62 protein-coding genes, 2 pseudogenes and 1 other annotated feature (2 of these 65 only partly in view) are annotated in these 57,671 nt (G+C 34.3%); of the genes and pseudogenes, 46 read left to right on the top strand and 18 right to left on the bottom strand.

The window, feature by feature from the left end; all coding sequences use genetic code 11:
* Together WAX78_RS05190 and WAX78_RS05185 are read left to right on the top strand one after the other, a co-directional pair.
* Positions 1 to 635, top strand: the final stretch of a protein-coding gene (locus WAX78_RS05190) for a S8 family serine peptidase (protein ID WP_336481189.1). The gene continues 3,574 nt to the left of window position 1, outside the view; only the last 635 of its 4,209 coding nucleotides appear in the window; its start codon lies off the left edge, out of view; the stop codon is at positions 633 to 635.
* A gap of 271 nt (positions 636 to 906) precedes the next feature.
* On the top strand, positions 907 to 1,473 hold the full coding sequence (locus WAX78_RS05185) for an undecaprenyl-diphosphatase (RefSeq protein WP_336481188.1): 567 nt from the start codon (positions 907 to 909) through the stop codon (positions 1,471 to 1,473).
* A 266-nt stretch (positions 1,474 to 1,739) separates the two neighbouring features.
* On the opposite strand, the gene WAX78_RS25305 is transcribed toward WAX78_RS05185, so the two are convergent.
* Both WAX78_RS25305 and WAX78_RS05180 read right to left on the bottom strand, forming a co-directional pair.
* Entirely contained in the window at positions 1,740 to 1,892 is a 153-nt protein-coding gene (locus WAX78_RS25305) for a DUF7695 domain-containing protein (protein ID WP_461781922.1), read from the bottom strand.
* Between the two features lie 129 nt (positions 1,893 to 2,021).
* Positions 2,022 to 2,450, bottom strand: coding sequence for a hypothetical protein (locus WAX78_RS05180; RefSeq protein ID WP_336481187.1), 429 nt, complete (start codon positions 2,448 to 2,450; stop codon positions 2,022 to 2,024).
* 348 nt (positions 2,451 to 2,798) lie between these two features.
* Between WAX78_RS05180 and WAX78_RS05175 the strand changes: the two genes are divergently transcribed.
* The 8 genes from WAX78_RS05175 (at position 2,799) to WAX78_RS05140 (ending at position 8,854) form a co-directional block, all read left to right on the top strand.
* A complete protein-coding gene (locus tag WAX78_RS05175) occupies positions 2,799 to 3,224 on the top strand; it encodes a GNAT family N-acetyltransferase (protein WP_336481186.1) in 426 nt (141 codons plus the stop codon).
* Positions 3,225 to 3,550: 326 nt separating this feature from the next.
* Positions 3,551 to 4,645, top strand: a complete 1,095-nt coding sequence (locus WAX78_RS05170) for a response regulator aspartate phosphatase (RefSeq protein WP_336481185.1) — start codon at positions 3,551 to 3,553, stop codon at positions 4,643 to 4,645.
* Entirely contained in the window at positions 4,645 to 4,773 is a 129-nt protein-coding gene (locus tag WAX78_RS05165) for a Phr family secreted Rap phosphatase inhibitor (protein ID WP_336481184.1), read from the top strand. The genes WAX78_RS05170 and WAX78_RS05165 overlap by 1 nt, the downstream gene beginning before the upstream one ends.
* Positions 4,774 to 5,251: 478 nt before the next feature.
* Positions 5,252 to 5,884: a glycerol-3-phosphate 1-O-acyltransferase PlsY gene (gene plsY, locus WAX78_RS05160; RefSeq protein WP_336481183.1), complete on the top strand. Its 633-nt coding sequence runs from the start codon at positions 5,252 to 5,254 to the stop codon at positions 5,882 to 5,884.
* Between the two features lie 313 nt (positions 5,885 to 6,197).
* Entirely contained in the window at positions 6,198 to 6,644 is a 447-nt protein-coding gene (locus WAX78_RS05155; RefSeq protein WP_336481182.1) for an NUDIX hydrolase, read from the top strand.
* A gap of 303 nt (positions 6,645 to 6,947) precedes the next feature.
* The gene (locus WAX78_RS05150; RefSeq protein WP_336481181.1) at positions 6,948 to 7,529 is read left to right on the top strand and encodes a hypothetical protein; all 582 of its coding nucleotides are present in this window, start codon (positions 6,948 to 6,950) and stop codon (positions 7,527 to 7,529) included.
* Between the two features lie 451 nt (positions 7,530 to 7,980).
* A complete protein-coding gene (locus WAX78_RS05145; RefSeq protein WP_336481180.1) occupies positions 7,981 to 8,130 on the top strand; it encodes a hypothetical protein in 150 nt (49 codons plus the stop codon).
* Positions 8,131 to 8,290: 160 nt separating this feature from the next.
* On the top strand, positions 8,291 to 8,854 hold the full coding sequence (locus WAX78_RS05140; RefSeq protein WP_336481179.1) for a GNAT family N-acetyltransferase: 564 nt from the start codon (positions 8,291 to 8,293) through the stop codon (positions 8,852 to 8,854).
* A gap of 490 nt (positions 8,855 to 9,344) precedes the next feature.
* Here WAX78_RS05140 and WAX78_RS05135 read toward each other — a convergent pair whose 3' ends face one another.
* From WAX78_RS05135 to WAX78_RS05125, 3 genes and pseudogenes are all read right to left on the bottom strand, one after another.
* Positions 9,345 to 9,875 carry a GNAT family N-acetyltransferase gene (locus WAX78_RS05135; protein ID WP_336481178.1) on the bottom strand — a complete coding sequence of 177 codons (531 nt, stop codon included), beginning with the start codon at positions 9,873 to 9,875 and terminating at the stop codon, positions 9,345 to 9,347.
* A gap of 578 nt (positions 9,876 to 10,453) precedes the next feature.
* Positions 10,454 to 11,878 (bottom strand): annotated as a pseudogene (locus WAX78_RS05130) (PAS domain-containing sensor histidine kinase); the annotation flags it as partial.
* Positions 11,879 to 11,923: 45 nt separating this feature from the next.
* A pseudogene (locus WAX78_RS05125) lies at positions 11,924 to 12,286 on the bottom strand (PAS domain S-box protein); the annotation flags it as partial.
* Positions 12,287 to 12,760: 474 nt separating this feature from the next.
* On the opposite strand from WAX78_RS05125, the gene WAX78_RS05120 reads away from it, so the two are divergent.
* Complete coding sequence (locus tag WAX78_RS05120; protein WP_336481177.1) at positions 12,761 to 13,135, top strand: VOC family protein; 375 nt, start codon at positions 12,761 to 12,763, stop codon at positions 13,133 to 13,135.
* A 32-nt stretch (positions 13,136 to 13,167) separates the two neighbouring features.
* On the opposite strand, the gene WAX78_RS05115 is transcribed toward WAX78_RS05120, so the two are convergent.
* Positions 13,168 to 13,977 (bottom strand): YitT family protein, encoded by an 810-nt coding sequence (locus WAX78_RS05115; protein WP_336481176.1) that lies wholly within the window; start codon positions 13,975 to 13,977, stop codon positions 13,168 to 13,170.
* Between the two features lie 166 nt (positions 13,978 to 14,143).
* Between WAX78_RS05115 and WAX78_RS05110 the strand changes: the two genes are divergently transcribed.
* From WAX78_RS05110 to WAX78_RS05100, 3 genes are read left to right on the top strand one after another with little or no spacing between them, the layout of a single operon-like run.
* The gene (locus WAX78_RS05110; RefSeq protein ID WP_336481175.1) at positions 14,144 to 14,947 is read left to right on the top strand and encodes a protein phosphatase 2C domain-containing protein; all 804 of its coding nucleotides are present in this window, start codon (positions 14,144 to 14,146) and stop codon (positions 14,945 to 14,947) included.
* A gap of 11 nt (positions 14,948 to 14,958) precedes the next feature.
* The gene (locus WAX78_RS05105) at positions 14,959 to 15,426 is read left to right on the top strand and encodes a peptidoglycan recognition protein family protein (protein ID WP_336481174.1); all 468 of its coding nucleotides are present in this window, start codon (positions 14,959 to 14,961) and stop codon (positions 15,424 to 15,426) included.
* A 56-nt stretch (positions 15,427 to 15,482) separates the two neighbouring features.
* Complete coding sequence (locus WAX78_RS05100) at positions 15,483 to 15,728, top strand: DUF2164 domain-containing protein (RefSeq protein ID WP_336481173.1); 246 nt, start codon at positions 15,483 to 15,485, stop codon at positions 15,726 to 15,728.
* Positions 15,729 to 15,771: 43 nt separating this feature from the next.
* Here WAX78_RS05100 and WAX78_RS05095 read toward each other — a convergent pair whose 3' ends face one another.
* Entirely contained in the window at positions 15,772 to 16,575 is an 804-nt protein-coding gene (locus WAX78_RS05095; protein WP_336481171.1) for a GNAT family N-acetyltransferase, read from the bottom strand.
* 296 nt (positions 16,576 to 16,871) lie between these two features.
* On the opposite strand from WAX78_RS05095, the gene WAX78_RS05090 reads away from it, so the two are divergent.
* From WAX78_RS05090 to WAX78_RS05055, 8 genes are all read left to right on the top strand, one after another.
* Positions 16,872 to 17,885: a S66 family peptidase gene (locus WAX78_RS05090; protein ID WP_336481170.1), complete on the top strand. Its 1,014-nt coding sequence runs from the start codon at positions 16,872 to 16,874 to the stop codon at positions 17,883 to 17,885.
* Positions 17,886 to 17,909: 24 nt separating this feature from the next.
* Positions 17,910 to 18,485: a GNAT family N-acetyltransferase gene (locus tag WAX78_RS05085; protein ID WP_336481169.1), complete on the top strand. Its 576-nt coding sequence runs from the start codon at positions 17,910 to 17,912 to the stop codon at positions 18,483 to 18,485.
* A 153-nt stretch (positions 18,486 to 18,638) separates the two neighbouring features.
* The gene (locus WAX78_RS05080; protein WP_336481168.1) at positions 18,639 to 20,066 is read left to right on the top strand and encodes an amino acid permease; all 1,428 of its coding nucleotides are present in this window, start codon (positions 18,639 to 18,641) and stop codon (positions 20,064 to 20,066) included.
* Between the two features lie 101 nt (positions 20,067 to 20,167).
* Complete coding sequence (locus WAX78_RS05075; protein ID WP_336481167.1) at positions 20,168 to 21,781, top strand: long-chain fatty acid--CoA ligase; 1,614 nt, start codon at positions 20,168 to 20,170, stop codon at positions 21,779 to 21,781.
* Between the two features lie 119 nt (positions 21,782 to 21,900).
* Positions 21,901 to 22,461 (top strand): biotin transporter BioY, encoded by a 561-nt coding sequence (locus WAX78_RS05070; protein ID WP_336481166.1) that lies wholly within the window; start codon positions 21,901 to 21,903, stop codon positions 22,459 to 22,461.
* Positions 22,462 to 22,500: 39 nt separating this feature from the next.
* On the top strand, positions 22,501 to 23,964 hold the full coding sequence (locus WAX78_RS05065; protein WP_336481165.1) for an acyl-CoA synthetase: 1,464 nt from the start codon (positions 22,501 to 22,503) through the stop codon (positions 23,962 to 23,964).
* On the top strand, positions 23,957 to 25,042 hold the full coding sequence (locus tag WAX78_RS05060; RefSeq protein ID WP_336481164.1) for an acetyl-CoA C-acyltransferase: 1,086 nt from the start codon (positions 23,957 to 23,959) through the stop codon (positions 25,040 to 25,042). Before WAX78_RS05065 ends, WAX78_RS05060 begins: the two co-directional genes overlap by 8 nt.
* A 71-nt stretch (positions 25,043 to 25,113) precedes the next feature.
* Complete coding sequence (locus WAX78_RS05055; RefSeq protein ID WP_336481163.1) at positions 25,114 to 25,701, top strand: HAD-IA family hydrolase; 588 nt, start codon at positions 25,114 to 25,116, stop codon at positions 25,699 to 25,701.
* 19 nt (positions 25,702 to 25,720) lie between these two features.
* Here the strand turns inward: WAX78_RS05055 and WAX78_RS05050 are convergent, their stop codons facing one another.
* On the bottom strand, positions 25,721 to 26,929 hold the full coding sequence (locus WAX78_RS05050) for an alanyl-tRNA editing protein (protein WP_336481161.1): 1,209 nt from the start codon (positions 26,927 to 26,929) through the stop codon (positions 25,721 to 25,723).
* A 140-nt stretch (positions 26,930 to 27,069) separates the two neighbouring features.
* On the opposite strand from WAX78_RS05050, the gene WAX78_RS05045 reads away from it, so the two are divergent.
* Entirely contained in the window at positions 27,070 to 27,462 is a 393-nt protein-coding gene (locus WAX78_RS05045; RefSeq protein ID WP_336481373.1) for a hypothetical protein, read from the top strand.
* Between the two features lie 87 nt (positions 27,463 to 27,549).
* Positions 27,550 to 28,782: an MDR family MFS transporter gene (locus WAX78_RS05040; RefSeq protein ID WP_336481160.1), complete on the top strand. Its 1,233-nt coding sequence runs from the start codon at positions 27,550 to 27,552 to the stop codon at positions 28,780 to 28,782.
* 235 nt (positions 28,783 to 29,017) lie between these two features.
* Here the strand turns inward: WAX78_RS05040 and WAX78_RS05035 are convergent, their stop codons facing one another.
* The gene (locus WAX78_RS05035) at positions 29,018 to 29,401 is read right to left on the bottom strand and encodes an Hsp20/alpha crystallin family protein (protein ID WP_336481159.1); all 384 of its coding nucleotides are present in this window, start codon (positions 29,399 to 29,401) and stop codon (positions 29,018 to 29,020) included.
* A 148-nt stretch (positions 29,402 to 29,549) separates the two neighbouring features.
* Complete coding sequence (locus WAX78_RS05030; protein WP_336481158.1) at positions 29,550 to 29,696, bottom strand: small acid-soluble spore protein P; 147 nt, start codon at positions 29,694 to 29,696, stop codon at positions 29,550 to 29,552.
* 206 nt (positions 29,697 to 29,902) lie between these two features.
* Here WAX78_RS05030 and WAX78_RS05025 point away from each other — a divergent pair, with 206 nt between their 5' ends.
* Both WAX78_RS05025 and WAX78_RS05020 read left to right on the top strand, forming a co-directional pair.
* Positions 29,903 to 30,166 carry a hypothetical protein gene (locus WAX78_RS05025; protein WP_336481157.1) on the top strand — a complete coding sequence of 88 codons (264 nt, stop codon included), beginning with the start codon at positions 29,903 to 29,905 and terminating at the stop codon, positions 30,164 to 30,166.
* A gap of 91 nt (positions 30,167 to 30,257) precedes the next feature.
* Entirely contained in the window at positions 30,258 to 30,938 is a 681-nt protein-coding gene (locus tag WAX78_RS05020; RefSeq protein WP_461781921.1) for a polysaccharide deacetylase family protein, read from the top strand.
* Positions 30,939 to 31,124: 186 nt separating this feature from the next.
* Here the strand turns inward: WAX78_RS05020 and sspO are convergent, their stop codons facing one another.
* Complete coding sequence (gene sspO / locus WAX78_RS05015) at positions 31,125 to 31,274, bottom strand: small acid-soluble spore protein O (RefSeq protein ID WP_098307008.1); 150 nt, start codon at positions 31,272 to 31,274, stop codon at positions 31,125 to 31,127.
* 321 nt (positions 31,275 to 31,595) lie between these two features.
* Here sspO and acnA point away from each other — a divergent pair, with 321 nt between their 5' ends.
* Entirely contained in the window at positions 31,596 to 34,319 is a 2,724-nt protein-coding gene (gene acnA / locus WAX78_RS05010) for an aconitate hydratase AcnA (protein WP_336481156.1), read from the top strand.
* A gap of 624 nt (positions 34,320 to 34,943) precedes the next feature.
* Here the strand turns inward: acnA and WAX78_RS05005 are convergent.
* Entirely contained in the window at positions 34,944 to 35,300 is a 357-nt protein-coding gene (locus WAX78_RS05005; RefSeq protein WP_336481155.1) for a hypothetical protein, read from the bottom strand.
* 459 nt (positions 35,301 to 35,759) lie between these two features.
* Between WAX78_RS05005 and WAX78_RS05000 the strand changes: the two genes are divergently transcribed.
* The gene (locus WAX78_RS05000) at positions 35,760 to 36,236 is read left to right on the top strand and encodes an SMI1/KNR4 family protein (RefSeq protein ID WP_336481154.1); all 477 of its coding nucleotides are present in this window, start codon (positions 35,760 to 35,762) and stop codon (positions 36,234 to 36,236) included.
* A gap of 30 nt (positions 36,237 to 36,266) precedes the next feature.
* Here WAX78_RS05000 and WAX78_RS04995 read toward each other — a convergent pair whose 3' ends face one another.
* On the bottom strand, positions 36,267 to 36,626 hold the full coding sequence (locus WAX78_RS04995) for a DUF7668 domain-containing protein (RefSeq protein WP_461781920.1): 360 nt from the start codon (positions 36,624 to 36,626) through the stop codon (positions 36,267 to 36,269).
* A gap of 279 nt (positions 36,627 to 36,905) precedes the next feature.
* On the opposite strand from WAX78_RS04995, the gene WAX78_RS04990 reads away from it, so the two are divergent.
* From WAX78_RS04990 to WAX78_RS04970, 5 genes are all read left to right on the top strand, one after another.
* Entirely contained in the window at positions 36,906 to 37,493 is a 588-nt protein-coding gene (locus WAX78_RS04990) for an SMI1/KNR4 family protein (protein ID WP_336481152.1), read from the top strand.
* Between the two features lie 160 nt (positions 37,494 to 37,653).
* A complete protein-coding gene (locus WAX78_RS04985; protein WP_336481151.1) occupies positions 37,654 to 38,052 on the top strand; it encodes a hypothetical protein in 399 nt (132 codons plus the stop codon).
* Between the two features lie 226 nt (positions 38,053 to 38,278).
* Entirely contained in the window at positions 38,279 to 38,905 is a 627-nt protein-coding gene (locus tag WAX78_RS04980) for an SMI1/KNR4 family protein (protein ID WP_336481150.1), read from the top strand.
* A gap of 59 nt (positions 38,906 to 38,964) precedes the next feature.
* The gene (locus WAX78_RS04975) at positions 38,965 to 39,285 is read left to right on the top strand and encodes a hypothetical protein (RefSeq protein WP_336481149.1); all 321 of its coding nucleotides are present in this window, start codon (positions 38,965 to 38,967) and stop codon (positions 39,283 to 39,285) included.
* 48 nt (positions 39,286 to 39,333) lie between these two features.
* Positions 39,334 to 39,846 carry a HEAT repeat domain-containing protein gene (locus WAX78_RS04970; protein ID WP_336481148.1) on the top strand — a complete coding sequence of 171 codons (513 nt, stop codon included), beginning with the start codon at positions 39,334 to 39,336 and terminating at the stop codon, positions 39,844 to 39,846.
* 43 nt (positions 39,847 to 39,889) lie between these two features.
* Here the strand turns inward: WAX78_RS04970 and WAX78_RS04965 are convergent, their stop codons facing one another.
* On the bottom strand, positions 39,890 to 40,267 hold the full coding sequence (locus WAX78_RS04965; RefSeq protein WP_336481147.1) for a DUF6262 family protein: 378 nt from the start codon (positions 40,265 to 40,267) through the stop codon (positions 39,890 to 39,892).
* 226 nt (positions 40,268 to 40,493) lie between these two features.
* On the opposite strand from WAX78_RS04965, the gene WAX78_RS04960 reads away from it, so the two are divergent.
* From WAX78_RS04960 to WAX78_RS04940, 5 genes are all read left to right on the top strand, one after another.
* Positions 40,494 to 41,123 (top strand): immunity protein Imm33 domain-containing protein, encoded by a 630-nt coding sequence (locus WAX78_RS04960; protein WP_336481146.1) that lies wholly within the window; start codon positions 40,494 to 40,496, stop codon positions 41,121 to 41,123.
* A gap of 158 nt (positions 41,124 to 41,281) precedes the next feature.
* A complete protein-coding gene (locus WAX78_RS04955) occupies positions 41,282 to 42,097 on the top strand; it encodes an Imm26 family immunity protein (RefSeq protein WP_336481145.1) in 816 nt (271 codons plus the stop codon).
* A 509-nt stretch (positions 42,098 to 42,606) separates the two neighbouring features.
* A complete protein-coding gene (locus tag WAX78_RS04950) occupies positions 42,607 to 42,885 on the top strand; it encodes a hypothetical protein (protein WP_336481144.1) in 279 nt (92 codons plus the stop codon).
* Positions 42,886 to 42,999: 114 nt separating this feature from the next.
* Positions 43,000 to 43,836 (top strand): hypothetical protein, encoded by an 837-nt coding sequence (locus WAX78_RS04945; protein ID WP_336481143.1) that lies wholly within the window; start codon positions 43,000 to 43,002, stop codon positions 43,834 to 43,836.
* A gap of 88 nt (positions 43,837 to 43,924) precedes the next feature.
* Positions 43,925 to 44,068: a hypothetical protein gene (locus tag WAX78_RS04940; protein ID WP_336481142.1), complete on the top strand. Its 144-nt coding sequence runs from the start codon at positions 43,925 to 43,927 to the stop codon at positions 44,066 to 44,068.
* Here WAX78_RS04940 and WAX78_RS04935 read toward each other — a convergent pair.
* Positions 44,058 to 44,303, bottom strand: coding sequence for a hypothetical protein (locus tag WAX78_RS04935; RefSeq protein ID WP_413789157.1), 246 nt, complete (start codon positions 44,301 to 44,303; stop codon positions 44,058 to 44,060). The genes WAX78_RS04940 and WAX78_RS04935 overlap by 11 nt on opposite strands.
* A 518-nt stretch (positions 44,304 to 44,821) precedes the next feature.
* On the opposite strand from WAX78_RS04935, the gene WAX78_RS04930 reads away from it, so the two are divergent.
* Both WAX78_RS04930 and WAX78_RS04925 read left to right on the top strand, forming a co-directional pair.
* Entirely contained in the window at positions 44,822 to 45,469 is a 648-nt protein-coding gene (locus WAX78_RS04930) for a 2OG-Fe(II) oxygenase (protein ID WP_336481141.1), read from the top strand.
* 468 nt (positions 45,470 to 45,937) lie between these two features.
* Complete coding sequence (locus WAX78_RS04925) at positions 45,938 to 46,108, top strand: hypothetical protein (RefSeq protein WP_336481140.1); 171 nt, start codon at positions 45,938 to 45,940, stop codon at positions 46,106 to 46,108.
* Between the two features lie 940 nt (positions 46,109 to 47,048).
* Here the strand turns inward: WAX78_RS04925 and WAX78_RS04920 are convergent.
* Positions 47,049 to 47,327, bottom strand: coding sequence for a hypothetical protein (locus tag WAX78_RS04920; protein WP_336481139.1), 279 nt, complete (start codon positions 47,325 to 47,327; stop codon positions 47,049 to 47,051).
* A 464-nt stretch (positions 47,328 to 47,791) separates the two neighbouring features.
* Positions 47,792 to 48,045: a binding site (T-box leader), on the top strand.
* 87 nt (positions 48,046 to 48,132) lie between these two features.
* Here WAX78_RS04920 and WAX78_RS04915 point away from each other — a divergent pair.
* The gene (locus WAX78_RS04915; protein ID WP_336481369.1) at positions 48,133 to 48,693 is read left to right on the top strand and encodes a GNAT family N-acetyltransferase; all 561 of its coding nucleotides are present in this window, start codon (positions 48,133 to 48,135) and stop codon (positions 48,691 to 48,693) included.
* A 184-nt stretch (positions 48,694 to 48,877) separates the two neighbouring features.
* Positions 48,878 to 49,372, top strand: coding sequence for a GNAT family N-acetyltransferase (locus tag WAX78_RS04910; RefSeq protein ID WP_336481138.1), 495 nt, complete (start codon positions 48,878 to 48,880; stop codon positions 49,370 to 49,372).
* Between the two features lie 134 nt (positions 49,373 to 49,506).
* Here the strand turns inward: WAX78_RS04910 and WAX78_RS04905 are convergent, their stop codons facing one another.
* Positions 49,507 to 50,946 carry an N-acetylmuramoyl-L-alanine amidase family protein gene (locus tag WAX78_RS04905; protein WP_336481137.1) on the bottom strand — a complete coding sequence of 480 codons (1,440 nt, stop codon included), beginning with the start codon at positions 50,944 to 50,946 and terminating at the stop codon, positions 49,507 to 49,509.
* A 650-nt stretch (positions 50,947 to 51,596) separates the two neighbouring features.
* Here WAX78_RS04905 and pyrE point away from each other — a divergent pair.
* Together pyrE and WAX78_RS04895 are read left to right on the top strand one after the other, a co-directional pair.
* Entirely contained in the window at positions 51,597 to 52,127 is a 531-nt protein-coding gene (pyrE, locus tag WAX78_RS04900) for an orotate phosphoribosyltransferase (protein WP_336481136.1), read from the top strand.
* 92 nt (positions 52,128 to 52,219) lie between these two features.
* Entirely contained in the window at positions 52,220 to 52,966 is a 747-nt protein-coding gene (locus WAX78_RS04895) for a class I SAM-dependent methyltransferase (RefSeq protein ID WP_336481135.1), read from the top strand.
* Positions 52,967 to 53,281: 315 nt separating this feature from the next.
* Here WAX78_RS04895 and WAX78_RS04890 read toward each other — a convergent pair whose 3' ends face one another.
* Entirely contained in the window at positions 53,282 to 54,616 is a 1,335-nt protein-coding gene (locus WAX78_RS04890) for an MFS transporter (protein WP_336481134.1), read from the bottom strand.
* 681 nt (positions 54,617 to 55,297) lie between these two features.
* Here WAX78_RS04890 and WAX78_RS04885 point away from each other — a divergent pair.
* Both WAX78_RS04885 and WAX78_RS04880 read left to right on the top strand, forming a co-directional pair.
* A complete protein-coding gene (locus WAX78_RS04885; protein WP_336481133.1) occupies positions 55,298 to 56,389 on the top strand; it encodes a DUF3626 domain-containing protein in 1,092 nt (363 codons plus the stop codon).
* A 1,070-nt stretch (positions 56,390 to 57,459) separates the two neighbouring features.
* Positions 57,460 to 57,671, top strand: the 5' end (the start) of a protein-coding gene (locus WAX78_RS04880) for an HAD family hydrolase (RefSeq protein ID WP_336481368.1). The gene runs 472 nt beyond the window's last position; 212 of the gene's 684 nt are visible here — the first part of the coding sequence; its start codon is at positions 57,460 to 57,462; its stop codon lies off the right edge, out of view.

Genomic DNA, 57,671 nt, shown 5'->3' with positions numbered 1-57,671 from the left:
ACGCACATGCATTTGTTGAGCCGTATGAAATGAGGGCATTTAAGCATACTGTCGAAAATATTGAAGTACCACTAAAAGATAACGTAAATACATTTAAGATTGAACTTGTTGATGTTGGTGGTAATAAAACAGTAGAAGAAATTCAAATCGTAAAAGGAGCATCTGGTTGGGTTTATGACCAAAATGCATGGAATTACTACGATAATAACGGAGTAAAGAAAACAGGTTGGGTATCAACAGGAAACAAATGGTATTACCTAAATGACAGCGGAGTAATGCAAACAGGCTGGGTATCAGTAGGAGGCAAGTGGTACTACTTAAATAACAGCGGAGCGATGGAAACAGGCTGGGTATCAGTAGGAGGCAAGTGGTACTACTTAAATAACAGCGGAGCGATGGAAACAGGCTGGGTGTCAGTAGGAGGCAAGTGGTACTACTTAAATAGCAGGGGAACGATGGAAACAGGCTGGGTATCAGTAGGAGGTAAGTGGTACTACTTAAATAGCAGCGGAGCGATGGAAACAGGCTGGGTGTCAGTAGGAGGCAAGTGGTATTATCTTTACAAAGATGGTTCAATGGCAGTGAATACCGTTATTAATGGTTATAAACTTGGGTATGACGGTGCATTAATATAAGGAAGAAAGGAGAGGGTGACGCACCTTCTCCTTTTTATAAACGTTTGTATCAATAATATTGTATTCCTAACCTTTAAGTTTTTATCTATCTATGAATTATTGGCAGAGCTAATGCAAAGTTTCGTTTTAACGGAATTTTGACTGTTAGCTCTTTTTTCTCTTGGATAACATTTAATATAGTATGTTTCTGATGTGGGACATAATACATAGTTCCTTTTTAGATAGAGATACTAAGAATAATATTTGAAATGACATGGAAGGAGATACTCTTATGGACTATAAAATATTTAGAGCTATTAATCGGTTGGTTGGTCGTTATCCATCTGTCGATACTATTATGGTAATGATTTCTCAAAAAGCGCGCTATGTGTATACTCTTTTATTAATCCTAATGTGGTTTCGTAACAAGTTTTATAAAAAAATTACGATACAGGCAACATTCTCTGCAGGTATAACGTTACTTATTAATTTTTTTATAAAACAATTCTATTTTAGAGCTCGTCCTTTTTTGAATCATAATGCGCATATATTGCCTCCAATTCCATCAAGAATGAATTCTTCATTTCCGAGCAAACATACGATGCTCTCATTTGCTGTTGCAACCTCTATCCTTTTTTATAAACGTTTTCTTGGGTGCTTTATGTGGTTGTTAGCATTTTTAACAGGATTCTCACGTATTTGGAGCGGACAGCATTATCCATCTGATATTATAGGAAGTGCCGTAATCGGGAGTCTAACTAGTATTGTTATTAACGTTATTGTATGGTTGTGGAATTCTTTTGTTTTATGCATTGTGCAAAGCTACAATCGTGCTTGTGCTTTCGTAAAATTACGTTAATCATGAATGGAATATGAAATGCGTGTAGCATCTAAGGTAGATTCGAATTATATTGTTGGGAAATAAGTAGGATATGAGGCAAGGAGTCTTGTATATCAATGTTTCTGAGTTCGTCCTAATAGTTAAAATAACAAATTTATATTGAAATTTTGAAGTGAACTGTTCAGTGCTAAGAGGGTTGCATAGTAAGTATGTCAACTCCGTATTCTCCCGCTCCCTTTCGGGTTCGGTCCGGTACCGTTGACATACCCAAGCAGCTACCTCTTTTACTGGACATTTTCTTCCCATTCTGTAAGAGCGGCAAAATCATCAAGTTCTCCCGTTATCCTTGAATATTCTAACCCGCCATCGATGGCTATTGCCTGACACGAGCAATAGTTGAAATCGTGAGTAAACTTTGACTCTAGTACTAAGCAAATAAGTCTCGATTAGTACTCTATTAATTTTTGTAATATAGTATGTGGGTTTATTTTCATAAAGTAAAAAACACCAATTCGCAAATGAATTGGTATTTTTGTTCATCAAATTGAATTTAAATAATTATAAAACTAATCTTTTTCAACTGTATATCTAACTTGTTTAAAGGTTACTATGTCTCCATTTTCGGTATCATCTTTAGTTTGCAAAAGTTGAACTTTTGGTTTGTAGTCCGTCCTATGAGCATCTTTGATACCTTTAATGTTAAGTTTGTAGGATTCATCATTTTTTATTTTTTGTTCAAATACTTTTTTATTGGCAACAAAAATAAAGGTCACTTTATTTTCATCAATTCCCTCAGTCATAAATTCTAATTGATTATCTTTTGTTGTAATTGTTGGTGTTAATAATTCAATACTTCCGTTTCCAGTTTCTTGTTTAGTAGAAACTTCATAAGCACCTCTATCACTTGAATCTAAAGAATTTTCTATTATACCTGAACATCCGGATAATGTGATACCAGCAAATAGAATAAAACTTAATCCAATTATCTTTTTCATAAGATCACCCCAACCCAAAAAAACTTTTCGACTTCGTCAGTCGTCAGCAGGGGAATAAATTGTCATTCCCAACCCGTTAGCGTGGAACATAGATGAATAGCTGTCAACTTATTGAAATTATACCACGATATGTAAATGACGAGCAAGGTGTATATGGGGTGATCCCCCTATAAGCTCATCCTTTTTTAAAATTTTTTTACGTTTCCTAGCATAGATGTTCCTTCTACTTCAATGAGGGATTATGTTAACTTTTACATGAATATGATATATACTTAAATCTGAACATTCGGAAGAAAAAGAAGTGCAAAAATGCTAACTTGAAATTATAGAGAGATAGGGGGAGGATTTATGGAAAGACAATATACAATCTCAAATTTTGCACCAACATTAGAAGAATATAAATATTTATGTTCAGTTGTGGGTTGGGAAGATTATATGAACTTTGATGTTGCCGAAATATCATTAAAAAATTCTGTTTTTGCCGTTACAGTTAAGGATGAGAGTAAGGCCATAGGAATGGGAAGAATTGTTGGGGATGGAGCTATTTACTTTTACATTCAAGATGTGGTAGTTCATCCAGATTATCAAGGAATGGGTATTGGCAAAAAAATTATGAATGCGTTAGTAGAGTATCTAAAAGAAAACGCACCAAATAAAGCGTTTGTAGGATTATTTGCATCAGAGGGAAAAGAAAAATTTTATGAAAAATATGATTTTAAGGATTACTCACCTAGTATGACAGGAATGTTTACTGTAATAACGAAATGTGATTAAAAAATTATATCGTGGTCCCGCCCCATCGCTATCAAGTTAACAAAACAAAATTCCCCCTAAAATGAAAAAAACACCATCCTTTCTGTATAATTCTACAAAAAGAATAACGCTTTCTATGAATTATGGATATAAATTCCTCTTAGGTTGATAGTAATGGGGATACTTCAAAATATTAGTTTGATGGACATGGGGTGGTATCCCAAGAATTAATATACGCCTCTCTAAATATTGAATATTCAGACGATTTTTTATAAAATTAGATTACCATCTTATTACATTGTTTCTCTGGTAATATGAATATACAAAAGAAGAAGTGGGGGGATATTATGAATATCAAGCTTATTGGAAACGAGAAGCTTACAAACTTATTAAATACCTGGTATCAAGAAATTCGTGCTCAACATACCCAAAAAGCACAACAATTAAAAATAGAAATTGACGAAATGATGAGGGATCTTAAAGAAGATACAAATTTATTATTTTATTACTCTCTTCTTGATTTCCGCTTCAAAGTATTAGTTGATAGTATGAGTATTACTCCAGCAAGCTTTGAACGAATTGACTCATTATATAACCAAACAGATGACTTCCTATCCTATTATTATCATTTCTTTAAAGCTATTCACGCAACAATTCTAACAAATAATAATGAAGCTAGAGATTATTATGAAAAAGCTGAAGCTTTACTAAAACATGTACTAGATGAGCTTGAGAAGGCTGAATTTAATTATCGTATCGCTAATTTTTATCTTCATACTTATCAACCATTAGAAGCAATTAAACATGTAATGAAAGCTAGAGAAATCTTTTCTAAACAGGCTGGTTATGAAAATAATACAGCAGCTTGTGATAACATTTTTGGTGCAGCGTGTGTTGATATAAAACAGTTCCCACAAGCAGAAGAAAACTTTAATTCAGCAATAAATATCTTACGCAAACAAAATGAAGATATATTGGTTTTAAGAGTACGTAGTAATTTAGGATTTTTATATGCCAGTCAAAATTTATCTACATTGGCTATCCGCCATTTATCCGAAGTTACTCATAAGATTCCTAATCACTTTAAAGCTATTTTTCTCGAAGCAAGAGAACACTTTAAGCTAGGAGAATTAAACATTGCTGAAGAACTAATTGAAAGAGGAATAACTATTTGTAGACAAATAGAAAACCAAGAGTATCAATATCATTTTTCAATTTTAGAACGAATGAATAAAGGTGTAACAGCTGAAATTCTTGAGGAAACCATTCTTAAAGTGATTCCGTATTTTGATAAAGAAAAGTTATTCAACTATACCCAAGAATACACTGAAAAATTAGCAATTAAGTTTTATGAGGAAGATAATCATTATAAAGCAAGTGAATACTTTTATCTTAGTCACCAAGCTAAAGAAAAAACTTTTGAAAAAGGAGCATTAAAATAATGAAAAGACTTACAGGAATTATAATGGGGCTATCTCTTTTTGCAATTTTATCTTTCGGATTAACATTTCCTTCACAATCAGAACAAGCAACTCAAATTACTCAATATAGCCATGCTGATACTTGGTAAATTATAAATCCCCAAAAACAGCAACACTTAATGTTGCTGTTTTTATATGCGCTGAATTTTCGATTTTCAAAGACCTTTATACATAAAATTAAAATTACATGCCCCAAAATGCGCTTGAGGGTATCGTGTTTTTTGAATATAAATAGAAAATACAGTTTTATTAGGGGTCACTATATGACGTACCACCAACATTTTAACGAAAATATACGCTAAAGATATGCAGGATTTCATGCAGGCTGCGAGAACGGTTTGAACTGCCAAATGCTGTTGTGACAGGGCTGTATGAAATCCTGCATACAGTGGAGGGAACAGAAGGCTGGTAAACTCTTGGTATGAATGGATTTCTGGGATTTGATTACTGCTGATAATGAGACGTTATGTTAACCGATCATGTATAGGATATTCATAGTTTTCTACATGCTACATTCTGATAAAATGAAATAAAAGAAAATTAGAATAATTTAAAGGGAGAAGAGTGATGATTGATATTTTTAAAATTTTTTCGGCCTTAGCTTTGGGCTACTTTTTAGGCAGCCTTAATACAGCGGTGATTGTAGGGAAAATATACGGAAAGGACATAAGAAACCATGGAAGCAAAAGCGCCGGGCTTACCAATACCCTGAGGGTACTTGGTAAATCTGCTGCAGTATTTGTTCTTGCTGGAGATATATTAAAAGGAATAATTGCTTGTTTTATAGGATTGTTCCTTAGCGTTTACTTTTATTCAGGAGAGGCTAAAGATTGCGTAAGCCTTTTAGCGGCAGGCGCAGGAGTGATTATAGGGCATAACTGGCCGATATATTTTGGTTTTAAAGGGGGCAAAGGAGCACTTACGGGAGTAGCTGTGATGTTTATGATCAACTGGGTTATGGCCATTTTATGCATTTGTTTTTTTGTGATGATAGTAGTTTTTACCCGTTATGTTTCTTTAGGCACAATATGCGCTACAATGCTTTTTGCAGCCATCTCATTTGTTCCAGTTTTCGAGAATACCATATATTTTTATATATTTGCTTTCCTAATGACGTTTATAGTTATTTTCAAGCATAGAGAAAATATAAAAAGGTTACTTTCAGGAACAGAAAATAAACTTATTTTTTCGCGGCGTTGAGCATGTCGTCAAAATGGAAAAAATTTAAAGTTAGTTAACCGTTTAAAACAAGAGACCACATTACAACTTCCAATAATGAGAATTATGTGAACACGAAAGTCCCCCAGTTAAACAATCTGGAGGACTTTTAATAGGCTTCTAAATACATTGAATCCCGATAATGATACGTTATGTTAACCGAGCATGTATAGGGTATTCATCTTATGTTGTTCCATTAAAGAACCAGTTTAATTCAGTAAGAAGGAAAATTTATTAGATAAAGAGAAATACAAGTTCGTTGGCAATCGAGTAAGTTAAGGAGATCATATTTATAATGAATACTACGAAAACCACAGGGTGCTTTACTATTGTTGATAATAATGAAGGCAAAATATTGCTAGTTAAACGAAATGATTATCCTATCTGGGATTTGCCTGGGGGAAGATTAGAAGAGAATGAACAGTTAGATAAGTGTGCTATAAGAGAAACTAAAGAAGAAACTGGCTATATAATTGCTATTGAACGTAAAATAGGAGAATATCATCAACCTCAATACGATGATATGCAACATATATTTTCAGGAAAATTACTAGGGGGAGAACCAATAAATAATGGACCTGAAACTGCAAAAATTGGGTGGTTTAATCCTAGTAGATTACCTTTGTTAATGGTTCCAAATAGAAGAAAACAGATCAATAATTTTATGAAACACAAAAATTCACTAATAAAAGAGACATTAAAGACACCATTTATGATAAGGTTATTGAAAAAAATTATATGAGATGGTTATTGAATTAACTAGTGCTTTTCTTAAGTAAGGATCAGTTCTTAATTTCTTGTATCTATCAAAAAAGATAATTTTCGCTTCCGATTTCGAGCTTTATGTGAACACAAAAGTCCCCCAGTTAAACAATCTGGAGGACTTTTAATAGTCTTCTAAATACATTGAATCCCGATAATGATACGTTATGTCAACCGAGTATGTATAGAATATACATCAAAAAAATGTACGACTTATTCTAATTCCTTCATGATAGAATGTAATGAATCCATATTTTTACAAACTATAGGGAGGGGAAAATTTTTGTATAAAAGACTTAGAAAACATCTTATATTAGGTTCCCTAATTTTTATCATTAGTGGCTGTTCGATTTCAAAAGGGTACGGCACACAGCAAGAAGCCTTAAAACAAGAATTAAAACCAACAAGTAATACAGAAACAAATAAATATCATGCTTTAGAGCGTATTATAAAGATAGATGGAAAAATAGCTTTTTTTGTTACACCTGATAATTACATTTCAATAGCGGATTTAGAAATGAAAAATGGAAAATGGACTGTTAGTGGGACAACAGGAGGAGAAAATGTAAGTGAGTTAGAAATACAAGATTCTGGTATATCACCTACTTTTGGAGTTTCAAATGGGAAAGTTATTTCTGGTTATCTTAAAAATCCATCTATTAGCGAGGTATCTTATGAATCTACTTCGGGACATATAATAAATTTAGATAAATACTTACCTAACGAATCAAAGTATAAAGGATGGAGTTTATGGTACATAATCCTTCCTAATAAATTAGACGATGTCCCAGAATCATTAGATTTTATTAGGACTGCTTTAGAGTTTAAAGATATAAACGGAACTATTATAAAATATAAAAACTGATCATCTAAAAACAACTTCTGATAACGAGAATTATGTAAATGAGCTGTCCAAATGGATAGCTTATTTTATTTTTTGCTTAGCGTGCTTTTTTCCAAAATGCTGGCGGTACCCCATGCCCATCAAGCTAAAATTTTATAGTACCCCCAGAACGAAATTTTGTACTAACTTGTAACAAAAAAGCTCATTTTTTCGTTTTGGGGTATTTGCTTTTCTTAACTTGATGGCGATGTGATGCTACCCCATTATGCAAAAGATAAAAATTGGAAGCCAATAGATGAAAAATAATAATTCCTTATTCAACTAACGCATGCATTAGTTGAACAACTTAAGGCTGCTTCGGTAGCCATTTTTTGTACCAACTGGCAGTTTAGTTTTCAATATGTGAAAAGGGGTTTCTAAGTGATTAATTGAATATATATTTATTGTTTACTAATTTTTGGGAGGTCCCTTTATGGGAGATAAGCTTTACTGTATTGCTGTATATCAAGTTCTTAATGAAGAAAGACTAGGAGATTCGAACGGTTCTATAATAACTTATAGTGATGCTGTGACGGGATCTCCTGTTAGTGAGATAGGGTATTTTTTAATTTATTTATTATAGTAACGTACCCGAAGAGGTTGATATGGGACATATCAACAAACTAGGTGGTACCACGAAATTGCAACTCTCGTCCTCAAGAATTATTTCTTTGGGGTGAAAGTTTTTTTATTATATAAGTTTCATTATGTCATAATTTAAAGTTTTCGAGAGGAGAAATTATATGAATCCTATTTTATTAGATGTTCCGCTACAAATAGAAACAGACAGACTAATTCTTCGAGCACCACTTCAAGCTGGTGACGGGAATGTCGTAAACCAAGCTATTAAGGATTCAATTAGTGAGTTAAAGCCATGGTTGCTTTTATACCAGTCAATGCCTACTGTTGAAGAAACGGAAATTATCCTGAGAAATGCCCATATAGATTTTTTGAAAAGAGAAAGCTTTCGCTATCTTATTTATCATAAGGGTACTAATGATTTTATTGGAACTGCTAGCCTTCACGGAATTAATTGGAAGATTTCTAAATGTGAAATTGGATACTGGATTAACACGCAATTTAGTGGCAATGGATATATGACAGAAGCAGTAAGTGAGTTAACAAACCTTGGATTTCAGTTATTCAAATTTAGAAGGATTGAAATACGATGTGAATCTAATAACACTAAAAGTCGTACGATCCCTGAAAAACTAGGTTTTGAGCTTGAAGGGATATTACGTAATGAAGATCTTTCAGCTGACGGTAAAAAACTAACTGATACCTGCATCTATGCAAAGGTAAATTAGATTAAAATTTTAAAATTCCTTGTACAACTAAAGCATGCGATAGTTGTACAACATATCTTAAGGTCGGTTTCCAAATTTGGAAGGCGGCTTTTTTGATTTTTTATAACGAACGGTTTCATAACTTTTAAGGGGTCAAACGGCATACCCATCAAGCTAAGGTTTTAAAGTACCCCCTAAATGGAAATTTTGTATTTTATAGCACCGAAGTTTGATTTTATCGTTTTGGGGGTAACTTGTTTTCTTAAGTTGATGGGCATGTGAAGCTACCCCTAATAACCCTGATAACCGAACAAAAAGAAAGAGCGTGTTTTGAAAAAAGTTTAATCAAAACACGCTCTTAAAGTATTCTAACATAGCACTCTTTTATAAAAAAATTTAATCATTTTTTATTCAGCTGAGGCACCCGTTAATTGAACACGGTTTTTCCATTCAATTGATCAACATTGTACTGATACCGTAACTAAGAGCCATCACTATAAAATGATGACTCTTAGTTATTTTTTTTAAGGAACTTATTTCGGACAAATCTCCAAAAGTATAATTCATCTGTTTCTTTATACATTTCCGCCCCTGATTTTTCTAATACCCTGTGCGATGGAATATTATCTTTAGCAGTATCAGCAATAACGTACATAACATCAGACTGATTTAACAACCAGTTTTTCATATTATTAATCGTTTCCGTCATATATCCGTTTCCTTGATATTCAGGAAGAGTATAGTAACCAATTACTACTTCACCATTTTCATTTGGAAGACCTTTTAACATTATCCCCCCAACATTACGGTTTTTATCTTTCGACACAATTAACCAATTGGTATGCCATATATAATTCCCCTCATCAGCTAACAGCTTTGAAAGCCTTATTTCCATAGCTTGTTTAAGTTCTAGGCTAAGAAATCTATCTGATTTACTTAAAGATAACCTTAGTTCCATTTTCTTTGGGTTATCAATTAGTAATTTCAGATTTTCTGCACTCAGAGGAATTAGTCTTAATCTTTCGGTGTTTAATTCAATCATTATTACACTCCTATCATAATTTGTACGCCACTTTAAATAGGCAAAAACAAATTTTAAAATAGGTATATGTTATTGGCAGCTACCCCCATTATATGTAATCGAAAATAAAGGAAGCATCACACTTTGCAATCCATTATTACAGGTTATTTAAGTTTATCATTCCAAAAATATCCTGTAAATTCTTTCGAAAAACGTAAAATGACTTTTCTACTGACTGTTGTCCGTCTTCAAGTAACTTACACCGTTAGTTCAATAAGAAAAAAACCGAAATCACAGATAGATTTCGGTTTATCATTTTTATAAACGCTTGAACTTTGTTTTAAATCCACAAATTATTCTGCTTGTATCTATCTTCTTCTTTTATTCTTATATAATGTGTAACATTATATATTTGTTCTTGTTGAAACAAATATTGATTCAAATTTCTTGAATCTAAATAAAAGTATCGTTTCTGTTTTCTTTTCTTATTTTATCCCGCTATTCGCGGGCAGTAAGACTCCCACCTCAAGATTGAGAGAGAAGCGAGGAAGATAGATAGGGGATAGCTGCTGGCATGTGCCTGATTGGTTAGTTTCATTTTATTTCGTTTTTGCTTCGGAAATGATAGGTAACCGAATATCTACAGTTGTTCCCTTGTTTAATTCACTTGTAATTTGTAATTTTCCATTATGCTCTTCAATTATCTTATAACACATCATTAAACCTAATCCAGTTCCTTTTTCTTTTAAACTATAGAAAGGTTCACCTAAACGTGAAATGCGATCTTGTGGAATGCCGCAGCCTTCATCCGTAATGCTGATTAATATAGAATGATTTTCTATCTGTATTGTTCGAATGAAAATATTACCCCCGTGAGGCATTGCTTCTATCGCGTTTTTTAAGATATTGATGAATACTTGTTTGAGTTGATTTCCATCACAAGGAATTGCTGGCAAAACAGAGCCGTGATCCATATTGATATGTGTATTATGCATGATTGCTGTTGGTAAAATAAATGTTACTACTTCTTCAATTAACGTTTGAATTTGACAAGATTTTATAGATATAGCTTGTGGCTTAGACATTGCCATAAACTGATTTGTAATCGATTCCATTTGAGTAATTTCACTTAACATGACATCAACATACCATTTGTTCTTTTCAATAATATCGGGTTCTAACAATTTCAAAAATCCTTTTAAAGAAGTTAATGGATTTCGTATTTCATGAGCAATTCCAGCCGTTAGTTGCCCAACAACTGCTAGTTTCTCAGATTTTCTCAATAGTTCTTCTGTTTTCTTCAAATCTGTAACATCCTGCCCCATAATGACGATTCCTTTTGGGGACCCATCAGGATGAAAAAGAGGTACTTTTATAATATCGAGAATAAGGGGAGTGGAACTAGAATGCATAATAATTTCTTCACCACGTATGCTTTCTTTTTTCTCCCATGCAAATTCATCAGATTTTTCACAGTATAAAAAGGAGTTACGATATAGTTCATTATATTGGATTAACTCACTATCTTTTTTGCCGCGATATGGCACATTTTTAAAATTTAAACTAGAAATAGCATAATCATTTGCTTCAAGCCATCTTCCTTCTGCATCTTTCAAAAGGATAAACGCTGGCATTGCATTTATAAGAGTCCGTAAACGTTTTTCACTCTCTTTTAATGCGTGTTCCATTTTTTTACGCTCTGTAATATCTCTTAAACTACTTACGAACGCTACTACTTCTCCGTAAGTATTTACAATAGGAGAGATAAAATTACTTACATTAATTAAATTCCCGCTTTTGTGCTTTCTAAGTGTTTCTTGTGATGTGAAAAGTTTGTTATTAGCAAGTTCTTGATAGATTTTGTTGTATTTCTCTTTTGAAAAGTCTGGAATAGTGGGTATTGTTTCTCCGAGCATTTCTTGTTCAGTCCAGCCAAATAGAGTTTCAAAAGCTTTATTTGCTTTAATTACTCGAAGTTTTAAATCAAGAACAACAATGGCATCTACTGTATTTTTTAGAAGTGAGTCTAGTTGTTGTTTTGTTAATGTAGCATCTTTTTTTATTTGTTTTATTTTCATGATGTCTTTCATTATTACATATGTGCCGACTATCTTATGACCTGCAAAAATTGGTGAACCTTTCAAAATTATTTCTACGGGGTGACCGTTTTTATGTATCATAGATAATTTATATTCTTGCTGTTTTCTATTCATTATATTTTTTAAGGATTGTAAATTTTGTTCTGTATGTTGTGGAGTAATGAAAGAATAGATTGTCATCTTTTCAAATTCTTTAGCTGTATATCCTAGCATTCTTTCTGCTGCAGGATTGGCACATAATATATTACCTTGTAAATCGACAGATAAGATACCATCGGGATTATATTTGAAAAGAGATGTGCAATGCTCTGTTGCATTTATACATTCTGTCATTTTATTTTTTGTAATAATAGAGCGTCTTTTTGGATGTATACTTTTTTTAAAAGACGTAAACCGTTTCCCTCGCATTCATTATTCCCCCGGATAAATATTCTGTATATATATGATGATTTTAGATAGCTGATTTACTGTTTTATATGTTTTGTTTTAAATATTTAATATTTCTAATGTTATATCCTTTAAGAGTATAGACATGCTAAGTATGAATAGTCAATTTCAATTGTATATTTCTAAATTATAAGTTTTATTTTCTGAAAACGGTTAGTAAGTCTTTCTCTTTAAGATTCTGAGAAAACAAAGAAGATAGGCAAGGAATAATTACCTGTAATCGCTCTATTGATAGGTTCACTTCATAACTGAAAATATCAGATGTTCTTTCGTTTTTCTTATACATCTTCATAATAAGTATGTAAGTTATTTATAAAATCTCCTTTGATATAATAAGGATAGGAAAGGGGAGGGAATATTATGACGTTTAAGATTCAAGGGATTGATCATGTACAATTAGCGGCACCAGCAGGATGCGAAGAAAAAGCAAGAGCATTTTATGGAGAAATACTCGGATTAGAAGAGCTTCCAAAACCAGAAGAATTAAAAAAGCGAGGAGGCTGTTGGTTTCTTTGTGGAAATCAAGAGATTCACATTGGAGTAGAACAAAATTTTTCTCCTGCCAAAAAAGCTCATCCTGCTTTTTTTGTTCAGCACATTGAACATTTTCAAGATGATTTAACGCAAAAAGGGGTTTCTGTTATAGTCGATACGGCACGCCCTGATGTTACAAGATTTTATGTATCAGATCCATTTGGAAACCGTATTGAATTTATGGAACGAAAAGTGTTGTAAAAAAGCGAGATGGATAATATTCCATCTCGCTTTTAACCTCTTCTAAATAACCCTAATACTTCGACTGTTTCTGTAATGTTTACAAACGCTTGCGGATCAACTTCAGAAATTATAGATTTCATTCCAGCTAGTTCTTCTCGAGAAATTACGGTCATTAATACGTGTTTTTTCTCATTTGAGTATGCACCTTCTCCGTCGAGTAAGGTAATCCCGCGCACAAGACTGGAAAGGAGCTTTTCTTTCATTTTTTCTGCGTGACTTGTTACAATCATTAGAGTAATTTTTCGATGTTTTGTGTGAACCGCATCAATTACTTTTCCTGTAACAAAAATAGATAATAAACTGTTTAAGGCAGTATCCCAATCGAAGAAAAATCCAGAAATAATGATTACAATCGTATTAAGTGCGATTAAGAATCCGCCAAGCTGAATATCTTTTTTACGTGAAAGTAACATACCGATAACATCAAATCCGCCTGTTGAACCATAGCAGTTGAAAACAAGTCCAATACCTGCCCCGGCAATTACACCGCCAAATAACGAAGAAAGTAGTGCATCGGTTGCCACTGCATGCACAGGAATAGCATATAAAGCTGCCGAAAGTGTGATAACTGATACGATTGTGTAACCGATAAATCGTTTTCCAAGTCCAATATACCCTAAAATAAGAATAGGTAAGTTCAATAAAAAGTTTACTATTCCAGTATTAAATGGGGTTAAGATTCCAATGATAATTGCAATTCCACTAATCCCACTGCTTAAAATCTTGTGGGGGATAAGGAAAAGATTAAAAGAAAGTCCTACAACTAAAGAACCTAAAATCACTCCAAGTAATCGATACATATCTTTCCCGTCCTTCACTAAAAATGCTTTACATACAAACTCATATTAATTCAAAATTATATATGAGTTTGTAAGATTTGAGGAAAAACAGTTTATTTAGGGAAATTAGATTAGTTAGAAAAATGGAAGCGATTTCTTTTCTTGAAAAAGGGGGAGGAAGATAAATATGGAAATTCAAGTGTTTCAGCAAAAGAGTCCGTTGAAAAGAGAATGTGAAGATGCACTGATTTGTAATGAAGGTTTAAAGTTATACGGTGTGTGTGATGGAGCGACGCCACTTATTGAGTTTCAAGATGAGAATGGGCATAACGGAGCATACTTAGCTTCGCATTTGTTTCAGCAATACTTTGAATCTATTTCAGGTGTGGATTCATTGCGAAATGAAGTTGTTAAAGCAAATCAGTTGTTGCAAAAAAAAATGCAATCTTATCATATTGATACAACAAAAAAAGATCAACTTTGGTGTACGTGTATTGCCGCTATTCATATGACAGATAAAACAATGGAATATGCACAACTTGGAGATTGTATGATTGTTGCTAAATTTATTGATGGAACAGTTCAAGTACTTACGAAAGACACTGTGAAAGGAATTAGTAAAAGGGCAAAGCAAAAGCGTGAAGAAGATCGCCAAAAAGGACTTTCTGTTCCAAGTGAAGCGATATTTGATGATAGAAAGGAGCGATTAAGCTACAATCGTTATATGGCAAATATTCCAAATGGATATTCTGTTGCAAATGGAATGAGTGAAGTAGCCTCGTATATTCAGCAAGGAAAACTTTTGCGACAAGAAATTTCAGATTTATTTATTTGTTCAGATGGTTTGTTTCATCCAAAGTGGCAGCTAGAAAAAAGTGCACAATTTGTGTGGGAACATGGTATTACACAATACGTACAAATAATAGAGGAATTAGAAGCGAAACAATTTGTTCGTCCAGATGATAAAACAGCAATTATCATAAGTCTGTAAAGGGTGAGACTATGCGTATTCAGAAAGCGAATCTCTCTTTTCGCGATCCGCTGCAACCATTGCAAGCTGTTACAAAAATTATTATTCATCATACAGCGGAAAATGGATGGGATATATATAAAACACATGATTTTCATCAAAATAATCGAGGTTGGAGTGGAATTGGCTACAATTATTTTCTTGAAGAAGATGGTACTATTTATGAAGGACGAGGACTATATATAGGGGCTCACGCGAAAGGATATAATACTGAGAGTATAGGGATTTGCATGTCAGGGAATTTCGACGACTATGATCCAACACCAGTACAAATGGTTTCTTTGCATTGGCTATGTAAACAGTTAATGGGTCAGTTTTCTTTGTATAGTGATCAGGTTCTTGGACATCGTGAATTAGATGGGGTAACGAAAACGTGCCCTGGAACACGTTTTTCAATGACAGAATTGCGCAGCATTCTATTCCGCATTAACAGGCAGTAAGACCTCCACTGATGGAAGTTTCACTTTATCCAATAATGAAAAAGGAGATTTATAGAATGACTTTTATGAAATTACCAAATGAGAAAAAAGAAACACTTGTAGAACATATTCAACAGTTTTTTGAAGAGGAAGGGCTAGAAGAGATTGGTCGTTTTCAAGCGGAGCGTTTAATTGAAGAAATGATAAAAGAACTAGGACCGCATATATATAATCAAGCAATAGGGGACGCTAGAAAGCTTGTCGCAGATAAACTTACGAATTTAGAAGAAGATTTATATGTATTAGAAAAAATGATTAAGTAACAAGTTTATACAAAGGAAAGAGGCTAACTCACAGTCTAGTGAGTTAGCCTCTTTTCATCCAAATTGCTTTCGTATAAGCAATTTTCATTCCAGTTCGTTCCATATTATTTTGGCTAATGCTTCCGAAGCGTGCTTGTCCAACGACTAATTCGCAGCCTAATTGTTTGGCTACATTCATTCGTTGCTTAAGTAAAGCGGTTTGACAGCCTTTTCCTTGTAAATGAGGTAAAGTAGCTGAAGCTGCTAGAGAAGCAATGCCTTTGTTAGCATATAAAACACCAATTGCAGCTGGAGTGTTTTCAAGAAGCGCTAAATAGAAATTCCAGCCTTCTTTCCCATGTAACACTTTGTTATTTTGACTAACGCCATCTATGGTGAAAGTAGGCATACCAAAGCTTTTTACATAAATATCTCCGAAGTGGTGAAACTCATATTCTTCTAAATCTCGAACAATGATTTCATTTGAAATAGTATTTTTTGTTACATCTCCATAAAGAGTGGTATGAAAGTCTGTTTGATAAAACCCTTTTTGGGACAAATACTCAAATAGTTCAGGTGTTGAATGAGCGGGAGTTATTTCAAAGCGACAAGGAATTTCTTGTTTTTTGTAGTAATCGATTACCTCATCTATTTCCTTTTTATCAGTAAATGTTACACCTTTTACGGTATTGAAAGAAGGTCCTGGGATTCCTTTTGCTGAAAAGGCCATTGCACTTCCAAAAGTTTGGATATCGATTCCCATTGGGTTATTTTCTTGTTCTTGAAGGATTTTCAATCTTGAATACATCGTATCTATTTCAGATTGTTCTAATCGTTTTGCTAACTCTACATTCATAACATGTTTCATATTTTTATTTATTCACCTTTCCTGGTCATTTGGAAGTTTTTTATTATTACTTAATACGACATATTTTTCCTGCTTCCTTTTTAATTGTTAGACTTTGTTATTAGCGTTTGAATATATAAGTGATTGATTATATTCAAAATGTGAATGTTATATTGTTCCGAATTAAGCTTATGAATAGGTTATTCACGAGTAAGAAACATTTATTTGACACGGTTTCGATTGCTTGAAATGAAGGATTTTAATGGTAGTCCAACGAATGTGAATCTAGATATATAGAAAAGGATGGGGAAATACATATGATAAAATATCCGTTTTTACCAAAAGGGGCAACGATTGGTGTAACAGCACCTTCGTCTGGGGTAGATGTAGCACTACATAATATGTTTAAACAGTCTTGTGAAAGTGTAGAAAGAAAAGGTTATACAGTCGTTTGCGGAGAAACAGTTTGGACACAGGAGAAGGCTAAGTCCTCTAGTGCGAAAAAGAGAGCAAATGAATTTATTGAAATGATGCAAGACGAGAACATTGATATGATCATTCCTCCTTGGGGCGGTGAACTATTAATTGAAATACTAGAAGAGATTGATTTTGAAAAAATAAACAAGAAATGGGTACTAGGGTACTCAGACACAAGTACTTTATTATTAGCGATAACTTTAAATACAGGAATAGCGACTGCTCACGGAACAAATTTAGTAGATTTAAGAGGCGAATACTCCGATGATACAACAGCGATGTGGCAAACTGTCTTATCAACGGAAACAGGCGCTTCAATTATCCAATACTCCTCAGAGAAATATCAAAAGAAATGGCAGCATAATAATCCATCTCCGTGTGTTTTTCATTTAACAGAAGATACAAATTGGAAAACAATTTCGAATGAAAATGTGAAAATTACAGGTCGATTGCTAGGTGGGTGTATCGATGTTGTTAGACATCTCATTGGCACTCCATTTGGTAGAGTGCAAGAGTTTAGAAAGAAACATTGTAATGATGATCCTTTCATTTGGTATTTTGAAAACTGCGAGTTAACTACTACTGATTTACGACGTTCATTAGTTCAAATGAAACTAGCAGGTTGGTTTGATAATTGTTCAGGTATCTTATTTGGTCGCAGTGCTGCAAACCATCCAGTCAATGATTATACTGCCGAAGATGTATATAAAGAACTTACTGATGAACTTCAAATTCCAATTATTTATGATGTAGACTGTGGTCATATGCCTCCGCAAATTACATTTATAAACGGAGCATTTGCAGAAATTGAAGTTGCAGATAGTAAAGGAGTAATTATACAGTACTTTAGGTAGCGATGTGGGGAGGAAATGAAGTGAATGGAATATAAAAATATTGCGGAAAAGTATCCAACACTCATTACAGAACGATTACGTTTAAGACCGTTAAGAATAGAAGATGCTGCTGATGTATTTGAATATGCTTCAGATCCAGAAATCACAACCTATACGGTATGGTATCCACATGAAAAACTACAGGATTCACAAATGTTCATTCAATCAATCCTACATCAATATGAAAAAGAAGAGGTTGCAGCTTACGGAATAGAGTTGAAAAAGGAAAAGAAAATTATTGGAACGTGCGGTTTTATCGAATATGACAAGAATCATCACAAGGCAGAATTGGCATATGCATTATCGAAAAACTATTGGCGACAAGGATTCGCGACGGAAGCAGCAAAAGCATTTATATGCTATGGATTTGAAACATTACAGTTAAACCGTATTGAAGCAAGGTGTCATGCTAGTAATGTTCAATCAGAACGAGTGATGAAACGTTTAGGAATGCAATATGAGAGAACGTTTCGAAAAGATATGTTTGTGAAAGGGGCATATCGAGATACGAAAATGTATGCTATTTTGCGAGATGAATACAATACCAAAACGGAGGAGTAAGCTCTATATTACTCTTCCTTTTGTTTTTAAAGGTGAAGACAAGAAAAAAATGTATAAATATTTATCTAAATTTTCTAAAAATATTGACAAATAAACCATTCTATTTTTATACTTATCTAAATTTGTACTAATTAGTAGGAATGGAGGGGCTATATGGAGAAGGAAGAAGCGCATTTTCAAGAAATTATAGAAAGAGAGAAAGGCTTGCAGCGTGGACTATCTACGAGGCAGCTGTCTATGATTGCAATCGGCGGAGCAATTGGAACAGGTTTATTTTTAGGAAGTGGGATGGCTATTGGCTTGGCTGGTCCTAGCGTAATACTTAGTTATGGGATTGGAGCCATTATTGCTTTTTTATTAATGGGGTGTCTAGCAGAAATGACAGTAGCGCACCCTACTTCTGGGTCATTTGGAGCATATGCTGAACATTATATAGGTCCCTGGGCAGGTTTTACTGTGCGCTATGCATATTGGGCAAGTATTGTAGTGGCGGTCGGAACTGAAGTAACAGCGGTTTCAGTGTATATGAAATATTGGTTTCCTACTGCCCCTGGTTGGATGTGGGTTATTCTCTTTTCAGCGTTACTTATTTTTGTGAATGCCACTAGTGTAAGTTTATTTGGAACGATTGAATATTGGTTTTCAATGATTAAGATAGTAGCTATTGTTGGTTTTATTCTTTTAAGTGCTTACGTTGTATTTGGTACTAATACGAATCCGGAAATAGGAATTCAAAATTATACAAATGCCGGTGGATTTTTACCAAATGGTTGGTGGGGCATGTGGGTTGCGGTTTGTGTAGCTTTATTTAGTTATTTAAGCATTGAAATGATTGCTGTAACCGCTGGCGAAGCAAAGAATCCAGAGAAAGCAGTTCCTAAAGCACTTCGTTCAACCATTTATCGATTAATTATTTTTTATATTTTAACATTAGCTTTCATGTTAATGATTGTTCCTTGGAAAGCTGCTGGTGTTGATAAGAGTCCTTTTGTTAAAGTAATGGAGTTATTAAATATTCCAGGTGCATCTGGCATTATGAATTTTGTTGTTTTAATCGCAGCTTTGTCTTCAATGAATAGTCAATTATATATTACAACTCGAATGATGTTTTCGCTATCTAGAGCTGGTTATGCACCGGCAAGGTTTGGTCAACTAAGCAAGAGGGGAGTTCCTGTTTCAGCTTTGTTCTTCTCAACAATTGGTATTGCGCTGGCAACAATTTTAACAATTGTCTCACCGAATCAAGCATTCATGCTCATGATGGGGATTTCAATGTTCGGAGCTATGTTTACATGGATGATGATCTTTATTATTCATTTATATTTTCGAAAGAAGTGGGTTGCATCCGGAGGAAGGGATTTACCAGTTCGTATGTGGGGATACCCATATTTAACTACATTAGGAGCCGTATTAATGTTTGCAATTTTAATAACCACTTGGTTTACTGACATGTTTAAATCAACACTTACAACGGGTATTCCGTTTTTACTTGTAGTAACAATAGGGTATTTTGTTTGGAAAAAAGCAAATGAAAGAAAAGTATTAGTGAAAAAAGATGGAGTGTCTGATCATGTAAAGTAACAAGTAAATAATAATAAGTTGCGGCTGTTATTTTTTATAATTGTTTCGTTATGAAGTTGTTCAAAAAAATGAAAGCGTTTTTATAAAGGGGGACAAAAAACATGATGATGGATGTACCGTTAACAATTAGCTCAATGATAGAAAGGGCAGAGAAGTTATTTGCAAAGAAAGAAATTATTTCTCGTACACATAGTACAATTACACGCCTAACGTATAAGGAACTAGGGGGGCGAACGAGACGTTTGTCTAGTGCATTGCAAAAGCTAGGTGTAAAGCAAGGAGAACGAGTGGGCACACTGGCGTGGAATCATCATCGTCATGTAGAAGCATATTTTGCGATTCCTAGTATTGGAGCTGTACTGCACACAATTAACATTCGCTTATCTTCTCAACATATTTCTTATATTATCCAACATGCAGAAGACCGCGTTTTACTGATTGATGAAGATATTGTACCGCTTGTTGAGAGTATTCAAGAGGAATTATCAACTGTACAAGCTTATATCATCATGACCGATAAAAAAGAGCTTCCAGAAACTTCACTTCAACCTGCATACCACTATGAACAACTTCTTGAAGAAGGAAATCCTAATTTTCCGTTTTTAAAAGATATCGATGAAAATATGCCAGCTGGTATGTGCTATACATCAGCTACAACAGGTAATCCGAAAGGTGTCGTTTATACACATCGCAGTACTGTTTTGCATAGTATGTCGCTTGGACTTGCAGATACAACGGCACTTTCTGAAAGTGATGTTGCTATGCCGGTTGTTCCTATGTTTCATGTAAACGCTTGGGGATTACCATTTGCAGCAACATGGTTTGGATCAAAGCAAGTTCTTCCTGGACCGATGTTTACACCGAAGATTTTATTAGAAATGATGCAGGAAGAAAAAGTAACAATAGCAGCTGGTGTCCCAACAATTTGGCTTGGTGTTCTGCAAGAATTAGAAAAGAATCGTTATGATCTATCAAATATAAAACGAATTTTATGCGGCGGTGCAGCTGCACCGAAAAGTGTCATTGCCGCATTCGAACAAAAATATAATGTCCCATTTGTGCATGCATATGGGATGACAGAAACAAGCCCACTGGTCACACTTGCACGTTTAAAAAGTTATGAACGTGAATTACCATATGAAGAACAGCTTACGATTCGTGCGAAGCAAGGTTATTTAGTACCTGGTGTTGAAATGAAAGTTATTGGGGAAAACGGAGATGTAGCATGGGACGGACAAGAAATGGGTGAGCTATGTCTGCGTGCTCCGTGGATTGCGGCAAGTTATTATAGAGATGAACGAACAGCAGAGGGGTTTCGAGATGGGTGGTTATATACAGGAGATGTCGTTACGGTTGATGAAGAAGGATGTATTAAAATTGTGGATCGAACGAAAGATGTGATTAAAAGCGGGGGAGAATGGATTTCATCTGTTGACTTAGAAAATGCCTTGATGGCGCATGAAGCAATATTTGAAGCAGCTGTTGTTGCAGTACCGCATAAACAGTGGCAAGAACGTCCTGTTGCATGCATTGTCGTAAAACAAGGTAAGTCTGTTACAAAAGAAGAATTATATGACTTTTTAAAACCACAATTTGCAAAATGGTGGCTACCAGATGAGATTGTCTTTCTGAAGGAAATTCCGAAAACTTCAGTCGGAAAGTTTTTAAAGCAAGCACTTCGAAAAGAATTGGAGCAATATTATATAGAAGGTTGAAAGTAAATGTTAACTATATTTATATTATAGTTGACAATTTGAGAGGGGAAAGGTAACATATCACATGTGATATGTTACCTTATTTTAATTTATAGTTTACAAACAGGAGAAAACATAATATGAATACAAGAAATTTAGTTTTTGTAGCTTTATTTAGTGCTATTATGGCAGTGCTAGGATTTATACCGCCAATTGCGTTATCATTTACACCTGTACCGATTACATTACAATCACTTGGTGTCATGCTTTCGGGCGGTTTGTTAGGATCTCGTCTAGGGGCTCTGAGTCAACTCGTATTTTTACTTGTTGTAGCAGCGGGTGCACCGTTGTTAGCTGGAGGACGCGGTGGATTTTCGGTTTTTGTAGGACCAAGTGCCGGTTATTTAATGGGATATGTAATCGGAGCATTTGTTATTGGATATTTCGCAGAACGCCTTCGCAACGTAACATTTTTGAAATCATTTTTAATTAATATTATTGGTGGGATTTTCGCTGTATATTTCTTCGGTGTTATCGTACAAGCTTTTGTGATGGATATAAGTGTAGTGAAGGCAGCGAAATTAAGTGTTGTGTTTTTACCAGGAGATATATTGAAGGCTGTATTTGCAGCAATTCTTGTTACGAGACTACAACGTTCATTGAAACGAACAATTTATAGTACACATTATGAAACACGTTAAAACGTGTTTCTTTTTGTTATAGAAAAGGAAGTGGAATAGGTGGGAATTACAAGAACGTATGCAGCGCATGCTCAATATCAACCGAATAAAATTGCAATAAAAATAATAGATAGAGCAGTTACATACAAAGAGTGGCATCTATCTGTATGTCAAGTTGCCAATTGGCTTCACAAGGAAGAGTCAAGTAATAAAAAGATTGCGATTTTGCTTGATAATAGTGTGGAATTTTTACAAATCTTTGCTGGATCTGCTATGGCAGGCTGGATTTGTGTACCACTTGATCCAAAGTGGAATATTCATGAACTTGAGGAACGACTACAAATCGTACAACCTTCTATTATAGTTGTAGTACAGCATAAACGTAATCAGTTGCCTCAAACAAATAGTAAAGTATTTTCTATCAGTACGTGGTCTGAAAGATTAGCGAATATTTCTAGTACAGTAAATTATGTAGAAAAGGTAGAAGAGTTACCTTTTTATATGGGATTTACATCAGGTTCAACCGGAAAAGCAAAAGCATTCCTTCGTTCACAACAATCATGGGTAGAAAGCTTTGCTTGTAATGTTCATGATTTTCATATGAACAAAGATGATGCAGTATTGCTCGCAGGGACATTTGTTCATTCTCTTTTTTTATATGGTGCGATGAGTGCTTTATTTTTAGGACAAACGATACACATAACTGAAAAATTTATTCCAAGCCGTGTTTTTTCAATATTAGAAAACGAAGCTATTTCTGTTATGTACACAGTTCCGACAATGCTAGAATCCTTATACAAAGAAAAAAGAGTTATAGAACGAGAGATAAAGATTATTTCCTCAGGTGCAAAATGGGAAGCTGAAGCAAAGCAAAAAATAAAACAGGTCTTTCCAAAGGCAAAGCGATATGAATTTTATGGGGCGTCTGAATTAAGCTTTGTTACAGCACTATCACATCATGATAATGAAAATAAACCATCTTCAGTTGGAAGACCATGTCATAATGTAAAGATTAGTATTCGTAATGGGGACGGACAAGAAGTAAAGCAAGGAAAAGTCGGCACAATTTATGTGAAGAGTGAACAGTTTTTTATGGGGTATATAATAGATGATGCACCAATTTGTCACGTAACGAGTGATGGATGGATGACAGTTCATGATGTGGGATATGTTGATGAAGATGGATTTTTATATATTGTAGGACGAGAAAAAAATATGATTATTTATGGTGGGATCAATATTTTTCCTGAAGAAATTGAACGTGTATTGCAGATGCATCCAAATGTTGATGAAGCAGTAGTTGTTGGTAAGAAAGATATGTATTGGGGAGAAAAACCGGTAGTGCTGGTTAAAGGAGTGGTATCAAAACAAGAGCTGAAGGCATTTTGTTTTGGAAAGTTATCTTCCTATAAAGTTCCGAAAGAATGGTATTTGGTAGATGTAATTCCTCATACAAGCAGTGGGAAAGTTGCACGGGCAGAAGCGAAAGAAATTATTGAAAAACAGGAGTTTATGTATGAATAGAGCAGTAATTGTTGAAGCAAAACGCACCCCGATTGGAAAGATAAATGGGATATTTAAAGATTATTCTGTTGAAAAATTAGCGGCCCCTTTACTTACTTATATAAGTAAAGGTATCGAAAAAGAAATCGATGATGTTATATTCGGAAATGTTGTCGGGCCTGGCGGAAATGTGGCTCGGTTGTCGGCACTAGAGGCGGGTCTCCCGTATGCTGTACCAGGTGTGACGATTGATCGTCAGTGTGGAGCTGGACTGGAAGCGATTCGATTGGCATGCCATCTGATTCAGGGCGGGGCGGGAACTTGTTACATTGCAGGTGGAGCCGAAAGTGTAAGCACTTCACTATTTGAGAAACGAGCGCGCTTCTCACCTGAACATATTGGTGATCCTGATATGGGTGTTGCTGCAGAGTATGTAGCTGAGCGTTACGAAATTACAAAAGAGATGCAAGATGCGTATGCATGTTTGAGCTATAAACGAACATTAGCAGCATTAGAAAAAGGATATTTACAAGAAGAAATTGTACCAGTTTCTCATATTATAGGAGATGAAACGATTAAGTCTCGTATGAATTATGAAAGAATTATAAAACGAACACGCCCTGCCTTTTTACAAGAGGGAACAGTGACGGCAGGTAATTCATGTGGAGTGAATGATGGAGCGTGTGCACTTCTTATTATGAATGAAACGCAAGCGGAAAAGCTTGGTTATAAACCGGTGCTACGATTTGTGCATAGTGCCGTTGCTGGTGTAGATCCTCATTTTCCTGGTAGTGGACCGATATTTGCGGTACAAAAATTGCTACAACAGATGAATCTTACGATGGAAGATATTGATTGTATTGAAATGAATGAAGCATTTGCCTCTAAAATAGTTGCATGCGCGCGAGAGTTAAACATTCCGTATGAAAAATTAAATGTAAACGGTGGAGCGATTGCTCTTGGACATCCGTATGGTGCATCGGGAGCGATGCTTATGACAAGATTATTTTATCAAGCACAAAGAGAACAGATGAAATACGTGATTGCAACGTTAGGTATTGGCGGAGGAATTGGACTTGCACTTTTGTTTGAAGCGTAATATAAATGTTATCTAATGTTTTATAAATTAAGTATGTAAATCTTATTTGTCATTCAAAAAGGAGAATATACATGAATGCAAACATATTATGGGATTTTGATGGTACTTTAGTAGATAGTTATCGTGTATTTGTACGTATGTTTAAGAGAGTTATAGAAGAACACATACATGAGGATGAAATTATGAAACATTTAAAGATTTCATTTACACATGCAGTAAAATACTATGGATTATCACAACAACAAATTGATCAAATATTAGAAATGGAAAGGTCTTTACACCCATCGAAATATCAACCGTTCCCAGGAGTCGAAGAAGTATTGCAAAGAGCGAACTGTAATTGCATTGTGACGCATAATTCGAAACAAGAAGTGATACGAATATTAGAGCATTATGGATGGTTAAACTATTTTTCCGAAATTATTGGTTGGGAAGATGGATTTCCGAAAAAGCCTAATTCGGAAGCGTATATACATATGCATAAGAAACATTCTATTAATCTTGTTGTGGGGGACCGCGAGTTAGACCTTTTGCCTGCTAAAAAATTAGGAATCACAACATGTGCCTTTCAAAATTTAGCGATTCAAGGTGCAGATTATTATATTCATTCGTATCGTCAATTCCTTCATATTATGAAAGAGAAGAGTCTCCAAATGTAGTAGAAACGCAAGAAGCTATTTATGCTTCTTGCGTTTCTTTTTGTATATGAATGAGATGAGCTAAAAATGCTTCACCTGAAATGGTTGCTTTTCCGCCACCGCGCGCGCTTTTTTGATTCCCTCCACCTTTTCCTTCTATAAGGGGAAGAGCTGCTTTTAAAAGAGTATTCATGTTTTGTTCAACGGCTTTACCGCATGCGCAAATGCATTGTAAATTTTCACCGTTTTGTGTAACAAAATATGTAATGATATGTTCATCTTGCTCTGTAATGAGAGCTGCTAATTTAGCCAGTTTCTGCATAGAACGATCTGTAAAGTTAACTGCAATTTGTTTTCCAAATGAAGTTTTCTCTGCTTGTTGTAATAATTCATTTGCTTCTACAAGAATGAGTTTTTCGTTCGCTGCTTGCAGTGCTTTTTCATTTTCCTTTTGAGAAGAAAGGAGCTGATTTATTTTGTTTGGAATATCGTCTTCTTTACTATGTAATTGCTGGGCTGCACCTTTTACGAGAGCATGATTACGCTTCATAAGTTCAATTGTACGCCAGCCGCAAACAAATGTAAGACGAATGTTTCCTTTATGACGCTCCCAATTGATAATTTGAATTGGGCCGACTTCACCGGTTTGTTTTGGATGTGTACCGCCACAGCCGTTATAATCAAGATTTTCAATAATCACAACACGAATGTTTTCTGTTACAGTTGGTTCCTTACGAAGGGGAAGCTGTTTTGCTTCTTCTTGGTTTACCCATTGAACTGTAATGGGACGACTTTCAAAAACAATTTGATTAGCAAGGTAAGAAGCTTCTTCGGCTGTTTCTGAAGAAAGATCAGAAGTTTCCAAATCAATTGTTACGATTTCCCTTCCTAAATGAAAACCGATTGTTGGAATATTAAAATGGTCCCAAAATATAGCAGATAAAATATGTTGTCCAGCATGTTGTTGCATATGATCAAAACGACGTTTCCAAGAAACATATCCTGTTACATCATTTGTATGTATCTCTTCCGTAATGTAATGACGAATTTCTCCATCTATTTCTTCTACATTTATCACGGGAATTTGATTTAATTGCCCTGTATCATGTGGCTGACCACCACCGGCTGGATAAAAAGCTGTTTCTGTTAATACGACATATATATTACCATCGTTGTCACGTGCTTGTTTTGTAATTTGAGCTGTGAATGTTTGTAAGTATGCATCTTTGTAATATAATTTTTGGTTCACGTCTATACTCCTCTCAAATGTAACTATTTTCATTGTAAAACAATACGTATCACTTTCCTAATATTTCATAAGAAAAATTCTCTTTTTTAGAATTTTCTTGCTATAATAAGAAAAAGGGGAACATAACGGGGGTGGATGAAATGTTATATGAAAATGGTGTACGTAAACTGATTCATCTGAATACGAATATTTCTGAGATATACCGAGAATTGCATGAAATGACCCGTCATTTAACAGAATGTAACCGAGAAAGTGTCACATTTGATCGGTTGTATGTGAAAGAATTGCTATGGAAGAAAGAAGATGTAGTCGCTATGTATGATCAGTTGCTTATTCAAGTTTGTATTAATGAATGTTTTGATATGAAAAGTTGGATAGCAGGAGAATATAGCTACACACATGAAGAAGTAGAGAGTTGGGTAGCTGAGTTTAATAGTAAACATAATATAAATATTGAAGCAGAGGCAGTATTAAAAGAATTACAGTTTACATATGGTATTGATATGGAGCTAAAACGAACGGCTCGCGTTTAAGAAAACAAAAATCATGTTTTCAAAGGAAGCTGCTTTTCAGCTTTCTTTTTCTTTGTATTGTATTTGTAGATAGAGAAGGTGAAAGAGATGAAGGGGAAGTTACAACACATTCATCCTATCGGGATGACTATTATTATTGGAACATTATTTGCAAGGTTTGCAACATCAATGAGCATTCCGTTTTTAGCAATTTACTTGACGAATGCAAAAGGAATATCAGCAGGAGTTACAGGAGCAATTATTGGAACGAGCGCATTAGTAGGTGTATTTGCAAGTTTCATTGGCGGGAATTTATCAGATCGTTATGGGCGAAAAAAGATTATGCTAGCATCTATTATTGTTTGGATTTGTGTATTTATTGGATTTGGATTTGCAGAGCATGTTTTAGCATTTTTCTTACTAAATGCACTAAATGGGATGTGTCGTTCATTTTTTGAGCCAACGTCTCGCGCTTTATTATCCGATTTAACAAAGCCGGAGCATCGTTTAATGATGTTTAACTTGCGTTATGGTGCTATTAATGTTGGTGTTGCGATTGGGCCGCTTGTTGGTCTTCAGGTAGGAACTGCTGAATCAACAACACCGTTTTTTATAGCAGCTATTATGTATGCTCTTTATACAATTGTACTCGCATTACAATTTAGCAAGTATCACATTGGAGAAGAAAAAACAGAAAAGACAGAACGAGTTACTTTAATGGATTCCTTGCGCATTATAAGAAAAGACATTGTCTTTTTAGTTGCGTTAATTGGAATTATCATTAGTACAGCAGGATACGCACAGTTTTCATCAACGCTTTCTCAATATTTTGCGAACTCCCATCTGTTTGAAAATGGAGTGAAATTGTTTTCTTATGCATTAACATTAAACGCAATTACTGTAGTAGTCGTTCAGTACCCGCTCATTCAAGTTTGTAAAAAGTATACACCGCTCGTATCCATTATGATTGGTACATTACTTGTTAGTGTAGGATTATGTGGATTTGGATTTGCGGGATCAATGTGGGCTGTTTTCGTTTGTACGATCATATTTACAATTGGAGAAGTATTAATGTTTTCCATGACAGATGTGTTTATTGATCAAATTGCTGTTGCAAATTTAAAGGGAACATATTTCGGGGCAATGGGATTCTCAGGAATTGGAGCTGTTATTGGGCCATGGTTTGGCGGGCTTCTGTTAGATCATTACGGTTACCATAATGGTTTTACGATTTTTACAATTTTGGCGGTGCTTTCAATGCTTGCATTTCCGATTCTGTTGTTGACCAGAAGTTTGCTGCGTAAAAGAACGATAGAAGAAAAATGGGAAGCGCAAATGTAATACGCGTATGTACGAAATAAAGTTTTATAAATAAAGGAGGCTGATTATTTTAAGAATCAGTCTCCTTTTATTATTGCCAGTGCAATAGTAGTTTTAAGGTGTTAATCGCTTTCAAATCTTCCGGTACTTTCTGCTTTATCATGCTATTTGCGGGCAGTAATACCCCCATTGATGGCAATTTCACTTTATTTGCAGAAAGGATAATTCTTATCTCGTATGTTAGATTTGCATGTGACTATTCTGTAAAGAGGACAGTTTGTTCTGTTAATTGCGCTGTTTCTGTTTTCGAAATGTGAATGGTAAGAAGACCATTATCAAGATAGGCTAACATTTTTTTATATATAATATTGGCTGGTAAGAAAATCATATGCTGTAAGGCAGAGTTGTTACAAAATATGTTAATTTGTAGGCCTGTCTCCATCTTTTTAATCAGAATATTTGGCTCAACTATGTTCGGAATATCGGCTTCTAAAATATATTCTTGTTCTGTTTCAAAAAGGTCAATGTGAATACCGTTTGGAGAGGGAGAATTTGCGTATAAATCGGAGCAAAATTGATTCATCCATTCTTCAAAGCCATCAACATGAAAAAGGCAGTCTTTTTTCTTTTTCTTGCCCATCGTAAGAAAACCTCCATAAAATTTCATTCATATTACGATATTCACTTTGAAAATAGAGGTGAAAAAGAAAGGGGAAATGTGCTTAAAAATAAGAGAAGATATTAGAAATATATGATAAAAAGACAGTGCGCATGCACTGTCTACTTTGTTACATATCGTGGTGAGCATGATTTTTTTGGCGCGAATGTTTTTGGTTCTTTACTTTGTGTGATCCGCTTAACGGTTCTGGTTGACCACCAGAAACTTGTCCTTGCGGAGAATTTTTACGAATGGATTTGCTGTTGTTTTTCTCCATTATAATACCCCTCTTTTTCTTGAGCTCTAGCGGTTATTTACATGAACGATAGAGCTCGATTAGCGAAATGAATTAGCTGAAGGAAAGTACCAAGTCTAAAATTCCGCTCTATATTAGGATGAGAAAACTTCATAAATTTATACGAGAATGTTTTTTGAGGTAAAGGTAAAAGATAATGGAGAGTAATAATAGAAAGGGGAATTATTATGCCGTATCATAAAGATAAGCAACAAGCATTTCAAGCTGCACAGCAAGGAACAGTGGATGCAGAAAATGTATATAACAACATTGTAAAAAATGATCCAAATTACGCACAGGATTTAAAACATTTACGTCAAGAAGTGCATGAAGCATATGAACAAATTCAAAATGCATTAGAAGTTGCTTCTGAAACACAGCGAGAGCGATTGCAACAATATGAACAAGATTTGCAACATATTATGCAAAATGTGGAGGAAGTGCGTGATTAATAGGTTGTTGAGTAGTCTCAGCAGCCTTTTCACATAAGACGAGCTAATGATGATGAAAGAAAAATGTATTATAATTATTTGTTTTATTGTTATGTTAAGTATGATAGGAATTGAACATGTTGATGCAAAAATGTTAATGAGAAAAGAGTTAGAACCAACTGGTCACGTAACATGGGAAGTACCAACGAATGAAAAAATAATAGCAATAACATTCGATGATGGCCCGGATTCTACATATACACCTGAAATTTTAAAGATATTACACCAATACAATGCTGAGTCAACTTTTTTTATGATTGGATTCCGAGTTAAGCGTAATCCATATTTAATTGAACAGGTGTTAAAGGAAGGGCATGAAATTGGTAATCATACAATGAATCATTTGTATGCACGCAGTACAGCAGGACAAAGACTCGAAAATGATATTCTAGAGGGAAAACGGTATTTGCAAAAATGGGTAGATAAACCTCTTCTTTTTCGTCCGCCTGGTGGATATATTAATGAATCCGTATTTAAAACGGCAACAGAAGCAGGATATGAAATTGTATTATGGTCTTGGCATCAAGATCCAAGAGATTGGTCTAATCCTGGAAAGGATAAGATTGTAAATCAAGTTCTAAATAATGCGAAGAGTGGTGATATTGTCTTATTGCATGATGGCGGAGGCGATAGAAGCCAAACTGTCGAAGCATTAAAAGAGATTTTACCAGCTTTGCAAAAACAAGGGTATCGATTTGTGAAAGTATCGGAGTTATTGAAGTATAAGCATTGAAAAATCCCAAAAGATAATCTTTTGGGATTTTGTTTTATCCCGCATTAAAGGGCAGTTATCCCTCACCTCAAGATTCAAAGAGAAACGAGGAAGATAGGTGAGAGATAACTGCCAGTAAAAGCCCGATTGGTGAGAGCTTTCCATTAGTGTGGGGGATGAAAAACCCCCACTGATGGAAGTTTCACTTTATTGATTTTTTTTACGTTTTTTATTGTTTTGACGCTGAGCTGCTGTTAATGGCTCATTCGAAAATTCCTCATTATATCCTGTACCTTGTCCTTGTGCAGAGGCTGCGTTCATTCCTGGAATGACATGATTTGCTTTACGTTTTCCCATTATGATTCCCCCTAATATTTTTTGGCTTGGAAATTTGATTGAGAATGAAAATAAAACTAACCATAAGAACCTAGATAGTTCAATTTTTATAAAGAAAAATGCTTTCTAAAAAGCAGTTTCACTTTATAAAAATAGTATCTGTTAACCGGTAATTTAATATGCAGCAACGAAGTTATAAAGAAAACTTATGAAAAACTATAAGTTTCTTCTTATTTACTTATCCATTAAGTTGTAATAATATATTATCGTAAGGTATTGAAAAGTTTGTCTACATTTTATATTCAGACAACTTCAGTCACGTTTAACAGGGGGGTAACCATAATGGTAAAACACAATCCATTTCAAACTCGCGCAACATTTGAAGTAGATGGAAATACGTATCATTATTATCGTTTGAAAGCACTTGAAGATGCAGGGGTAGGTAATGTTTCTAAGTTGCCTTATTCAATTAAAGTGTTACTTGAATCAGTACTTCGTCAAGTTGATGGCCGCGTTATTAAAGAAGAACATGTTGAAAATTTAGCGAAATGGGGAACGAAAGATATTCAAGATATCGATGTACCGTTTAAACCATCTCGTGTTATCTTACAAGACTTTACAGGAGTTCCAGCTGTTGTTGATTTAGCTTCTCTTCGCAAAGCAATGGCAGATATGGGCGGAAATCCTGATAAAATTAATCCGGAAATTACAGTTGATCTTGTTATTGACCACTCTGTACAGGTTGATAGAGCGGGTACGCCAGACGCGCTTCAATTTAACATGGACTTAGAGTTTAAACGTAATGAAGAGCGTTATAAATTTTTAAGCTGGGCACAAAAATCGTTTGATAACTACCGTGCAGTTCCACCGGCAACAGGTATCGTTCACCAAGTAAACCTTGAGTATTTAGCACCAGTTGTTCATGCAGTGAAAAATGCTGAAGGTGAACTTGTTGCATATCCAGACTCATTAGTAGGAACGGATTCTCATACAACAATGATTAACGGAATCGGTGTTCTTGGATGGGGCGTTGGTGGTATTGAAGCAGAAGCTGGTATGCTTGGGCAGCCATCATACTTCCCAGTTCCAGAAGTAATCGGTGTGAAATTAACTGGTACACTTCCAAGTGGTACAACAGCAACAGACGTTGCATTAAAAGTAACACAAGTATTACGTCAAAAAGGTGTAGTTGGAAAATTTGTTGAGTTCTTTGGAAGCGGTTTACAAAGCATGCCATTAGCTGACCGTGCAACAATTTCTAACATGGCACCAGAATACGGTGCAACTTGCGGCTTCTTCCCAATCGATGATATTTCATTAGATTACTTACGTTTAACAGGCAGAAGCGAAGAGCAAATTCGCATCGTTGAAGAATATTGTAAAGCGAACGGCTTATTCTATACAGCTGATAGCCAAGATCCGATCTATACAGATCTTGTTGAAATTGACTTAAATACAATTGAGTCTAACCTTTCTGGTCCAAAACGTCCACAAGACTTAATTCCTCTTTCTAACATGAGAGATGAGTTCCGTAAAGCTGTTGTGGCACCGGTTGGTAACCAAGGATTCGGCTTCTTAGAGCAAGAATTTGATAAAGAAATGAAAGTTGTATTACAAGATCAAGAAGTAACGATGAAAACAGGTGCAATTGCAATCGCAGCAATTACAAGCTGTACAAATACATCTAACCCATATGTGTTAATTGGTGCAGGCTTAGTTGCGAAAAAAGCAATTGAAAAAGGAATGAAAGTACCTGGTTACGTAAAAACATCATTAGCGCCAGGATCTAAAGTTGTTACAGAATACTTAGATAAATCAGGATTAACAGCTTACTTAGATCAATTAGGCTTCCAAACAGTAGGTTACGGTTGTACAACTTGTATCGGTAACTCTGGTCCATTAGCACCAGAATTAGAAGAATCTATTGCTGCAAATGACTTATTAGTAACATCTGTCCTTTCTGGCAACCGTAACTTTGAAGGTCGTATTCATCCACTTGTAAAAGCAAACTATTTAGCATCTCCACCACTAGTTGTGGCGTATGCACTTGCTGGTACAGTTGATATCGACTTGAAAAATGATGCAATCGGTAACGATGCAAACGGTAACCCAATTTACTTTAACGACATCTGGCCAACAGCGGCAGAAATCGAAGAAGTTGTACAAAATGTTGTAACTTCTGAACTATTTAAGAAAGAATATGCACAAGTATTTAACAGCAACGAACGCTGGAATGAAATCCAAACTTCAAACGAAGCTTTATATACTTGGGATAATGATTCAACATATATCCAAAACCCGCCGTTCTTCGAAGGGTTATCAAAAGAGCCAGGTGAAGTGGAAACACTTTCAGGACTGCGCGTAGTTGGTAAATTTGGCGATTCTGTAACAACAGACCACATTTCACCAGCTGGATCTATTGGCAAAAATACACCAGCAGGCCGTTACTTATTAGAAAATGGTGTGCAGCCAGTTGACTTCAACTCTTACGGTTCTCGCCGTGGTAACCATGAAGTAATGATGCGCGGTACATTTGCGAACATTCGTATTAAAAACCAAATCGCTCCTGGCACAGAAGGTGGATTCACAACATACTGGCCAACAGGTGAAGTGACATCTATCTATGATGCTGCAATGAAATACAAACAAGACGGAACAGGTCTTCTTGTTATCGCTGGTAAAGATTACGGTATGGGAAGCTCACGTGACTGGGCTGCAAAAGGTACAAACCTTTTAGGCATTAAAGCAGTTATCGCAGAAAGCTTCGAGCGTATTCACCGCAGTAACCTTGTATTAATGGGCGTATTACCACTTCAATTTAAAGATGGTGAAAGTTCAGAAACATTAGGTCTTACTGGTCAAGAGTCATTTGAAATTCAAATTGATAAAACAGTAAAACCACGCGACCTTGTAAAAGTTGTTGCGACTGACTCAGAAGGAAACGAAAAACAATTTGAAGTAGTAGCACGCTTCGATAGCGAAGTAGAAATCGACTACTACCGTCACGGTGGTATCTTACAAATGGTTCTTCGTGAAAAGTTAGAAGAGTCTAAGGTATCTAACTAAGTTGTAGATTTACTAGTTCTAAATGAACAATAATTAAGTATACCGTTACAAAGTTAGGTATACTGGATTGAATAAAGTGTTTAATATAATCATTCGTTATTCGGTATTAAAATTCAATTTCTATCAAAAAAAGGGAAGACGTCGAAAAATCGTCTTCCTTTTTTGATTGTGAATTATTTTTGAGTAATGGGTTTTTGATTCCATAAATCCGATATCGAAATTTTATTTAAACTAATGGCTCTGTTAAATTTTATTGTTGATTTTTAGTCAAATATAAAAGCCGATGTTTTACATCGACTTTTTTGAGTAATTTCTTCAACTCACGCACCTGTTAGTTTAACAAGCAAATTGTAAAATTCCTCTTAACTTTAGTCATTTTCATAAGGAAGAATTTCTCCTCCCCAATTACAGTAAAAACAATCTATTCCCCACCCACTAACAGGCACAATTACTTCATTTTCTTTTCTTTCATTAAAAATAAGTCTTGTAAATGGGTGAAGATAGAATGATTCATCAACAAGTTCCTTACCACAATTAGCACAAAACTTTTAGATTTCTTGTTAAACTAATCTGCTCCATTAGTTTAACAAAAAATCAGCAACATTCTTTAACGAAGCCAAATATTTAAATAAATTTAACCAGTTCTGGATTTAATGCGACAAAATGAGGCATCCAACAATCCGAATTCTCAGTACCAATTTCGTGGTTATTCAAGCAAACCCGATTTATACCATCTAAACCATCATAACCACAACATCCGTTTAATCTACTATCATCTGAATGGTAGTTTGAATTGGTTAAATCCTTAATATTGATAATGATTAAGCCTTTCAGTTTTATACCTGCTTTTCCGTCACCAACTATAAAAAAACCTTCAGGAATATAATCTTGACCATCATTTTCATTAAGAAAGTTTAAATCTTCTAGCTCAGTCACTTCCTTAGAAATCTCTATTTTACAAGTTTGACAAATCAACTTCATACTAGGGTCCCCTTTTTAAACCTAATAGTTTCTTCGATTATACCATAGCTTTAATTTTTCTTTTATTGAGCTAATCTGATCCGTTAATTTAATGAAAAATCAACAGCAGTGTTTAACAGAGCCAAACTAATAAATCTCTCTGACCCCAGTCAAATTCCTTTAAACCATGCTTATAAGCCATTTTCACAAAGAGGGCAACTTTGGGCACCACGTCAGTTACCGCTTGTGGTACAGGAAGAGATTCGAAAGCAAATGTATCAATAAAAGGGGATTCTCGCGGGATTGTATTTGATACGAAAATAGAAACTTAATGACTATCGGCAAGAATTTGTAAAAAATGTTGATCTTCTTCTGCTAACGAAGCAGAATAGTGCAAGAAAGTAAAAAATATGATTTGTAGCGAGATCATAATGTGTATATACTCAATACATCTTCTATCTGAAATGTGGAGGCAAAAAAATGAGTTGGGACAATTATAAGAAAGCGATTACTTTAATGGAGGAATATGAAGACGAATGTGATTTTGTGGGAGAGCACTCTGAGGATGTAGTAAAGAAAGCCGAGCAGGCTTTAGGACTTCGATTTTCAAATACGTATCGTGATTTTGTAAAAAGGTATGGTGCAGGTAACTTTGGTGGTGAAGAAATATATGGCGTTATCGGAGAAGACTTTGAAAACTCATCTGTTCCAGATGCCATTTGGGTTACCCTCACGGAACGTAAAGAATGGAATCTTCCTCAAAATGTAGTAGTCATCGCTGATACAGGGATGGGTGAATGGTACTGCTTGGATTTTAACCAATGTAATGCCGAAGGAGAGCCGCCTGTAATTACCTATGACTCTGGACTTGAAACAGATGAGCGAACGTATGATAGGATTGCAAATGACTTTGGTGATTTCCTGTTGTCATTAGTAAAAGAAGAAGTGGATTGCTAAACTTAAAACAGAGGAGGCTGACCTCCTCTGCTACATAACATCTAAATCGCGCAATTTGACTGTAAGGGTGTCATTTTCTTTTTTTATAACATCAAATTTTAACCATAAATCGCTTTGTTCATTGTCGTAATACAAAACCATCTCACCTTGGTAATTTGGTGGCGGTTCGTATGCGACCTCGTAAATGTCAATTTCATCTTCCCAGTTTTCATAGGTACTATCAGGGGGATATGTCATTGTACCTGGGTACGCATCCAATTCCTCCAAAATTTCTTCAACTGTCATAAGAGAACGACCTGTAGATATAATCTCTGAGATATTTCCTCTTACTAAGTCATTTATTAATTCTTTTAATTGAACTACTACCTGTTCCTTTATATTCTTTGTCACCAAGTATATCGCTCCTATTTTATAATAACTTCTATACTTAAAGAAAAGATCGTCCTACATTAGCATTTTATCACAATACATGAATTGGATAAGCCAGAAATCTTTGTTTGTATCGTTATTACGAGGCTTAATAACATATAAAAATTGAAATTAACTGGAATATTGGTCGAGGTATTTGATTTTTATATTATTAATATGCAATTCTATAGTTTCTAGATTGTAGGTATTTGCTATGCTAAAATTGTGACAGTGTAAGTTAGAGGAGATGAACATGTTGATATGGTGATAGAAAAACTCTTAGATAAAGTCAATGAATTTCAAGGACCCATTGAAAATTTTAAACTCACTGGATTAACACTTATATATGTATCGCAAGAACTAAAAAATAATAAGGATATTGTTTTTCCAGACAATGTTGTATATGCCTTTTTTAAAGGAGTAAATGATGATTTTATCAGTGAGATAGAGAGAAAAAATAATATGAAATTACCTCTTGTCTATAAAAATTTAGTGAAAATATGTAATGGTTTTTCATTAGGATTAGGATATGGCGTATTCTATGGTTTACCAACTAGATTGTGGAAAGGTGTATCTTGGAAAGAAAAGCCGTTTTTAGCAGATGACGTGATAGAAGAAAACAAGAATGCACCAAAAAAGATTACAAAACGTTTTTTTGTAATTGGGAGAAATTTTTCAACAGGCGATTGGTTAGGTATAAAAGACAATAAAATGTATCTTATTAATAAATTCGGCAAGCAATTACAAGAAATTGATTTTTACAATGTTTTTATTCAAATTATAGAAGATTGTAATAATCAACCAGAAAAATTAGGTGAGTATATAAAAGAACTTTATAAAAATGTATAATGATAAGCTTATCACAAGATGTATAGAATCAAGGATAATCAAGTTACCTCCGATAATAAGATGGCATGTAAACTTCGTATGAATAGGATATGCAATCATTTATGGACAAAGAATCAGTTAAAGTTAATATAATAAGTCTTTCTATAAGGGAGTATTAACAATGGATGCCAAACAGGCCTTTTTATTGGAATTACATAACATTATTAAAGAATACTCGATGGTTGGAAACCAATTAACAAATCCATCAAAAGAATTAATGTGGGAAGAGTTTAATCTAACAAAAGAAGAATTTGAAGCTTTACAATCTCAATCTTTTACACCTGAAAGCATTACTGCAATTGAAAAAATAGTGCGTTATAACATTATGGGTGCGTTCCATGATGCTTTAAGTTTACTTGATGGAGTAAGTGATCCGACCATAGCAAATATGGAAGAGGTATGGGTTGGTTTAAAACTAGAGGAAAAACAAGAAGATGAGGAAGAAGAGGAACTGTTTTTACACGATAAGTTGTATGAATCATATTGGGAATGGTTAGATGTACAAAAAAAGAGTAAATAGTTACTTCTAATAACGTTATTTATTGTGAACAAAAGGTGTTTTTGCGTCTAGAAAACACCTTTTCGGTCTACGATTTTTTAAAGCAGTCTAATATTTTTTCCTATGTAGTGTTGAATCACACTTTCATAACTTCACATATATAGAGTATTCATTAAAAACTTTAATACAAGGAAGCTTTACCATGATAATCTAATCTTATAAATACATAATAAAGAAAGGACCAGCTATGTTGAACAGTCAAAAATGGATTAATAACTGGAACGAAACGTTTCATCAAATAGAAAAAATTAAAGGGGAGATTGAATCTTTCGTTGTTGAAAAATCAGCAACAGAAGAAGAAATTAAATTAATAGAGCAACAATTAGGTTATTCTCTTCCTGTTAGCTTCAAAGAGGTTTTGGTGAATTTTTCAAAGCAAGTAGAGCTTCGATGGTCCTTTCCAGATAAACTTTCTATACCAGTTGAATTCGATGCTATCTTTGCAGGTGAACTATGTTGGAATTTAGATTCGATTGAGGATTTAACAGAAGTTGCAGATAGCTTAAAGGATGTAGGGGATAATTATGGTGAGAATTTACGACAAAAATTAGCGTTCTATACCGTTACTAACGGTGATTATCTTGCTTTAGACTTGAATTCTAATAGCGAAGATGCAGCTGTTATCTACTGGGATCACGAAGAAGATTCAGTCACTTATGTAGCAGATAATTTTATCAAATTTATTGAAAAGTTTACTGATTTGCATTTAATTGGGGCTGAGATCTGGCAATGGGAAATCTTTATAGATCCAAAGGGCATAAATACAGATAGTGAAATAGCACAAAAATGGAAAAGACTCTTCATGGAACTTTAAAACATAGGCCCTGTTAACTCTCGATAAAATATCATAAATCATTAAGTGAGGCATAAACCGTGTCAGTAACATTTTACATAGCTAATACTAGAGAAGAAGTTGATCATGCTAAATATGGGGTTTATCTGGAAGATGAAGTGCATGATTATCTTTGGAAAAACGCAAAAGACGTTCGTCATAATTTAAACTTGCTAATTCATTTGGATCCTTATGACAATAAACAGTTTAATGTACATGAAGTAAAGCGGCTGAAAAGAATATGTGAAATTCTTATAAAAAATTATAATGAACTTGATATTGCACAGTTTTCTAAAGAGTTATTTGCTTTATGTGTAGAAGCATTAAAAAATGATTGTTTGGTATATGCATTAGGAGATTAATTTAAACTTCCGATAACGGGAAATATGGACACAATAGGGGGGAATTTAATGAATCGAGAACAAGCACTTCAGGTACTTAAGAAATACTCTCCTATGCCTGATGACGAGGATTTAACTGAAGAAATGATAGATGAGTATGCAAGCGCAATTACATACTTCGAGGACAATCCCCATCCGAGCTGTATAGAACCTATCATGATGACCTTTAGTTTAGATGATTGTTATGGTGTATACGAACATGCAACATGTGTACTACGTGAATTTAGTAATGATGAGGTAGTTCCACACTTAATTAGAGCCATGCAGGATAAACATGAAGGGAGAAAATATTGGGGAACAGAATTAGCTAAATACTTTCCAGATGTAAGATTAGTTAGTTCTTTATTGACCTGTATTGACGATTCAAACGATGAAATTCGAGGATATGCAGTTTACGCATTAAGCAAGATTGGTGATAAATCAGTTTTGCCTATATTACATAATAGGTTATTAAAGGAGTATGACGAAGAGGTTTGTGAGGAATTAAAACAAACTATCTCGAAACTAGAAAAAATCAAATGATTTTCGATAACGCTAATTATGATTTATCAAAAAACACGGCACATTATTTGTCGGGCGTGTTTTCGTATGTTTGATACAAGGGCGTCATCAAATGTGCATTTTGTTCTTCGAGAACTTTTATTTTTTGAAGAAATTTTCGAATTTGCGTGCGATATTGTTCTTCGATAAGACTGTATTCATCGAGGGGTGAATCGTAATCGTACTGTTGTTTTCGCAGGCTATCGATTTGCTGAAACAACTCTTCGTTGCGGTACAGATAGGACTTGGAAACACCAGAGCGTACGGAGACCGCATGAAAGTTAACGGCACGATTTTCTCGAAACAATCCTTGAATGGCGTGATGGACACGAGCGGCTGCTTCTAAACTTTTCTTTCGGTTATACGCTTGTACACCCGCTGTGTTTCGATGTTGCTGGGACATGGTACTCCTCCTATGAAATGAGATGAAAGAACGTATGTTCTCATTTAATTGTAAGGAAGAGTTGGAGAAGATGCAACGGGGTGTTACAGTAGTCGCTGTGAAAAATGTAATAATAAAGGATGGTGGTATGATCCAAGTACTGTTTACCATGGCGTAAAAGTTTTATACAATAAACAAACAAATAAATAAAATTTAATTTTTGCAATTTCGAGGGGAGACAAAAAGGATGTCCTGGTATTTAGATAATGTTTACGAGCTAAACAAAGAATCGCCATATACATTTTACGTTCCTAGTTCAGAGGTATTGGACAAATTAAAAGTTGGGGATTTGGTAAAGTTAATCTTCGTAACTAAGACAGAAGAAGATGATGGATTTAGTGCTGAAAGAATGTGGGTTGAAATCACCCAAATAAACGAGAAGAAATTTGTAGGGAACCTGGACAATGAACCCTATCGTTTATCGTTAAAAAGAGGCGATGAAATTTCATTTGGAGTTGAAAACATATGCGATACGGAATATGAGGACTCAACTTCATGTGATTGGGATTTTTATTTTGACACTCAGGTAACTGTTAGTGATGATGTTCTTGAAAAAAGAGAATTTAACTTTATGCTTAGAGATAGTTCAAGAGAAGAAGGCGACTCTGGTTGGTCAATATTAAGTGGCTATGAAGATGATGACTATCTATGTGATCCTGAAAACTTTCATATTATTTCTATTGGAGTAATCCTGAATATGGACGATTCCATTTTAGAATTTATTCAAGAACCGCCTTTATGTGCATACGAAAGAAATGATAAAGGAGAATTTTATAAAATTAATGATTATAATTGGGATGCTTATTTAAATGGATAATGTAAAAACGGATAGACAAAGGAGTGAAAATCATTCCTTGGTTAGAACAAGTTTTCTCCCAAAAAATATCATTGCTTTTTTTGTGTCTAAAAGGTACTACATGTTAACTTTTAAAGAAAATAAGTATATATATTATTTTTTGGGGAGGTGAATTAGATATGACTGTCCGATTAGGTAAAATAGATATTTTTCTTCCAGATGCAACATCCTCATACTTTTTTATTGTCGAAGACTTAGCAGGGATATTAAAAGGTGAAACAAACTACGATGCATTAAAACAGTTTCGTAAAATGCTTAGAAACGAGATAGAAAAAGATTTATACAAGCGTATCGATTTTGGTCAAGATTCAAGTGAGGTAGTAATTCGTACTACTAATGCTCTTACTATACTTAAGATCGCTGTAATTATTAATGGATTTATTAATGTTACGATTTCAGAAGAAGAAATGACAGAAACCGAACAGAAGCTCCTTTCTCACAAACGCCCTAAAAAACAAAAGTGGAAAGTGGGAGACATATTTTTGCTTAATCTTAGTAATGGTACATATGGGTTTGGACAAGTATTATGGAAACCTTTTGGTAGTCCCGTTTGTGGGCTATTTGATTTAAATACAGAGACTATTCCAACTGTAGAAAAGGTTTCAAATCATTCTTTTATCTCCGTATTAACATTACTCTCTAGTTCATTAGACAAGGGTGATTGGAAGGTGATTGGCAATGCAGATGTAAGGATTGATGTAGAGAAGGTTCCTTGGCAACATCGTGGATTGGATGTTACTGGTTCAATGAGTTATAGTGACGGTATTCTTCTTGAGTTAGCAAATGCTTATTACGGACTTTTTCCGTGGAACGTTTTCTATGAGGAAGATTATTTTGACAAAATTTTATTATCGCCATTTAAACGTCCTAACATTGCAAAAGTTTTATCACCAATAGAAAGGGAAGAATATAGAAAAGAGAAGAAGTGGAATTAAGAATAACACGGTAGCCCAAACTATCGTATTAATTTTTATCTTAAATAAATAATAGCATCAATGGTGAGCTTTTTATATTTTTGTAATACGTATGTTTATGCAAATGTAATTGAATGTGGAATGATTAGGTTGTGTTAGTAACACTTATTTTTGTCACATATATTAAAAATTGAAAAAATTCCAGTAACACTATTTTTTGTAACAAATAAAAAAACCGCCATCTAATGATGCGGGTTTGTGGATTTCGTAGTAACGGTTATTTTTGTAACTGCCCATAGTTCTCAATGAACAATATTTTGTATAAGAATTGATTTTTACCCAAAAAGGAAGATGACACAAGTCATCTTCCTTTTTATAATTGCGAATCATTTTTGGATCGTTTTGCTTGTTGTAGTCGGATATCCTTAGATGGCTTGCGATTTCATATATCAATATCGGAATCTTGTCTCTGGATTATCGCCTGAAACTGAAGATCAAAATAAAAATGAATGAAACTATCTAAAGATAGATTGCCTTATATCGTAAATGAATTACACAGCAATAAAATGTTCTTTTGTTATAAAACCATTGACTATACAAACCAAACGAACGAAGATACAGGCGAATTCACAGCTGATTACAAACGCAATAAAATGTGTGCTGGAGCAATGATATTCCTAGAAAAACAAAACACACCTAACAGACTAATGGAACTTGGTAAGAGAGCTGGCTACTTATCTAAAGATGAGCTTCTTAAACATAAAGACTGCGTTATCGATTCACTCGATGAACGAGAAATTTGCGAATAAAAGACCAAAAACTCTAACTCATTCGTGGTTTAAAATACCGATGAGCTGGAGTTTTTCTCATTGCTATATATATCTAAATAAAATAAAATATAGATTGTGAAAGGGGTTATACATGTGAAAAAAGTTATGGCGATGGTTTTAGGCTTGTTAATTGTAGCAAGTGGTTGTAGCTCGAAAGTATATGATGAGCAAATTGATTTAGGTGGAAAGGCAATAGAAAAAGGTGAATATGCAGATGCTGTGAATTCTTTCGAAAAAGCAGCAAAAGAAAAATCAACAGACGAAATCCAGAAATACATTCGATTAGCAAATGATATGCAAGATAGCGCTTCTGCATTAAAAGATGAAAAATACGAAGTGGCAATTGCAAACGCTGAAAAAGTTACTAAAGAAAAAACGGATGATAAAATATACAAATCTGCAAAAGAACAAGCAGATAAAATCATCAAAACTGCTAAGGATTCACAAGAACAAATGGAATCAGCAAAGAAAGAAATTCAATCAGGAAAAGATTTGTTAGGTCAACAAAAATATGATGAAGCCTATCAAACTTTCAAAACAGTAGCCGAAAGAAAAGAACCACAACAACTTGTAAAAGAAGCAACAACTTTAATGAATGAAGCAGTTACAGCGAAAAAACAGCATGAAGATGAACAAGAAAAGGCAAGAAAAGAGAAAGCAGAAAAAGAACAGGCTGAACAGAAAGCAAAAGAAGAAAATAAGAAACAGCAAGATACAAGCGGAAATACAGGTATTTTAACAAAAGAAGAAGCTGTAAATCTTGTACGTATTCAATATAATGTACCAGCAAGTGTGGCAGTAGAATATGATCATGACGACGAAAATGGTAATTATGTCATCCATGTGTATGAATCTCACCCAGACCATACAGCTACATTGGGATGGTATGCTGTAAATCCGAAGACGAAAAAAATACATTCGACATTATAAGATACTAGCAAATTATAAAATTGAACAAAGAGAAAAATACCAACAAAAGACTTCTATTAAATTTTACAGTTTAATAGAAGTCTTTTTTATGTCGAAAAGTATAATTTATGATAATGAAAAAAATGGAGAAATCTTTACCGCAATAATTACAGCACAAACAAAAAAAGCCGCATTTGCGACTCATGAACTTATAGAACTAACGCATGCGTTAGTTGAATTATTTACCGTTTAATCGCATCAACAATTAGCGATGGAAAACCAAGTTTATCTCCTTGATTTCTAGAATCATACCTTTTTGAACGGAAAATAACACCATCGTTCGCATCCATTCGTTGTAATAAATCTTCCCAGGTAGTTTCAACTAATAAGTTAAGTTCATCTTCTTGAGTTTGAATCCAACCTGGATTATTGTTAAATGCTCCAGCTCTAACTACTACTTTAATTTCGTTTTGTTTTATTACCATCACTTTCGCCTCATAAGAACTTTAATTCATTTCCAATCACAAGAATTGAGGAAGGGGTATCAACATGAATAGACAAAACAAGAGCAAAATGGGGGTATGTAAGTGCAAAGCAAAACAGAAAAAGGAGACAAAATAGACGCCTCCTAAGAAGAACCAAATTTATCCCACAACAACAGCGGCGTTTTGGCTAACGATTGTGCAAGTTGTGTACTGGATTATTCAGATTTGTAAGCTTTTACTTTATTAATCATCTAGAGGTATGCCCATTTTGACTCCAAATTCCCCCGAGAATGCGGTTTTTGCTAGTGTAGGTCTTCTGATTTAGAAACCCAATTTTCCTAACACAATAAGCGATAGAGAGAAAAATTATGAACCTCGATTCCAAAGTGAATCGAGGTTTTTTATGACAATAGTTAAAATACAACGGAATAGTCATTGTATTAATTTTCCTAAAAGAGTGAATAGAAAGAAAAATATGATATATTCATAATATCCAATCATTTTTAAGGGAGATGGGGAACATGACAGCGGAAAATCAAACAGTTGAAAATAAGGAACTAACGATTTTTAACCACATTGGAAACACAATTGTAACAGAAGATAGAGAAATCCAAATTATTTCAAGATTAGAAGAGCCTCTTATTGTCGTGTTAGCGAATGTATTAAGCGATGAAGAGTGTGAAATGTTAATTGAAATGTCTAAAAATAAAATGAAACGTTCTAAAATTGGTGTTTCGCGCAAAACAAATGATATTCGGACGAGTAGTGGTACATTTTTAGAAGAAAGTGAGGCCGTTACTAGAATCGAAAGACGAATCGCTTCGATCATGAATGTTCCTGTTGAACATGGAGAAGGGTTACATATTCTAAAGTATACAGTTGGCCAAGAATATAAAGCGCATTATGATTTTTTTGCAGAAAACAGTGCGGCAGCAAATAACAATCGTATTAGTACCCTTGTTATGTATTTAAATCATGTAGAAGAAGGCGGAGAGACTTTCTTTCCAAAACTCAACCTTTCTGTATCTCCGAAAAAAGGAATGGCGGTATATTTCGAATATTTTTATCAGGATGCATCATTAAACAAGCTCACTTTACATGGCGGTGCACCTGTTAGCAAAGGTGAAAAATGGGTTGCGACGCAATGGATAAGAAGAAGACCTTTGTAGTAGGATACCACTCAATTACGAGTTTTTTTTTTGAAGTAACAAACAAAGAAGAGATAGTAACCCCTATGAAATAGATATTTAGTTGTTTATAAGACTCTCTCAATTTTAAAATGAAGGAGTTTTATATTGGATTCCAGATATGTTGACTGCTGATAAAAAAAGTTATGACTTTATAAAAAACACAGCCGATTTTTACTTGTCAGCCGTGTTTTCAAAATAGAGTTTTCGGAATATATTCCAGGAGAAATAATATTTAATATTCGATGTTAATTTGTTTGGATTTTTTTCGGATAAAGCGGGGTATATTGGGTTCTAGTTTTTGAAATTGAATGACTTCCTTTCCAATCTACTTGTGGTACGGGAGGAGAGGCAGCATCAGTTTCATACGTTACATGAATAAAAACAAATTATTCCACATTTCATCTTCCTATATATGGTAAAATAGAACAAAAAAGGAGATAAGTAAACATGGGCAAAGCAATCATGTTTTGCAGTTTAGTTGTATTCATGTTTCTAACTGCCAGAACATTGAGTTTTCTTGGTAGAAGAAAGTGGAGTTTGTTTGCAAAGAGTACATGGAAACAAGATTTGTATGTATGTATTGGCATAGCGTTAACGACCATATTACTTTTCTTTTAAAAATTACAGTAAATAAAGTTTGTAGGACAAAATTGGATAGTAGCTCTTTGCGGGGAGATTACTGTTTCCTTTTGGAGGTGGAGATACATAGATATCCTATTCATTTTAAGTATTTATGCGGTATTCTTGTTCATGTTTGCAATACCAGTCGGTTTTTTTCTGCAATACTTCTTGTATAAGATTCCGTTTCTCAAATTTACAATCTGTATCTATGTGCTAGTGGGGATTTATTTTTTGATAAGGAAGTGGGTTGTCGAATTCTCCCTGCTTTCAGTGGCTATGGGTTCCTTCTGTCTTGGTTTATTGTTAGCGATATTTGTACAAAGAATCAACAGGAAAATTGAAAGTGAATTTCAAGAGGGAATAAACAAGCGTAGATGAAAGACAGATCTTCACTGACATAAACTTTTACTGTTGTTCATAATCAATGCACGGACTCCCTGGGGTTTTCATTCACATATGCTTTATTTTTAGCGTCAAATGGCATCTTATCCTTCGTGATGGTCCAATATCACTAAAATTGTGTAAGATACGTTATAACTTTACAAAAAAACACGACCGATATTTCTTGTCGGCCGCGCTTTCTTATCATACAAATTAATCATTTAAGAAATAGAGCTCACATTGTAACGAAAATATAGGTGAAGCAAATTTAATATAAAAAACATTTTATTTTACGATCATCTTTAGCAACTTATTTAATTCAACAAAAGCGAAATGGAGGACAACAAAATGTAGTAATAAGCCTAACACTTCAAAACTGAATTGTTTTCCCTATAATATCCTAATCGTTGAGATGGAAAGCCAAAATAACGATAAGAACATTCAATCCGAATACCAATACCAAGTAGGAAAAAAACGCAACAGTTGTAATGGTACTTAGAAAGAATAATGATTTTTGGCCATTTAATAATTTCATATTATCTCATTTTCCATTTAATCATACTCCAAAGAGAGCGGTCCCCCCGATCATCCAGATAAAAGGCGTAAAAAAGAGTACAGTATTTAATATTAATCCAATTTTTGACCATCCATTTTTGTCCGCTTTAAAGGAGATACATGCTAAGAGAATTCCGATTGGACAAAAAAACAAAGGCAAGAAAATAGGGAGTCCTTGAAAGGGAGTTGGAATCATTTCATATACAAAATTGATAATAAGTAAAGTTAATAATATGGGTATGAAAATAGATATAACTGCTCCTAACTTATTTACTTTCACCACAACACCACCTCTTATAAAGAAGTTTTAATATATATATTATTATATATTATTTGTAAAATTGTAAAAACCTCTATAAAGAACAATAAACATTACGAAAACAGTCTTTGAAAATAATGATTATAACTTTACAAAAAACACGGTCGATTTTACTTGTCGGTCGTGTTTTCATATGTTTGATATTAGAAAAAACATGACTTTTCACTAAAAAAAGTTTAGTGACAGAAAGGACGAAAGCAAACAAAAACATCAATTCGAGATAAGGGGCATCTCTGGACACAGTGTTAGTTGCCACTTGTGGTACAAGAGAAGATTCAAAAGCGAATGTATCAATGAGCATTTGTTTTGCGGAGAATTTAAATTACTATGTAAATTAGACTTTCAATTCGAAATGATATAAAACGAATAGTTGGAATTGTTTACAAATTCACAAAATGGTGATAATATATTACAAAATTGAAAAAATACAAGCGCTGAAGAGAAGAGTAGTTAAGGTTTGATTGTTTACAGAGAGCTCCTTCTAAGCTGAAAGGGAGTAATAATCTACTTAATGAAGAAAGCCTCGGAGCTTCTTGCCAAGCTAATTAAAAAATTAGGGATTGCAAGACGGATTCTTCCGATATAAGGATAGGGTATAATCTGTACCCGAAGAGGTTGATGTAGTGATACATCAACGAACTGAGGTGGTACCACGAAAGCTACAGCTCTCGTCCTCAAGATAGTTATCTTGGGGGTGGGAGCTTTTTTTATTGTTTAGATGATAATCAAAATTAGAAAAATAGTTTATCAATGGGGGCGTATTGTAATGAATCCAATATTATTAAATGTTCCACCTCAAATAGAAACAGAAAGACTCATACTACGAGCACCCTTACAATCTGGGGACGGAAGTATTGTAAATGCAGCGATAAAAGACTCCTTTAATGAGTTAAAAGCATGGTTACCCTTTGCACAAAACATTCCTGCTGTTGAAGAAACAGAAATGAACCTGAGAGAAGCACATATAAAGTTTTTAAAAAGAGAGAGTTTTCGTTTTCTTATTTTTCATAAAAATACCAATGATTTCATTGGAACAGCAAGTCTTCAGGGAATAAACTGGGACATTCCTAAATGTGAAATTGGTTACTGGATCCATACAAAATTTGGCGGGAATGGATATATGATAGAAGCCGTAAAAGAATTAACTAATTTTGGATTAAACCAAATTCAATTTAAAAGAATTGAAATTAGGTGTGAATCCGCAAACATAAAAAGTCGCTCCATCCCTGAGAAGTTAGGATTTGAGTTAGAGGGGATACTAAAAAATGAAGATTTATCCGCAGATGGAAGGAAACTAACTAACACTTGTATTTATGCCATCACTTAATCAGTTACAAAATGGAATGAATTGTATTGAGCACTTGAACTAAATAAGTGAAACGAGTATATGTACAAAAACACTAGCTTTCTATGCATTTGAGGGAACGTAATAATATCAAGAAAAGGTGTTAGTGTCAGAACATATATTAATTTCCGAGAACGAAGGTTATCTTAAAGAAGGAGAAATGAATATGCCAGAACTACATACAAGTCGTCTCATTATGACTACATTTACAATTGAAATGATGGAAAAGGTACTAATCGACAAAGATGCTTTTTCGAAGGAGTTTTCGTTCAATATTCATTCCGAGTGGCCTTTACCAGAATATCAACAATTCTTTCCTTATAAGATTAATAAGTTTAAAGAAACACCGATAGAAAATAAGTGGGAAGGACTAATCATACATAAAGAAACGAACACAATTATAGGTGACATGGGGTTCAAGGGTAGTCCTAATGAGGAAGGAGCTATAAACATAGGGTATAGCATAGTACCCGATCAAAGGGGAAAAGGTTATGCTAGTGAAATGGGAAAGGCACTTGTTCAATGGGGACTTGCTCAAACAGGTGTTAAGAAAATTGTAGCTACATGTTCCCCAGATAATCATCCGTCTATTAAGGTTTTACAGAAAATTGGATTACGATTTACCGAAGGTAAAAAAGGGAAACTATACTGGACTACGTAATCAGTATGGTTTCCGATAACATGGATTATGACTTTTCAAAAAACGAGGCCGATATCACTTGTCGGCCATGTTATTTCTCAATAAAAAAAGTACAAACCTTCTGAGTGAGGTTTGTACTTTTTTATATTATATAATTATCTTGTTGGTATCCAAGCACCATTTCCATCTACCCAGTAACCATTTAACCAAGTATTCCTAACCATTCCTCCAGTAGATGTATCCAAGTAGTACCATGTACCATTTATTTCTTTCCACCCTTTTACCATTGAGCCATCTTCATTAAAATAATACCAAGTATCTTTCAACTCAAGCCAGCCCGTTGCCATTGAACCATCTCTTTTTAAATAATACTTCTTATCTTGAAGAGATAACCAGCTTGCTACTGCACCATTATCATTTAAGTAATACCATTTTCCACTATCTTGTACCCAGCCTGTTACTTTTACACCATTACGATCTAAATAATATCGTTTACCGTCTTCTATTTTCCAACCTGTTTTCACACGATTCCAGTTTGTCACGCTTGTTCCATCTTCGTTAAACTTATACCAATTTTTTCCTAACAATGCCCAACCTGTCGTCATTTCGCCACTCTGTTCGAGGTGGTAAAAATACCCATTTATATATATCCAACTTGTTTGCATATTTCCACCATCTATGTAATACCACTTTCCATTTTCATATAACCAGCCTGTTTTTGCTTCTCCGTTATTCTCTAGATAAATCCAACCTATTCCATTATTTACCCAACCTATTGCCATTTCACCGTTGTCTTTAAAGTAATAACTTTTTCCATTTACCCCTGTCCGGCCTATTGCCATCTCTCCATTGTCTTTTAAGTAATACCATTTTCCATTTATCAGTTTCCAACCGGTCAACATCTCACCGTTATCTTGAAGGTAGTACCACTTTTCATTCACTAGTGTCCAGCCCGTTTTCATTTGTCCTGTATATTCATCTAAGTAATACCATTTTCTGCCTTCGTACAACCAGCCAGTAGCAAGTTCTAATGTTTTAGCATCAACATAATACCAATGGCTTGCCCCATTCAACGCTATATAATTCCAACCAACTGGAGGAGCTTGTAATGTAATGTCACCATCACTTAAATCTTCCAAACTCTCATAATCTGCAAGCTTGATTTCTTCATATACATTAGAATTATATGCCGCTAATGATTTATACCAAGGAGAAATCCTATGAATTTCCCACGTACCGATTTGTCCGTAATTGAATTCACTTCTATAAATAGTCTCATACCTTTTGGTTTGTTCATTATAGTGTAAGTATATAATTTGATATTGTTCTTTGTCCTCTTCATTTAAAGATGGAAGAATATATTCTACCTGAAGTACTTCACCTTCTTTGGGTTTTACGATTTCTTCATTTACCTCCACACTAATTTGAACGTTGATTTCTTTACCAAAAGGCACCTCGTTTGGCGTTACATGAACGCTTTTAATCCAATTAATATGTTCTGTTTCCGCACCTACTTCTTTACTAAACACCACGCTCATCATAACCATGACTACAAGCATCATCGCTTGCATCGAAATTTTTCGCATCGTACCCATATGTATGTAGCCTCCTGCAGCTATAAAATTGCGACTTGTCATTCCCCCCTGAAAGTTTTTATTGTTACGAATATAACGATAAAAACTTTCAGGGGGGAAAACAGACAAATCTAGAATAGTATAGCAAACCCAAAAATTATCTTACATTTCTTTTTTATTATCTATTAAAATTGGAATATTATATTTTGAAAACATAAAAAAGTCCCTGCAAAGCATAATCGCTCCGCAATGGCTCTTTGTCGTTTAATTATTTTACTTTTACTCAAATGTTACGTTATGTAAATCTAACAAAGCTTCTTTTTATCAATCTTTTTTTTATGTATTATTCAATCGCAGTGATGAATGATTTAATAATAAAGAAGAAGTCTCCATGTCAAAGGGATAAGGATTAGATGAAGAGTAAATATGATTCTAGAATATTTTGTATTTCTTTTTAGATTTGCGGTTCCATTTGTTAAAATTAGAAGTTTGTCTTCAGATTATCGCGATAATCTGAAGACAAAAATAAGATAAGTAACATGATAAATCTAATAATGAGAATTAACAGAAAAATTGAAATATGATAAATTAGATAATAGACGATATAGAAAATACCTAAAGTTCTTTCATGTTATATTAATTTATTCATCATATGTAAAGGGGAGTATATTATGGAAAAGGAATTATTAGCGAAAAAAATTTATGATATTTCACATATTGAAGGAGAGTTCAAGTTAAGATCTGGAACAGTTTCAAATGAATACTTTGATAAATACTTATTTGAATCAAATCCAGAGCTTCTTCGAAATATTGCTGAATATTTGTCGGAGCTAATCCCAAGTGATACAGAAGTTTTAGCAGGTTTAGAAATGGGTGGTATTCCAATAGCTACAGCATTATCTTTAAAAACAGGTATACCTGCCGTATATGTAAGAAAAAAGGCAAAAGAATACGGAACATGTAAATTAGCAGAAGGAATTTCTATAGAAAATAAAAATGTATGTATCGTTGAAGATGTTGTAACAACAGGGGGACAAATAAAACTAAGTGCTGAGGATCTTAAACAATATGGGGCCAAAGTACAGAATGTCCTATGTGTTATCGAAAGAACTCCAACCTCAAAAGAAAATCTAAAAAGTGCGGACTTAGAATTACTATCTTTATTTACAATGGAAGAATTAAAAGCGAGTAAAATATTATAATTATTGGAACTAGCTAGCATCACATTTATAGTAATGCTATCTTTCTTATTGTTTGTGCTTAAATTAAATATGGGGAAATTAGGAGATTTATTATGAGGACTGAATTTAATAATAAAACGAAAGAATATGCGATTGGTAGGCCGACTTATCCAGAAGAAGTTATAAATAAAATGAAAGAACTTGGAATTGGAAAACAGTCTATAATCGCTGATATTGGTGCAGGAACAGGGCTACTTACTCATATGTTATGCGGGTTAGGTTGCAAAGTTTTGGCGGTTGAGCCAAATGAAGAGATGCTTAATGAGTGCAAGCGATATTGTTCAACTAATAGAAATATTGAATATATCAATGCACCTGCTGAAAAAACTCAATTAAAAGAACATAGTATAGATGTAATTACGATTGCACAGGCATTCCACTGGTTCGATAAACAATTGTGCAAAGCAGAATTCCAACGGATTTTGAAAGAAGATGGCTATGTTATTATTTTATGGAACGACATGCAGAAAGACAGTGGATTTGCAAAAGAATATATAAATACTGTCTACAAGTATAAAATTAAAACAACAGCTGGAATTTCCAATTTTGACCCTGATAAAGAGAAGTTTGATTTTTTCGGACAAGATTATATAAAAATATATTATGATAATTGGCAATCAGTAACGGAGGAAGGTTTAATTGGGAATGCACTGTCGTTATCCTACACACCATCTAAATTAGATAGTAATTATGATGAATTTCTTCAAGAGATTCATCATCTGTTCTTGAAATATCAACAAGATGGAAAAGTCACTTTTCATTACAAAACAGAGATTTGTATTTGTAGATTTGCAAAGTAATGATTTAGTGAAAATCGGCATTTTTTAAGTAAAGATCGGTCGGAAAATAAAAAATAACCCCGATAAAAAACACTTGGAGATTACCAAGTGTTTTTTTTATGTGATAAATTTACTTCTAATTTTAATGCAATTTTTATTGTTTTTTAGATTGTAAAATAAAATGTTGATTTTAATTTTCGCCAGGTTATCTGAACTACTTAGATCAAAATGGGTGCCTTTTGTTTCATTAAATCATATTTCAAGCGATGTATTCGTGATCAACAAATACTTTTAGATGGATCGCGATTCCATATGTCGATATCAAAACAATTGACATTATGCTTTTTGACTATGAACAACTTTAGAATCTCTTAATGAAGAGTTTTGTTTCCCTGGTTTCACAAAAACCATGGCTATCATGCCTATTATGACTGCAATTGCAGCAGCAATAAACATTGCTTGATATCCATGTTTGACAACAAGGCTGCCTGTTAAAGTTGGAGCAATGATCGTAGCGAGATTTGCAATGAAATGAGTTACGCCGCCAAATGTGCCCGCTTTATTTGGCTCAGTATCTAATACAACCGTCCAGTAAATCGAGTTCGGTAAGTAATTGAATGCATTCCCTATGCACATTAAGGTGAGTACCATTGCAGGACTCTTGACAGTCGGAATGAGCATAAAACAGATAGCTGTACAAAATAAAGAAGCGACTGTAAACCAAGATCTTGCAAGACGTAGATTCCCCGTTTTTTCACGTATTTTATCTGAAATTTTCCCGCCTAATAATCCTGTAAAAATAGCACCAACCCATGGAATCATTCCTAAATAACCAAGCGAGGCTAATGAAAATCCAAATTCATCTTGCAAATATTTAGGAGTCCAGGTCAATAGTAAAATATTCACATATAAAAACGCAAAATACCCAATGGCATTCATGACTAAGGTAGGGTTTTTGAAAAAATGGTACCAAGGTGTATGTATTTGATGATTGTTTTCGAATTGACTTTCACCAACAAGTAAGCTATCCGTATTTCGAATTTCTTGCAGTTCTATTTCTGAAACCTTTGGATGATTTTCAGGCAAATCCGTAAAGACTTTAGACCATACGATTGTCCATAGCAATCCTACTATACCTAAAATAATGAACGTGATCTTCCAGTTGGTAACAGAGAGAAGACCAACAACAATTGGTGCAGTAACGAGAGCACCTACTGGTGTTCCGATTAATCCAAGTGCTACAGCGAAGCCTTTTTCCTTTGGCGAAACCCAGTTAGCCATTGTTCGATTCATCGTTGAGAATGTAGGACCTTCCGCAAAACCAAATAATACTCTAAACACAGCGAAACCAGCTAATGCTGAACCACCAAATAGCGCAGCGCCTACTTGCCCAGCAAATATTGTTCCTAATTCAAAGATTGACCAGCTAGCACCAGCAAGAATCCACATAAATTTCGGTCCCTTTTTATCCGCAAGTGCTCCGCCAAATAAGGCACCAAAGATGTATCCATATCCAAAGTAGCCGAGAATTGCCCCCCAACTTACAGGATTTAAGTGGAATTCTTTTATAATCGCAGATTGTGCATATGAAAGTGCACCTCTATCTATATAATTAATAACAGTCATGAGAACAATCATTAAAATGATAAAATATCTATATTTATTCTTCATCATGTGCCCCCTTATTTTCATGGATATGTTAGCGCAGCTGTAGTAGATTTATTCACATTGAAACGAAACAAGTAAGTAAAACAACAATTGATAAAACGAAACATTCTTTATGTAATTCAAAAATAATAACTTCTTTTAAATTTTGTATGCTTCATCCAAAAAGTGAAGTAACGTGGTTATGATTAGTGATATTCCGCAAAGTGTTGAACCTATAAGAAATTCAATCTTTTCTCCCCGCTTTCTAAGTAAGCTAGAAAATTGAAAATGTAACATAATATTTAGATGTTCGTTACATTATTTCCTAATTATTTCACCTCCTTAACTGTAAAATATAGAATTTTTAGAAAATACTGTCTGTTTGATATTTAATCATAGTTAAGTTATGCATAAAAGTCAATATACAGATGTTTGTTGAAGATATTACCAGCACTGTGAATATCACACGATGTTGGTGTATCCACATGAATAATAATTCATATTTTTCCATTCATAAACACTTGAAATGTTCAGTAAAGAATAAGTCGAAATACTTTTCAGAAGGATTCGTTCAATCTCATATTGAAATTTAGCTAAGTACTTTTAAATCTATGGCTTGGGGAACAGATTGTGAATCAAACTTCATTTGAAATACAAGGATAACAAATTATACTAAGGGAATTTATTGAAAGGGGAGATCTATGCATGGAATTATCAAGGTCTCAACTATTGGCTTTGGAGCATATTACAAAGTATGCAAGGAACTATAAACATGAGGCTAAAGCAACAATTAATCACATACTTAAAATGTCTAATATCTCGGATGAAATTTTTGAGAATGCTGTTGCTAATTTAAAGTCTCACGCAAAGATTGGTCTACATTTTCATCCAGATAGACCAGATTCGACTATGAAAAGCGTTGCTGAAGCACTGCTTGAGCAGGGAATATATAAGAGCCAGTTTGAAACATTATTATCTAACGGCAGCGTCTCCGCTTACCCTGGTGGTGAACGCGACCTCTGGGAGAAAAGAATTTTTGGAGGAGCATATCAACTGGAGTGCACAACTAATAACCAACGGCCTAAATATGGGGCACTAAATTTGATGTTACATTCAGATGGGCCTGCTCCACGTTTTGGGTCATGCTATTTTCTATTATCCCCTGAGGTTTCTCATCGTTCCACATACACGTATTTGGATTCGCATCAAGACCCAAAAGAAAAGGGGACTTATGAAGAGTTTGACATCATTTTGGCTGCTCTCTTGGAAGAGGCGTTCTTAAGAGATTTTGCAATCGGTGAAAGAAATTTGACGCCAGCAAGATTAATCAATCATTTGCTGGTTAATTTGGAAAGGCCGTTTACGGACCTAGCAAACAAAGAGCCAAACCGCAATCTTAACCACTATATTGAAGCACAGGTTCATGGGGATATTTCTCTTAAAGAAGACGTGGAAGCGCTTGTTGCAGATCCTTCATTCAAGGACACTCAAGTAGGGAGAACCTTAGAACAAATATGCCTTAAGTATTCTATTAATCTTAATTGGCACATGGGCTTTGTACTTATGGTAGACGAGGTTCCTGCGGATTTTAGAGGTCCAACAATGCCTTCCTTGGCAAGACGTATTGCACGAAATGATTTTATTGATGCGAACATAATTGGATCTGCTGTAATGGACTTGAAACGAAATCCAGTATCTTGGAGTGATCGCGGAACTTATAAGGAGGTGCTTCAGGAATTAAAACTATTGTGGCACGTTTTAGTGAGATATGGAAAGCCGAATCGAAAATTGAACTAAATGTCGCTTTTAAATAAAGTCATGGTGTTTATCTAAAGGGGTGTTTTTATAGTGAAAAGTGAAAAGAAGATCTGAACTGAAAGGCGGATTAAGGAATTGTTGAGTAGCAATAAAGTTACTCCACTAAAGGCCCAGATAATTGAATAAGCAGCTGCACAAATCTCTACTTTTTTATGCAGTTGCTAGGTTTCTTCGTTTTGTTAGCGGTACATGCCCATCAACCTAACAAAAATAAACTACCTCAAAATGATAAAACTGAGCAACTCAGGCAAAAACCTTGCTTTGGGGTAATAGGCCCAGATCGTAAAAGGCTATTCCATCACCTCTTCAAAGCGTAACTACAATAAGGACAAGCCAGTTTTTTTTATTTAGATTCAATAAATCACAAACAAGATTAGAATTATCAAAGACAAAGATATAATGTGGCACATTATATCGAAAAAAAGAAGAATAAATACAGGTATAGAAATTCGGCATGTTCTATCTTTTTTTGTACTACAAATGACCTCATTTACTACAACAACATTTTCATAATTGTTGTAGTAAGAAATCCTATTGATTACTGTTGTTTTATAAAAAAGATAGATCATTTAAAACAAAGTTCGATTATTTATAATAAAGATTGATCATTTATAATAAAGTTTGATTAAAAATCCTGTGTGAATATGCAGGGTTTTTTCTTGTTCAACAATCGGGCCATATTGTGGAATACCATATTTAATTGATCGTGAAGAATATGAAAAAATGTATTAAGTTAACGTGGCAAAAGAACAGGAAGGAGTTTTTGGTAGTCATAGGGAATTTAGAATATTAAGTAGATAAGTTATATAGGGGCACTGCCGACAAAACGCGATTATACACTAAGACGTTTTTGGGAAGTTAAACCCCTGATTTTTCTACGCCAAGCAGAAGTATCATGTTTTTTTATAACCGTGGGGGACGCAGTGTGACACCTTATGGTGATGTCCAATACCACCTACGTACAACATTCAGTAACTGGGCAAGAATGACTAGGGATTATTTATATAATGTGAGAAAGGCTGTGAAGTTGTTTGAGTGGTTATAAAGCAATGATATTTGATTTAGATGATACCTTACTTGATAGGGATAAGGCAGTAGATAAATTGTTTTCAATTATTTTAGATAAGTGTTATGGGGATGTTAAACAACATTCAGTAAAAAACGAAATGTTGCAGAAATTCAAGGAATATGATAAAAGAAGCTATGGCTACAGTGACAAAGTAAAAGTTTTGGAATCATTTTTTGATGAATTTCCACCAAA

This window comes from Bacillus yunxiaonensis, assembly GCF_037104695.1.
Lineage (GTDB): Bacteria > Bacillota > Bacilli > Bacillales > Bacillaceae_G > Bacillus_A > Bacillus_A yunxiaonensis.
Note: the sequence above shows the minus strand (reverse complement) of the source record. Positions and strands in the feature narration are given on the sequence as shown.

Coding starts and splice junctions, on each gene's coding strand:
- WAX78_RS05185 (WP_336481188.1), top strand. CDS start 907: ATGGACTATAAAATATTTAGAGCTATTAATCGGTTGGTTGGTCGTTAT.
- WAX78_RS05180 (WP_336481187.1), bottom strand. CDS start 2,450: ATGAAAAAGATAATTGGATTAAGTTTTATTCTATTTGCTGGTATCACA.
- WAX78_RS05175 (WP_336481186.1), top strand. CDS start 2,799: ATGGAAAGACAATATACAATCTCAAATTTTGCACCAACATTAGAAGAA.
- WAX78_RS05170 (WP_336481185.1), top strand. CDS start 3,551: ATGAATATCAAGCTTATTGGAAACGAGAAGCTTACAAACTTATTAAAT.
- WAX78_RS05165 (WP_336481184.1), top strand. CDS start 4,645: ATGAAAAGACTTACAGGAATTATAATGGGGCTATCTCTTTTTGCAATT.
- plsY (WP_336481183.1), top strand. CDS start 5,252: ATGATTGATATTTTTAAAATTTTTTCGGCCTTAGCTTTGGGCTACTTT.
- WAX78_RS05155 (WP_336481182.1), top strand. CDS start 6,198: ATGAATACTACGAAAACCACAGGGTGCTTTACTATTGTTGATAATAAT.
- WAX78_RS05145 (WP_336481180.1), top strand. CDS start 7,981: ATGGGAGATAAGCTTTACTGTATTGCTGTATATCAAGTTCTTAATGAA.
- WAX78_RS05140 (WP_336481179.1), top strand. CDS start 8,291: ATGAATCCTATTTTATTAGATGTTCCGCTACAAATAGAAACAGACAGA.
- WAX78_RS05135 (WP_336481178.1), bottom strand. CDS start 9,875: ATGATTGAATTAAACACCGAAAGATTAAGACTAATTCCTCTGAGTGCA.
- WAX78_RS05120 (WP_336481177.1), top strand. CDS start 12,761: ATGACGTTTAAGATTCAAGGGATTGATCATGTACAATTAGCGGCACCA.
- WAX78_RS05115 (WP_336481176.1), bottom strand. CDS start 13,977: ATGTATCGATTACTTGGAGTGATTTTAGGTTCTTTAGTTGTAGGACTT.
- WAX78_RS05110 (WP_336481175.1), top strand. CDS start 14,144: ATGGAAATTCAAGTGTTTCAGCAAAAGAGTCCGTTGAAAAGAGAATGT.
- WAX78_RS05105 (WP_336481174.1), top strand. CDS start 14,959: ATGCGTATTCAGAAAGCGAATCTCTCTTTTCGCGATCCGCTGCAACCA.
- WAX78_RS05100 (WP_336481173.1), top strand. CDS start 15,483: ATGACTTTTATGAAATTACCAAATGAGAAAAAAGAAACACTTGTAGAA.
- WAX78_RS05095 (WP_336481171.1), bottom strand. CDS start 16,575: ATGAAACATGTTATGAATGTAGAGTTAGCAAAACGATTAGAACAATCT.
- WAX78_RS05090 (WP_336481170.1), top strand. CDS start 16,872: ATGATAAAATATCCGTTTTTACCAAAAGGGGCAACGATTGGTGTAACA.
- WAX78_RS05085 (WP_336481169.1), top strand. CDS start 17,910: ATGGAATATAAAAATATTGCGGAAAAGTATCCAACACTCATTACAGAA.
- WAX78_RS05080 (WP_336481168.1), top strand. CDS start 18,639: ATGGAGAAGGAAGAAGCGCATTTTCAAGAAATTATAGAAAGAGAGAAA.
- WAX78_RS05075 (WP_336481167.1), top strand. CDS start 20,168: ATGATGATGGATGTACCGTTAACAATTAGCTCAATGATAGAAAGGGCA.
- WAX78_RS05070 (WP_336481166.1), top strand. CDS start 21,901: ATGAATACAAGAAATTTAGTTTTTGTAGCTTTATTTAGTGCTATTATG.
- WAX78_RS05060 (WP_336481164.1), top strand. CDS start 23,957: ATGAATAGAGCAGTAATTGTTGAAGCAAAACGCACCCCGATTGGAAAG.
- WAX78_RS05055 (WP_336481163.1), top strand. CDS start 25,114: ATGAATGCAAACATATTATGGGATTTTGATGGTACTTTAGTAGATAGT.
- WAX78_RS05045 (WP_336481373.1), top strand. CDS start 27,070: ATGTTATATGAAAATGGTGTACGTAAACTGATTCATCTGAATACGAAT.
- WAX78_RS05040 (WP_336481160.1), top strand. CDS start 27,550: ATGAAGGGGAAGTTACAACACATTCATCCTATCGGGATGACTATTATT.
- WAX78_RS05035 (WP_336481159.1), bottom strand. CDS start 29,401: ATGGGCAAGAAAAAGAAAAAAGACTGCCTTTTTCATGTTGATGGCTTT.
- WAX78_RS05030 (WP_336481158.1), bottom strand. CDS start 29,696: ATGGAGAAAAACAACAGCAAATCCATTCGTAAAAATTCTCCGCAAGGA.
- WAX78_RS05025 (WP_336481157.1), top strand. CDS start 29,903: ATGCCGTATCATAAAGATAAGCAACAAGCATTTCAAGCTGCACAGCAA.
- WAX78_RS05020 (WP_461781921.1), top strand. CDS start 30,258: ATGTTAAGTATGATAGGAATTGAACATGTTGATGCAAAAATGTTAATG.
- sspO (WP_098307008.1), bottom strand. CDS start 31,274: ATGGGAAAACGTAAAGCAAATCATGTCATTCCAGGAATGAACGCAGCC.
- acnA (WP_336481156.1), top strand. CDS start 31,596: ATGGTAAAACACAATCCATTTCAAACTCGCGCAACATTTGAAGTAGAT.
- WAX78_RS05005 (WP_336481155.1), bottom strand. CDS start 35,300: ATGAAGTTGATTTGTCAAACTTGTAAAATAGAGATTTCTAAGGAAGTG.
- WAX78_RS05000 (WP_336481154.1), top strand. CDS start 35,760: ATGAGTTGGGACAATTATAAGAAAGCGATTACTTTAATGGAGGAATAT.
- WAX78_RS04990 (WP_336481152.1), top strand. CDS start 36,906: ATGGTGATAGAAAAACTCTTAGATAAAGTCAATGAATTTCAAGGACCC.
- WAX78_RS04985 (WP_336481151.1), top strand. CDS start 37,654: ATGGATGCCAAACAGGCCTTTTTATTGGAATTACATAACATTATTAAA.
- WAX78_RS04980 (WP_336481150.1), top strand. CDS start 38,279: ATGTTGAACAGTCAAAAATGGATTAATAACTGGAACGAAACGTTTCAT.
- WAX78_RS04970 (WP_336481148.1), top strand. CDS start 39,334: ATGAATCGAGAACAAGCACTTCAGGTACTTAAGAAATACTCTCCTATG.
- WAX78_RS04965 (WP_336481147.1), bottom strand. CDS start 40,267: ATGTCCCAGCAACATCGAAACACAGCGGGTGTACAAGCGTATAACCGA.
- WAX78_RS04960 (WP_336481146.1), top strand. CDS start 40,494: ATGTCCTGGTATTTAGATAATGTTTACGAGCTAAACAAAGAATCGCCA.
- WAX78_RS04955 (WP_336481145.1), top strand. CDS start 41,282: ATGACTGTCCGATTAGGTAAAATAGATATTTTTCTTCCAGATGCAACA.
- WAX78_RS04940 (WP_336481142.1), top strand. CDS start 43,925: ATGTCGAAAAGTATAATTTATGATAATGAAAAAAATGGAGAAATCTTT.
- WAX78_RS04930 (WP_336481141.1), top strand. CDS start 44,822: ATGACAGCGGAAAATCAAACAGTTGAAAATAAGGAACTAACGATTTTT.
- WAX78_RS04925 (WP_336481140.1), top strand. CDS start 45,938: ATGGGCAAAGCAATCATGTTTTGCAGTTTAGTTGTATTCATGTTTCTA.
- WAX78_RS04915 (WP_336481369.1), top strand. CDS start 48,133: ATGAATCCAATATTATTAAATGTTCCACCTCAAATAGAAACAGAAAGA.
- WAX78_RS04910 (WP_336481138.1), top strand. CDS start 48,878: ATGCCAGAACTACATACAAGTCGTCTCATTATGACTACATTTACAATT.
- WAX78_RS04905 (WP_336481137.1), bottom strand. CDS start 50,946: ATGGGTACGATGCGAAAAATTTCGATGCAAGCGATGATGCTTGTAGTC.
- pyrE (WP_336481136.1), top strand. CDS start 51,597: ATGGAAAAGGAATTATTAGCGAAAAAAATTTATGATATTTCACATATT.
- WAX78_RS04895 (WP_336481135.1), top strand. CDS start 52,220: ATGAGGACTGAATTTAATAATAAAACGAAAGAATATGCGATTGGTAGG.
- WAX78_RS04890 (WP_336481134.1), bottom strand. CDS start 54,616: ATGAAGAATAAATATAGATATTTTATCATTTTAATGATTGTTCTCATG.
- WAX78_RS04885 (WP_336481133.1), top strand. CDS start 55,298: ATGGAATTATCAAGGTCTCAACTATTGGCTTTGGAGCATATTACAAAG.